The sequence below is a fragment of the Bacillus sp. FSL K6-3458 genome (assembly GCF_038005045.1).
GTDB classification, from domain to species: domain Bacteria; phylum Bacillota; class Bacilli; order Bacillales; family Bacillaceae; genus Bacillus; species Bacillus altitudinis.
Genome location: NZ_JBBOSI010000001.1, coordinates 1,382,028 through 1,439,698 on the forward strand (window position 1 = coordinate 1,382,028; position 57,671 = coordinate 1,439,698).

56 protein-coding genes, 1 riboswitch and 2 other annotated features (2 of these 59 cut by a window edge) are annotated in these 57,671 nt (G+C 42.1%); of the genes, 50 read left to right on the top strand and 6 right to left on the bottom strand.

Going from position 1 to position 57,671, the window contains the following annotated elements; genetic code table 11:
- Together pyk and MHH23_RS07225 are read left to right on the top strand one after the other, a co-directional pair.
- Window positions 1-625 carry the final stretch of a pyruvate kinase gene (pyk, locus tag MHH23_RS07220; RefSeq protein ID WP_024718661.1) on the top strand. It extends 1,136 nt beyond the left edge of the window, so the window shows 625 of its 1,761 coding nt (coding positions 1,137-1,761); its start codon lies beyond the left edge, outside the window; the stop codon is at window positions 623-625.
- Window positions 626-724: 99 nt separating this feature from the next.
- Entirely contained in the window at window positions 725-1,114 is a 390-nt protein-coding gene (locus tag MHH23_RS07225; RefSeq protein ID WP_007501703.1) for an FxsA family protein, read from the top strand.
- Window positions 1,115-1,138: 24 nt separating this feature from the next.
- On the opposite strand, the gene ytvI is transcribed toward MHH23_RS07225, so the two are convergent.
- Complete coding sequence (gene ytvI / locus MHH23_RS07230; RefSeq protein WP_340959163.1) at window positions 1,139-2,257, bottom strand: sporulation integral membrane protein YtvI; 1,119 nt, start codon at window positions 2,255-2,257, stop codon at window positions 1,139-1,141.
- A gap of 100 nt (window positions 2,258-2,357) precedes the next feature.
- Here ytvI and MHH23_RS07235 point away from each other — a divergent pair, with 100 nt between their 5' ends.
- The 20 genes from MHH23_RS07235 (at window position 2,358) to MHH23_RS07330 (ending at window position 24,821) form a co-directional block, all read left to right on the top strand.
- Window positions 2,358-2,822, top strand: coding sequence for a DUF441 domain-containing protein (locus MHH23_RS07235; protein ID WP_007501699.1), 465 nt, complete (start codon window positions 2,358-2,360; stop codon window positions 2,820-2,822).
- Window positions 2,823-3,197: 375 nt separating this feature from the next.
- Window positions 3,198-4,316 (top strand): citrate synthase, encoded by a 1,119-nt coding sequence (citZ, locus tag MHH23_RS07240; protein WP_008346063.1) that lies wholly within the window; start codon window positions 3,198-3,200, stop codon window positions 4,314-4,316.
- 146 nt (window positions 4,317-4,462) lie between these two features.
- The gene (icd, locus tag MHH23_RS07245; RefSeq protein WP_024424789.1) at window positions 4,463-5,734 is read left to right on the top strand and encodes an NADP-dependent isocitrate dehydrogenase; all 1,272 of its coding nucleotides are present in this window, start codon (window positions 4,463-4,465) and stop codon (window positions 5,732-5,734) included.
- 34 nt (window positions 5,735-5,768) lie between these two features.
- Window positions 5,769-6,707, top strand: coding sequence for a malate dehydrogenase (gene mdh / locus MHH23_RS07250; protein ID WP_007501693.1), 939 nt, complete (start codon window positions 5,769-5,771; stop codon window positions 6,705-6,707).
- Window positions 6,708-6,894: 187 nt separating this feature from the next.
- Window positions 6,895-7,623: a response regulator transcription factor gene (locus tag MHH23_RS07255; protein ID WP_340959164.1), complete on the top strand. Its 729-nt coding sequence runs from the start codon at window positions 6,895-6,897 to the stop codon at window positions 7,621-7,623.
- Window positions 7,616-9,358 (top strand): two-component system histidine kinase PnpS, encoded by a 1,743-nt coding sequence (gene pnpS / locus MHH23_RS07260; protein ID WP_017358268.1) that lies wholly within the window; start codon window positions 7,616-7,618, stop codon window positions 9,356-9,358. Before MHH23_RS07255 ends, pnpS begins: the two co-directional genes overlap by 8 nt.
- A 254-nt stretch (window positions 9,359-9,612) precedes the next feature.
- Complete coding sequence (gene polA, locus MHH23_RS07265; RefSeq protein ID WP_072367445.1) at window positions 9,613-12,252, top strand: DNA polymerase I; 2,640 nt, start codon at window positions 9,613-9,615, stop codon at window positions 12,250-12,252.
- A 25-nt stretch (window positions 12,253-12,277) separates the two neighbouring features.
- Window positions 12,278-13,111 (top strand): DNA-formamidopyrimidine glycosylase, encoded by an 834-nt coding sequence (mutM, locus tag MHH23_RS07270; RefSeq protein ID WP_007501686.1) that lies wholly within the window; start codon window positions 12,278-12,280, stop codon window positions 13,109-13,111.
- A 174-nt stretch (window positions 13,112-13,285) separates the two neighbouring features.
- Complete coding sequence (ytaF, locus tag MHH23_RS07275; protein ID WP_007501684.1) at window positions 13,286-13,918, top strand: sporulation membrane protein YtaF; 633 nt, start codon at window positions 13,286-13,288, stop codon at window positions 13,916-13,918.
- 13 nt (window positions 13,919-13,931) lie between these two features.
- Window positions 13,932-14,537 carry a dephospho-CoA kinase gene (gene coaE, locus MHH23_RS07280; RefSeq protein WP_024718656.1) on the top strand — a complete coding sequence of 202 codons (606 nt, stop codon included), beginning with the start codon at window positions 13,932-13,934 and terminating at the stop codon, window positions 14,535-14,537.
- Between the two features lie 172 nt (window positions 14,538-14,709).
- Window positions 14,710-15,732, top strand: coding sequence for a glyceraldehyde-3-phosphate dehydrogenase (locus MHH23_RS07285; protein WP_268430937.1), 1,023 nt, complete (start codon window positions 14,710-14,712; stop codon window positions 15,730-15,732).
- 235 nt (window positions 15,733-15,967) lie between these two features.
- Entirely contained in the window at window positions 15,968-16,348 is a 381-nt protein-coding gene (speD, locus tag MHH23_RS07290) for an adenosylmethionine decarboxylase (RefSeq protein WP_003216492.1), read from the top strand.
- Window positions 16,349-16,533: 185 nt separating this feature from the next.
- Entirely contained in the window at window positions 16,534-16,920 is a 387-nt protein-coding gene (locus MHH23_RS07295) for a cytosolic protein (protein ID WP_096881727.1), read from the top strand.
- Between the two features lie 4 nt (window positions 16,921-16,924).
- Entirely contained in the window at window positions 16,925-17,383 is a 459-nt protein-coding gene (gene nrdR / locus MHH23_RS07300) for a transcriptional regulator NrdR (RefSeq protein ID WP_003216720.1), read from the top strand.
- A 99-nt stretch (window positions 17,384-17,482) separates the two neighbouring features.
- Entirely contained in the window at window positions 17,483-18,904 is a 1,422-nt protein-coding gene (locus MHH23_RS07305) for a replication initiation and membrane attachment family protein (protein ID WP_017367826.1), read from the top strand.
- Between the two features lie 17 nt (window positions 18,905-18,921).
- On the top strand, window positions 18,922-19,851 hold the full coding sequence (gene dnaI, locus MHH23_RS07310; protein WP_008346034.1) for a primosomal protein DnaI: 930 nt from the start codon (window positions 18,922-18,924) through the stop codon (window positions 19,849-19,851).
- Window positions 19,852-19,883: 32 nt separating this feature from the next.
- Window positions 19,884-20,522, top strand: coding sequence for a TVP38/TMEM64 family protein (locus MHH23_RS07315; protein ID WP_007501676.1), 639 nt, complete (start codon window positions 19,884-19,886; stop codon window positions 20,520-20,522).
- Window positions 20,523-20,582: 60 nt separating this feature from the next.
- Window positions 20,583-21,452: a putative sporulation protein YtxC gene (gene ytxC, locus MHH23_RS07320; RefSeq protein ID WP_039168873.1), complete on the top strand. Its 870-nt coding sequence runs from the start codon at window positions 20,583-20,585 to the stop codon at window positions 21,450-21,452.
- 43 nt (window positions 21,453-21,495) lie between these two features.
- Window positions 21,496-21,743, top strand: a binding site (T-box leader).
- Between the two features lie 45 nt (window positions 21,744-21,788).
- Entirely contained in the window at window positions 21,789-23,729 is a 1,941-nt protein-coding gene (gene thrS, locus MHH23_RS07325) for a threonine--tRNA ligase (RefSeq protein ID WP_007501674.1), read from the top strand.
- Window positions 23,730-23,900: 171 nt separating this feature from the next.
- Window positions 23,901-24,821, top strand: a complete 921-nt coding sequence (locus tag MHH23_RS07330) for a methyl-accepting chemotaxis protein (RefSeq protein WP_268430939.1) — start codon at window positions 23,901-23,903, stop codon at window positions 24,819-24,821.
- 55 nt (window positions 24,822-24,876) lie between these two features.
- On the opposite strand, the gene MHH23_RS07335 is transcribed toward MHH23_RS07330, so the two are convergent.
- Complete coding sequence (locus MHH23_RS07335) at window positions 24,877-25,656, bottom strand: HAD family hydrolase (protein ID WP_024718651.1); 780 nt, start codon at window positions 25,654-25,656, stop codon at window positions 24,877-24,879.
- 177 nt (window positions 25,657-25,833) lie between these two features.
- Between MHH23_RS07335 and MHH23_RS07340 the strand changes: the two genes are divergently transcribed.
- The 4 genes from MHH23_RS07340 (at window position 25,834) to lrgB (ending at window position 29,616) form a co-directional block, all read left to right on the top strand.
- Window positions 25,834-27,591, top strand: a complete 1,758-nt coding sequence (locus MHH23_RS07340) for a sensor histidine kinase (protein WP_268430970.1) — start codon at window positions 25,834-25,836, stop codon at window positions 27,589-27,591.
- A complete protein-coding gene (locus MHH23_RS07345) occupies window positions 27,588-28,325 on the top strand; it encodes a LytR/AlgR family response regulator transcription factor (RefSeq protein WP_041506746.1) in 738 nt (245 codons plus the stop codon). The genes MHH23_RS07340 and MHH23_RS07345 overlap by 4 nt, the downstream gene beginning before the upstream one ends.
- 137 nt (window positions 28,326-28,462) lie before the next feature.
- Complete coding sequence (gene lrgA / locus MHH23_RS07350; protein ID WP_035391171.1) at window positions 28,463-28,906, top strand: antiholin-like murein hydrolase modulator LrgA; 444 nt, start codon at window positions 28,463-28,465, stop codon at window positions 28,904-28,906.
- A 14-nt stretch (window positions 28,907-28,920) separates the two neighbouring features.
- Entirely contained in the window at window positions 28,921-29,616 is a 696-nt protein-coding gene (gene lrgB / locus MHH23_RS07355; protein ID WP_172793272.1) for an antiholin-like protein LrgB, read from the top strand.
- On the opposite strand, the gene MHH23_RS07360 is transcribed toward lrgB, so the two are convergent.
- Window positions 29,613-29,786 carry a hypothetical protein gene (locus MHH23_RS07360; RefSeq protein WP_268430943.1) on the bottom strand — a complete coding sequence of 58 codons (174 nt, stop codon included), beginning with the start codon at window positions 29,784-29,786 and terminating at the stop codon, window positions 29,613-29,615. The two genes, lrgB and MHH23_RS07360, sit on opposite strands and share 4 nt — an antisense overlap.
- Window positions 29,745-29,876, top strand: a sequence feature (ribosomal protein L20 leader region). Its footprint overlaps the gene before it by 42 nt.
- 71 nt (window positions 29,877-29,947) lie before the next feature.
- Here MHH23_RS07360 and infC point away from each other — a divergent pair.
- From infC to MHH23_RS07380, 4 genes are all read left to right on the top strand, one after another.
- Window positions 29,948-30,463, top strand: coding sequence for a translation initiation factor IF-3 (infC, locus tag MHH23_RS07365; protein WP_024718649.1), 516 nt, complete (start codon window positions 29,948-29,950; stop codon window positions 30,461-30,463).
- Window positions 30,464-30,488: 25 nt separating this feature from the next.
- Window positions 30,489-30,689, top strand: coding sequence for a 50S ribosomal protein L35 (gene rpmI / locus MHH23_RS07370; protein ID WP_003216324.1), 201 nt, complete (start codon window positions 30,489-30,491; stop codon window positions 30,687-30,689).
- Window positions 30,690-30,720: 31 nt separating this feature from the next.
- Complete coding sequence (rplT, locus tag MHH23_RS07375; RefSeq protein ID WP_007501659.1) at window positions 30,721-31,080, top strand: 50S ribosomal protein L20; 360 nt, start codon at window positions 30,721-30,723, stop codon at window positions 31,078-31,080.
- A gap of 63 nt (window positions 31,081-31,143) precedes the next feature.
- Window positions 31,144-31,410, top strand: coding sequence for a DUF1294 domain-containing protein (locus MHH23_RS07380; protein WP_008346019.1), 267 nt, complete (start codon window positions 31,144-31,146; stop codon window positions 31,408-31,410).
- Between the two features lie 17 nt (window positions 31,411-31,427).
- Here the strand turns inward: MHH23_RS07380 and MHH23_RS07385 are convergent, their stop codons facing one another.
- Complete coding sequence (locus tag MHH23_RS07385) at window positions 31,428-31,832, bottom strand: sigma-w pathway protein ysdB (protein ID WP_168948482.1); 405 nt, start codon at window positions 31,830-31,832, stop codon at window positions 31,428-31,430.
- A gap of 179 nt (window positions 31,833-32,011) precedes the next feature.
- Between MHH23_RS07385 and MHH23_RS07390 the strand changes: the two genes are divergently transcribed.
- Both MHH23_RS07390 and cstA read left to right on the top strand, forming a co-directional pair.
- On the top strand, window positions 32,012-33,100 hold the full coding sequence (locus tag MHH23_RS07390) for a M42 family metallopeptidase (RefSeq protein ID WP_017358255.1): 1,089 nt from the start codon (window positions 32,012-32,014) through the stop codon (window positions 33,098-33,100).
- A 350-nt stretch (window positions 33,101-33,450) separates the two neighbouring features.
- A complete protein-coding gene (gene cstA / locus MHH23_RS07395; RefSeq protein WP_340959181.1) occupies window positions 33,451-35,247 on the top strand; it encodes a carbon starvation protein CstA in 1,797 nt (598 codons plus the stop codon).
- A gap of 45 nt (window positions 35,248-35,292) precedes the next feature.
- Here cstA and sspI read toward each other — a convergent pair whose 3' ends face one another.
- Window positions 35,293-35,514, bottom strand: a complete 222-nt coding sequence (sspI, locus tag MHH23_RS07400) for a small acid-soluble spore protein SspI (RefSeq protein ID WP_008346010.1) — start codon at window positions 35,512-35,514, stop codon at window positions 35,293-35,295.
- Between the two features lie 113 nt (window positions 35,515-35,627).
- Between sspI and MHH23_RS07405 the strand changes: the two genes are divergently transcribed.
- The 3 genes from MHH23_RS07405 to pheT all read left to right on the top strand — a co-directional run bounded on the left by MHH23_RS07405 (window position 35,628) and on the right by pheT (window position 40,212).
- Entirely contained in the window at window positions 35,628-36,371 is a 744-nt protein-coding gene (locus MHH23_RS07405) for a TrmH family RNA methyltransferase (protein WP_144667210.1), read from the top strand.
- Between the two features lie 376 nt (window positions 36,372-36,747).
- Complete coding sequence (pheS, locus tag MHH23_RS07410) at window positions 36,748-37,782, top strand: phenylalanine--tRNA ligase subunit alpha (protein WP_008346004.1); 1,035 nt, start codon at window positions 36,748-36,750, stop codon at window positions 37,780-37,782.
- A gap of 15 nt (window positions 37,783-37,797) precedes the next feature.
- A complete protein-coding gene (pheT, locus tag MHH23_RS07415) occupies window positions 37,798-40,212 on the top strand; it encodes a phenylalanine--tRNA ligase subunit beta (RefSeq protein WP_024718642.1) in 2,415 nt (804 codons plus the stop codon).
- A 41-nt stretch (window positions 40,213-40,253) separates the two neighbouring features.
- Here pheT and rnhC read toward each other — a convergent pair whose 3' ends face one another.
- Window positions 40,254-41,177, bottom strand: coding sequence for a ribonuclease HIII (gene rnhC / locus MHH23_RS07420; RefSeq protein ID WP_024718641.1), 924 nt, complete (start codon window positions 41,175-41,177; stop codon window positions 40,254-40,256).
- Between the two features lie 134 nt (window positions 41,178-41,311).
- Here rnhC and zapA point away from each other — a divergent pair, with 134 nt between their 5' ends.
- From zapA to MHH23_RS07495, 15 genes are all read left to right on the top strand, one after another.
- Window positions 41,312-41,569 (top strand): cell division protein ZapA, encoded by a 258-nt coding sequence (gene zapA / locus MHH23_RS07425; RefSeq protein ID WP_008345998.1) that lies wholly within the window; start codon window positions 41,312-41,314, stop codon window positions 41,567-41,569.
- Window positions 41,570-41,576: 7 nt separating this feature from the next.
- Window positions 41,577-42,110, top strand: coding sequence for a CvpA family protein (locus MHH23_RS07430; protein WP_008345997.1), 534 nt, complete (start codon window positions 41,577-41,579; stop codon window positions 42,108-42,110).
- Window positions 42,111-42,224: 114 nt separating this feature from the next.
- A complete protein-coding gene (polX, locus tag MHH23_RS07435; RefSeq protein ID WP_178930442.1) occupies window positions 42,225-43,937 on the top strand; it encodes a DNA polymerase/3'-5' exonuclease PolX in 1,713 nt (570 codons plus the stop codon).
- Window positions 43,938-43,958: 21 nt separating this feature from the next.
- Entirely contained in the window at window positions 43,959-46,316 is a 2,358-nt protein-coding gene (locus tag MHH23_RS07440; protein WP_340960130.1) for an endonuclease MutS2, read from the top strand.
- Between the two features lie 14 nt (window positions 46,317-46,330).
- Window positions 46,331-46,735 carry a DUF350 domain-containing protein gene (locus MHH23_RS07445; protein ID WP_007501637.1) on the top strand — a complete coding sequence of 135 codons (405 nt, stop codon included), beginning with the start codon at window positions 46,331-46,333 and terminating at the stop codon, window positions 46,733-46,735.
- 162 nt (window positions 46,736-46,897) lie between these two features.
- Window positions 46,898-47,353, top strand: a complete 456-nt coding sequence (locus MHH23_RS07450) for an Imm63 family immunity protein (RefSeq protein WP_073413717.1) — start codon at window positions 46,898-46,900, stop codon at window positions 47,351-47,353.
- 100 nt (window positions 47,354-47,453) lie between these two features.
- Window positions 47,454-49,163: an AMP-binding protein gene (locus MHH23_RS07455; RefSeq protein ID WP_144610573.1), complete on the top strand. Its 1,710-nt coding sequence runs from the start codon at window positions 47,454-47,456 to the stop codon at window positions 49,161-49,163.
- A 174-nt stretch (window positions 49,164-49,337) separates the two neighbouring features.
- Complete coding sequence (locus tag MHH23_RS07460) at window positions 49,338-49,922, top strand: TetR/AcrR family transcriptional regulator (RefSeq protein WP_017358246.1); 585 nt, start codon at window positions 49,338-49,340, stop codon at window positions 49,920-49,922.
- Window positions 49,923-49,947: 25 nt separating this feature from the next.
- Window positions 49,948-50,727 carry an enoyl-CoA hydratase gene (locus tag MHH23_RS07465; RefSeq protein ID WP_039964089.1) on the top strand — a complete coding sequence of 260 codons (780 nt, stop codon included), beginning with the start codon at window positions 49,948-49,950 and terminating at the stop codon, window positions 50,725-50,727.
- Between the two features lie 31 nt (window positions 50,728-50,758).
- Window positions 50,759-51,532 carry an electron transfer flavoprotein subunit beta/FixA family protein gene (locus MHH23_RS07470; RefSeq protein ID WP_025207753.1) on the top strand — a complete coding sequence of 258 codons (774 nt, stop codon included), beginning with the start codon at window positions 50,759-50,761 and terminating at the stop codon, window positions 51,530-51,532.
- Between the two features lie 44 nt (window positions 51,533-51,576).
- On the top strand, window positions 51,577-52,554 hold the full coding sequence (locus MHH23_RS07475) for an electron transfer flavoprotein subunit alpha/FixB family protein (RefSeq protein WP_017358243.1): 978 nt from the start codon (window positions 51,577-51,579) through the stop codon (window positions 52,552-52,554).
- Between the two features lie 75 nt (window positions 52,555-52,629).
- A complete protein-coding gene (locus MHH23_RS07480; protein ID WP_256688569.1) occupies window positions 52,630-54,108 on the top strand; it encodes an alpha-N-arabinofuranosidase in 1,479 nt (492 codons plus the stop codon).
- Window positions 54,109-54,354: 246 nt separating this feature from the next.
- Complete coding sequence (trxA, locus tag MHH23_RS07485; RefSeq protein WP_007501629.1) at window positions 54,355-54,669, top strand: thioredoxin; 315 nt, start codon at window positions 54,355-54,357, stop codon at window positions 54,667-54,669.
- A gap of 139 nt (window positions 54,670-54,808) precedes the next feature.
- A complete protein-coding gene (uvrC, locus tag MHH23_RS07490; protein WP_024718633.1) occupies window positions 54,809-56,581 on the top strand; it encodes an excinuclease ABC subunit UvrC in 1,773 nt (590 codons plus the stop codon).
- Window positions 56,582-56,642: 61 nt separating this feature from the next.
- Window positions 56,643-56,820, top strand: a riboswitch (Lysine riboswitch).
- Window positions 56,821-56,951: 131 nt separating this feature from the next.
- On the top strand, window positions 56,952-57,671 hold the 5' portion of the coding sequence (locus MHH23_RS07495) for an aspartate kinase (RefSeq protein ID WP_035701939.1). Its footprint extends 516 nt past the window's final position; 720 of the gene's 1,236 nt are visible here — the first part of the coding sequence; the start codon lies at window positions 56,952-56,954; the stop codon falls past the right edge of the window.

The following is a 57,671-nucleotide window of genomic DNA, read 5'->3' on the forward strand; positions in this document are numbered from 1 at the left end:
TACTGAGAGTGGTCATACAGCAAGAATGATTTCAAAATATAGACCTAAAGCACCAATCGTTGCAGTCACAGCAAACGAATCAGTAGCAAGAAAGCTATCTCTCGTATTCGGTGTATTTGCGAAGAGTGGATCAAATACGTCATCTACTGATGAAATGCTAGAGAATGCAGTAGAAAAATCTATTGAATCTGGCTATGTAAGACATGGCGACTTGATCGTCATTACAGCTGGTGTGCCGGTTGGAGAAGCTGGTACAACGAACTTAATGAAAGTGTATGTTGTCGGTGACATTATTGCGAAGGGTCAAGGAATTGGCCGCAAATCTGCATTTGGACCGGTTGTTATTGCACAAAGCGGAAAAGAAGCAGAGGAAAAAATGTACGATGGTGCGATTCTTGTCGCAAACTGCACAGATCGTGACATGATGGGTGCTTTAGAAAAAGCGTCTGCCCTTATCACGGAAGAAGGCGGTTTAACAAGCCATGCAGCAGTTGTTGGGCTTAGCCTTGGCATTCCAGTGATTGTTGGCCTCGACAGTGCCACAACACTTCTAAAAGAAGGCGAAGAGATTACAGTAGATCCAGCACGCGGAGCGATCTACAAAGGCCGTGCAAGCGTCCTTTAAATCACACACGAGGGGAGTTATCTGACTCCTCTCTTTTTTTATGTTACACTAAAAAAAGTAAACAGCTTTCGATGAAAGAGACCCCATGAGGTGATATGGTTGAAAAAATATTTTCTACTATTATTGATTCTGTTCCCGGCAGTGGAAATTAGTTTATTTTTAATCTCAAGTAACATCATTGGTATTTTACCAACGATGCTAGTCATTGTGCTAACAAGCGCATTAGGTGCTTACTTTGCAAGGAAACAAGGAATAGAAGCATTTCAGAAAGTGCAGCGAGATTTACAGTATGGCAAAATGCCAGGGGCCACCATTGTCGATGGCTTCTGCATTCTGATCGGTGGTTTGCTGCTGCTCATACCTGGATTCCTTTCTGATCTGATTGGGGCTGTGCTGCTCATTCCCATGACAAGAAAACGGATCAAACCGCTCTTTGAGCGCTGGCTTAGAAATATGTCCAATCGCAAACGCTATACGATTATACGCTAAAGAGACCTTCGCATCAGGTCTCTTTTACTTTTGCGCACCATACCGAATGTACTGATAAAGGTCTCTGAAAACCCCTGCATTACGAAACGCCTGCCAAACGACAAGAGAAGCGGGACCGAGTGCAAGTCCAAGAAAACCAAAGCATTTTAACCCGACAAACAATGCCACAAGTGTTGCTAAAGGATTAAGACCGATTGATTTACTTAAGACTTTTGGCTCTGATACTTGTCTTTGAATGAGCACCACAATATACAAAATGCCCAGTCCAATGGCGAGTGAAAGATTTCCTGTCATGGCGGAGTAAATGATCCATGGAAGAAAAACCGTGCCACTCCCGATGTAAGGAAGTAAATCAACTAGACCAATACATAGAGCGATCACAATCGCATGCTCGACCTTTAAGATGAAAAGTCCAATCAGCACGATCCCAATGGTCATGGCAACAAGGAGAAGCTGGGCTTTCATAAAGCCAGAAATGGCTTTTTTGATTTCAGATAAAATGGCACGTGTATGAAGCATCCATTTGGCGGGAAAGATACGAGAACCATATTTTTTTAACGTAAACCAATCTTTTGTGATAAAAAAAGTCGCTAGTGCGGAAAATAAAAGCGTCGCTGCTGCATCAGGCAAAAGACCTAAAAAAGCTGGAATGAATTCAAGAGTTTTTGAAAGGAAAGTCCCGATTTTTGCCGCTGCTTCGTCACCAAGTGCTTGGATTTGTCCTAAAATCGATTCCTTTTGACCTGCTTGAAGTGTATTAAATTGAGCAGTCAAATCATGATATAAAGGCAAAATCTGATCTGTGAAAAAACGTTCCACGATCCCAATCAGTTGATCAAGATGACCTGGCAGGACCTTTGCTAAATAAGCACTTCCTGAAATGATTTCCGCCACTAAAAGTGTCATGAATCCAGCTGCTGCCACTAAAAAGAGTAATAACACAATGATGACAACAAAACCTCTTGGCATCCCGGTCATGTTTTCAATTTTGCATACGGCTGGATGAATCAAACACGACACGGCAAATGCAATCCAAAATGGATATAAAAACGGAAAAGACTGATATAAAAAAACAACCGCACAAACGGCGATGCTGAAAATCATCAAACTTCGCAAAAAAATGCCCACATAAGTGTGATTCACACAATCCCCTCCAAAAAACAAGCATGTCCGATACTTCATTTTATTCAAAAAGATTAGTAATATGAAAAGGTCGCAATAAAAAGAAAGAAAGGAGCGGCGTATGTTTACTCAAGCAAATTTGTTTTTGGTTCTTTTACTCGTTATTGCACTTATTGCAAAAAACAATTCGTTAATTTTAGCGGTCTCTGTGCTGATTGCCATTAAGCTGATTGGCCTGGATCAAAAAATATTCCCGGTTCTGCAATCAAAAGGTATCAATTGGGGTGTGACGGTCATCACGATCGCTGTGCTTGTACCGATCGCAACAGGGGACATTGGATTTAAACAACTTGGAGAAGCGATGAAATCTTCCTATGCTTGGATAGCTCTTGGAGCGGGTATATTAGTAGCATTAATTGCAAAAAACGGCATTGTGCTACTCGAAAACGATCCGCATATCACAGCAGCACTTGTATTCGGTACGATTTTGGCAGTCAGCTTATTCAAAGGTGTGGCTGTTGGCCCGCTGATTGGTGCTGGAATTGCCTATTTAGCGATGCAAGCAGTGAAATTTTTCAGCGGTTAAAAAGAGAGTGGTTCATGCCACTTTCTTTTGATTTTTTTTCTGGCGTGAGCTTTTGCAAAAAAACATAATTAAATATATTAAAAGAAGCAAAATCCCTTTATTCCATGCCCGAACCGGAAGGCTGGAAAAAAAAATATCAAAAAAAATTATAGTTAAACATTTAACAAATGTCTGATTATTGTTTATAATGGGAATAGGCTTAATTTTGAACTCATTGATCAAACACGAGATATGAGGCTAAAAGCGCTCTAACCGTATAGGTAAATGTAAGCATTTTCTTTTCTAAACCTGCCAGCCTATTTTGGTTGGATAGCGCTTTCAAAAAGCGAGAATTTTGCAACGAAGGGGAATCTTTTTAAAAAGGGGAGATTGAACATGACAGCAACAAGAGGTCTTGAAGGTATCGTGGCAACAACTTCATCCGTAAGCTCAATTATTGATGATACTCTTACTTATGTAGGGTACAATATCGATGATTTAACTGAAAAAGCGACTTTCGAAGAAATTGTCTACCTGTTATGGCACTTAAAGCTGCCGAATGAGCAGGAGCTAAGCGAGTTAAAGCAGCAGCTCAATGAAAATGCTCATATTCCGCAAGAGATCATTGAGCACTTTAAATCTTATTCGCTGGATGGGGTTCATCCAATGTCTGCGATTCGTACAGCGGTATCCTTATTAGGTTTACTTGATGACGAATCAGAGATTATGGACAAAGAAGCGAATTACAGAAAAGCTATTCGCTTACAAGCGAAAATTTCTGGACTTGTCGCTGCATTCTCACGTATTCGAAAGGGACTTGAGCCTGTACAGCCAAAAGAAGAATACAGCTATGCTGCAAACTTCTTATATATGCTAAACGGCGAAGAGCCTTCACCAGTAGAAATTGAAGCGATTGATAAAGCGCTCATTCTACATGCGGATCACGAATTAAACGCATCGACATTTACAGCACGCGTATGTGTTGCTACACTATCAGATATCTACTCTGGTGTAACAGCGGCTATCGGCGCATTGAAAGGACCACTTCATGGCGGCGCGAATGAAGGCGTAATGAAGATGCTCTCAGAAATTGGCGAAGTTGAAAACGTAGATTCCTATATTCATGGTAAGCTAGAGAAGAAAGAGAAAATTATGGGCTTTGGCCACCGCGTTTACCGCCAAGGTGACCCGCGTGCAAAACATTTAAAAGAAATGAGCCAGCGCTTAACAAATCTCACAGGCGAGCCAAAATGGTATGAAATGTCTGTACGCGCAGAGGAAATCGTGACATCAGAGAAAAATCTTCCACCAAATGTTGATTTTTATTCTGCTTCTGTCTATCACAGTCTTGGGATTGATCATGACTTGTTTACACCAATTTTCGTGATCAGCCGATTCTCTGGATGGATTGCTCACATTTTAGAGCAATATGACAACAACCGTCTGATCCGTCCAAGAGCTGACTATATTGGACCTGATCTTCAAACGTTTGTTCCGATCAGTGAAAGAGACTAATGTTTATAGAATAGCGGAGGCTGATCCATCTAAACCAATCAGCCTCCATATCAACAAAAAACGAATCACGTGAAAAACTTCTTGGCTTGCAGACATCAAGCTTGGAAGTTTCAAATATTCACTACATAACCTGGGAGGTAATATCATTGTCACAAGGCGAAAAAATTACAGTTACTGGCGGCGTATTGAATGTACCAAATAATCCAATTATCCCGTTTATCGAAGGGGACGGAATCGGCCCTGACATTTGGAAAGCAGCATCAAGAGTTCTTGAAGCAGCTGTAGAAAAAGCATATAAAGGTGAAAAGCAAATCACTTGGAAAGAAGTATATGCAGGTGAAAAAGCTTACAATAAAACTGGCGAGTGGCTTCCAGAGCAAACACTTGAAGACATTCGTGAATATTTAATCGCGATCAAAGGACCACTGACAACACCAATTGGCGGAGGAATCCGTTCATTGAACGTGGCACTAAGACAAGAGCTTGATTTATTCACATGCTTACGTCCAGTTCGCTGGTTCAAAGGTGTACCATCTCCTGTGAAACGTCCAGAAGACACAGACATGGTCATCTTCCGTGAAAACACTGAAGATATCTATGCAGGAATCGAGTATGCAAAAGGATCAGACGAAGTGAAGAAGTTAATCGACTTCTTGAAAAACGAATTAGGTGTGAATAAAATCCGTTTCCCAGAAACATCAGGTATCGGAATCAAACCAGTTTCTGAAGAAGGAACATCTCGTCTTGTCAGAGCAGCGATCCAATATGCGATTGACCAAGGCCGTAAATCTGTGACACTTGTTCACAAAGGAAACATCATGAAATTTACAGAAGGAGCCTTCAAAAACTGGGGCTACGAAGTGGCTGAAAAAGAGTTTGGCGACAAAGTCTTTACATGGGCACAATATGATCGTATTGTAGAACAAGATGGAAAAGATGCGGCAAACAAAGCGCAAAGTGAAGCAGAAGCTGCTGGCAAAATCATTGTCAAAGACAGCATTGCAGATATTTTCCTTCAACAAATTTTAACTCGTCCAGCTGAGTTCGATGTTGTCGCAACAATGAACTTAAACGGAGACTACATCTCTGATGCACTTGCAGCACAAGTTGGTGGAATTGGTATCGCACCTGGTGCAAATATCAACTACGAAACAGGACACGCTATTTTTGAAGCGACTCACGGAACAGCACCGAAATACGCTGGTCTTGATAAAGTGAATCCATCTTCTGTTCTTCTATCAGGCGTGCTTTTACTTGAGCACCTTGGATGGCAAGAAGCTGCTGATCTAGTGATTCAATCTGTTGAAAAAACAATTGCATCTAAAGTCGTCACGTACGATTTTGCTAGATTAATGGACGGTGCAACAGAAGTGAAATGTTCTGAGTTTGCTGACGAGCTCATCAAAAACTTGTCTTGATTCTTAAACTTTAAAGTTAAAGGGGAAAAAGGAAATGGCAAACAAGCGTAAAAAAGTATCTGTCATCGGAGCAGGCTTTACTGGAGCAACTACAGCATTTCTAACAGCTCAAAAAGAATTAGCGGATGTCGTATTAGTGGATATCCCTCAGCTTGAGAACCCGACAAAAGGGAAAGCACTTGACATGCTGGAAGCAAGCCCTGTTCAAGGCTTCGATGCGAATATTACAGGAACTTCTAACTACGAAGATACAGCCGGTTCTGATGTCGTGGTCATTACGGCAGGAATTGCAAGAAAGCCGGGAATGAGCCGTGACGACCTCGTGTCAACAAATGAAAAAATCATGCGCAGTGTGACACGTGAAATCGTTAAATATTCTCCAGAAGCGATCATTGTTGTGTTAACAAACCCTGTTGATGCAATGACATATGCAGTTTATAAAGAATCAGGATTACCAAAAGAAAAAGTCATCGGACAATCAGGAATTCTTGATACAGCACGTTTCCGTACGTTCGTTGCTCAAGAATTAAACCTATCTGTGAAAGATGTGACGGGCTTTGTTCTTGGCGGACATGGGGACGACATGGTTCCTCTTGTACGTTACTCTTACGCAGGCGGTATCCCGCTGGAAACATTAATTCCTAAAGAGCGAATTGATGCAATTGTTGAAAGAACAAGAAAAGGTGGCGGTGAAATCGTCAACCTATTAGGTAACGGTAGTGCGTATTATGCACCTGCTGCTTCACTCGTTGAAATGGTTGAGGCGATCTTAAAAGATCAACGCCGCGTCATGCCGACGATTGCATACCTTGAAGGTGAATATGGCTACGAAGGCATTTACCTTGGAGTTCCAACAATCGTAGGTGGAAACGGCCTTGAGCAGATCATCGAGCTTGAGCTGACAGAAGAAGAAAGAAGTCAGCTTGACCGTTCTGTTGAATCTGTAAAGAACGTCATGAAAGTATTGTCTTAATATGAATAAAAAAGAAGGCTTCTCGTATGAGGAGTCTTCTTTTTGTTTACAAAGCCAATCTTGTCGAAATTTTAAATTGTTCTCTTGTTAAGCTTTCGTTAAAATGAAAGAGAAAGCATGACTTCTCGCTTTTCACATAAGATACAAAAAACCGGATGCAGGGGAAATCACTAATTGGAGGCACAACATGAATAAAAAAATATTAGTTGTGGATGATGAAGAATCAATTGTAACACTTCTAAGCTATAACCTTGAAAGGGCGGGCTACGATGTCGTCACAGCAAGAGACGGAGAAGAAGCGCTTGAAAAAGCAGCAAGTGAACAGCCTGATCTGATTGTGCTTGATTTAATGCTTCCGAAAATGGACGGCATTGAAGTGTGCAAACAACTGAGAATTCAAAAAATGATGTTCCCTATTTTAATGCTGACAGCAAAGGACGATGAATTTGATAAGGTGCTCGGTCTTGAACTTGGAGCCGATGATTACATGACAAAACCTTTCAGTCCTAGAGAAGTGGGTGCTCGGGTAAAAGCCATTTTGAGAAGAGCACAGCAATCTCAGCCGGCTCCCGTGCAAGAAGAGAAGGAAGAGACCATTGCAGACCAAATCAAAATTGGAGACCTGCGCATTTTACCTGAACATTACGAAGTCTATTTCCAAGAAGAACGTCTAGAGCTCACGCCAAAGGAATTTGAACTGCTTCTTTATTTGGCTAAGCATAAAGGCCGTGTCCTTACGCGTGATCTATTGTTAAGTGCGGTTTGGAATTATGACTTTGCAGGTGATACTCGTATTGTGGATGTGCATATCAGCCACTTGCGGGACAAAATTGAAAAGAACACGAAAAAACCAACATATATTAAAACCATTCGAGGCTTAGGCTACAAATTGGAGGAGCCAAAGCCAAATGAGTAAAGTGAGAACCCGCCTTTTTTCTGGGCTCATTTTTCTCTTGTTTATTGTGTTTGTTGCGCTTGGTCTTTTCTTGGATCATATGTTTCATATTTTCTATGAAACAAAATTAACCGAACGAATGGAAAAGGAATCGAGTTTTCTCCTTTCTTCTATGAATGTTGAAGATTTGAATGCGGAGCAAAACAAGAAGATTCTCAATCAAGCAAAGCAGCATCTCGATATGAATGCGTCGATTGTGGACGTGAAGGGGAATATCATACATACAACGGGTCAAGCAGAACAAAGGGCTGTCATTTTAAACACACTGAAAAGTGAGCAGCTCCAAACAAAAGGAACGTTCATTGAGGATGAGAAGGATGCGCTGTTTCATTATGCAGTCCCAATGATGAAACAAAACGAACCGGCGGGATATTTATTTCTTCATGCTTCATTCCAGCCTTTGAATGAGATTGATGGTCAGCTCTGGCTTGCATTAGCCTTTTGTCTTGGTTCAGCCATCATTATCATCGTCTTCTTTGGCTATCGCATGTCGATGAAGTATGTAAAGCCGATTGATTATGCCACAAAGGTGGCCAAACAGCTTGAACGAGGGAACTATGATACAAATAACTATGAAGAGCTGATCATTGAAACAAGTGAACTCAATACATCAATGAAGCGTCTGGCAGAAAGTCTTCAAGACATGACAAGCGCTGGCGAAATGCAGCGAGATCGTCTGCAAACAGTCATTGAAAACATTGGAGCGGGGATTATTTTGATTGATAAAATGGGCTATATCCACTTAGTCAATCGAACATTCCGCAAGCAATTCAAAGTGCAAAAACATATTTATATGCACAAGCTGTATCATGAAGCCTTTACCCATGAAGAGATTATTGAGTTAATAGACGAAATTTTCATGACAGAAACCAAGGTCCGAAAGTTTTTACGTCTCGCTGTTGACATCGAGCGCCGTTATTTCCAAGTCGATGGTGTCCCGATCTTAAGTACAGACGATGAATGGAAAGGGATTGTTCTTGTCTTTCATGATGTGACAGAAACAAAGCAGCTAGAACAGATGCGAAAAGACTTTGTCGCTAACGTGTCACATGAATTAAAGACACCGATCACGTCAATTAAAGGCTTTTCTGAAACACTTCTGGATGGTGCCATTGACGATAAAGAAGCGCTGACACAATTTTTGTCCATCATCCTAAAAGAGAGTATTCGTTTAGAAACGCTCATCCAAGACTTACTTGATCTCTCGAAAATTGAACAGCAGCATTTTAAGCTGAATATTCAAGAAGCCAATGCGACAGAAATCATTCAAGAGATTGAAGTACTGCTAAAACAAAAGGCTGCTGAAAAAGGCATTGACCTACAAGTGCGTGTCCCGAAAGAGCCGGTCTATGTCATGGCAGATCCGCTGAGATTAAAACAAATTTTCCTCAACCTGATCAATAATGCCCTCACCTATACACCAGAGGGAGGAAGTGTTACGATCACAGCAAGACAGAGGAAAGACAGCTATGAATTTGATGTAGCAGATACAGGGATCGGTATGAAAAAGAGTGAGATTCCAAGAATATTCGAGAGGTTTTATCGAATTGATAAAGATAGAAGTAGAAACTCAGGCGGTACAGGACTTGGTCTTGCCATTGTCAAACACCTTGTCGAAGCACATGAAGGAACGATTTCTGTTCATAGCAAACAAGGCAAAGGGACGACGTTTACCGTGAGTTTAAAGTCAAAATAGAGAAGAATGGAAAGTGGCGTTAAAATTTACATGATCTTTACAATGAATTCATGTTTTGTTAATCAATCATTGGTAGGATGAATAGGAACCCCTTCATCCAAGGAGCCAATTTTGGAAGGACGAAAACACTTGTTGTTTTCGTCCATTTTTTATGCAGGCTTGTCTATTTTCTTTTCAAAATAAACTTTGATAAAATGAACATACAATGTGCGAAAGAGCCGGCTGAGCCGGCTCAGTCGATGGAGGATTAAAAGATGACAGATCAAAAGAAATTAGTACTTGTGGATGGAAACAGTCTCGCTTATCGAGCCTTTTTTGCTTTGCCGCTATTATCCAATGATAAAGGCGTACATACAAATGCCATTTATGGCTTTGCGATGATCTTAATGAAGATGCTGGAAGACGAGAAGCCGACTCATATGCTCGTAGCATTTGATGCGGGTAAAACCACCTTCCGTCACGAGACCTTTAAGGAATATAAAGGCGGAAGACAAAAAACTCCGCCAGAACTATCAGAACAAATGCCGTTCATCCGTGAGCTATTAGATGCTTATCAAGTGAAAAGGTACGAGCTTCCGCAATACGAGGCGGATGACATTATCGGCACACTGGCTGTAGAGGCAGAAAAGGACGGCTTTGAGGTCAAAATCTTCTCAGGAGATAAAGACTTAACGCAGCTTTCAACAGATCATACAACAGTAGCCATTACGAAAAAAGGCATCACAGAAGTAGAATATTACACACCGGCCCATATTGAAGAGAAATACGGCCTCAGACCAGATCAAATCATCGACATGAAAGGGCTGATGGGAGACTCATCAGACAATATCCCTGGCGTGCCTGGTGTCGGTGAAAAAACAGCGATCAAATTACTAAAGCAGTTTGAAAGCCTTGAAAATCTGCTTGATCATATTGACGAAGTCAGCGGGAAAAAGCTAAAAGAAAAGCTTGAAGAATATAAAGAACAAGCGGTGATGAGTAAAAAGCTGGCGACGATTCTCGTAGAAGCACCAATAGATGTGTCAAGCAAAGAGCTCGCCTATGAAGGTCCTCACATGGAGCAGGTCATCTCTCTTTATAAAGAACTGGGCTTTCAAACGCTGCTAGAGCGTTTAGGAGAAGCGCCAGAATCAGATGAACCAGTAGAAATAGACGAACTAGACGTGAAGAAAATGACAGATGTCACGGAGGACATGCTGACAGATCACGCTGCACTTGTGGTAGAACAGCTAGGAGACAATTATCACGAAGCCGATTTGATAGGGTTTGCGATCCATAATGAGAACGGTGCATTTTTTATGACAAAAGAAGATGCTCTGCAATCTGAAGCGTTTAAACAATGGGTACAGGATGAAACGAAGAAGAAATGGGTCTTTGATTCCAAAAGAGCGGTTGTTGCCCTTAGATGGCATGATGTTGATCTAAAAGGTGTCGATAACGACGTCCTGCTCGCTTCCTATGTGGTCAATCCGCAGAAATCCTATGAGGACGTTGCAAGTGTGGCGAAGGAATATGGCCTGAACATAGCCCTTTCCGATGAAAAAGTTTACGGAAAAGGAGCGAAACAGGCGATTCCACCTGAAGAAGAGCTAAAAGACCATCTTGGAAGAAAAGCAGCAGCGATCTCTGCGCTGCATGATTTGACCCTTGAAGCGTTAGAAAAAAATGATCAGCATGAGCTGTATGAAGATTTAGAGTTGCCACTTGCCCTCATCTTAGGTGAAATGGAATCTCTTGGGGTAAAAGTGGATGTTGAACGTCTGCAGAAAATGGGTGAAGAACTCACGAAGAAGCTGAAGGAATATGAAGAAACCATTCATCGGTTAGCAGGAGAAACATTTAACATCAATTCACCGAAGCAACTTGGTGTGATTTTATTTGAAAAATTAGGACTACCGGTTATCAAAAAGACCAAAACAGGCTACTCTACGTCTGCGGATGTCCTTGAAAAGCTTGAAGACAAGCACGAAATTATTCGGTCCATTCTGCATTACCGTCAAATAGGAAAGCTGCAATCCACTTATGTGGAAGGCTTAATGAAAGTGACGCGCAAAGATACGCATAAAGTGCACACAAGATTTAATCAGGCACTTACACAAACAGGAAGACTAAGCTCAACAGACCCAAACCTTCAAAACATCCCGATTCGTTTAGAAGAAGGCCGAAAAATTCGTCAAGCGTTCGTTCCGTCAAAAGAAGGCTGGCTCATGTTTGCAGCTGACTATTCTCAAATTGAGCTGCGTGTCCTTGCGCACATTTCTCAAGATGAGAACTTGATTGAAGCCTTTACGCAAGATATGGATATTCACACGAAGACTGCCATGGATGTGTTCCATGTCTCAGAAGAAGAAGTGACTTCCTCTATGAGAAGACAGGCCAAAGCTGTCAACTTCGGAATCGTATATGGAATTAGTGATTATGGACTGTCTCAAAACCTTGGGATTACAAGAAAAGAAGCAGCGGCCTTCATTGAACGTTATTTAACAAGCTTTAAAGGCGTGAAAACCTATATGGAGGACATCGTGCAGGAAGCAAAACAAAAAGGATATGTGACCACGCTTCTTAAACGCAGACGATATATCCCAGATATCACAAGCCGTAATTTTAATGTGAAAAGCTTTGCGGAAAGAACGGCAATGAACACACCGATCCAAGGCAGTGCCGCCGATATCATCAAAAAAGCGATGATTGATATGGCACGAAAGTTAAAAGAAGAGAATCTGCAGGCAAATCTGTTATTGCAAGTGCACGATGAACTGATCTTTGAAGCGCCAAAAGAAGAAATCGCCATATTAGAAAAAATCGTCCCTGAAGTCATGGAAAGCGCACTTCAGCTCGATGTGCCGCTAAAAGTCGATTTCGCTTCAGGCCCATCTTGGTACGACGCAAAATAAAGAGAGAGAAAAAGGAGCGAGGAGCATGCCGGAATTACCAGAGGTTGAGACCGTCCGGCGCACTCTTCAACGGTTAGTCAAAGGAAAAACGATTGAAACGGTCGATATCAAATGGCCAAATATCATCAAACGTCCTGGGGAACCGGAAGAGTTCGCTAGAAGGATGGTAGGAGAAACCATTCAAACCATTGAAAGAAGAGGGAAGTTTCTACTCTTTCATTTAGACCACTATGTGATGGTCTCCCATTTAAGAATGGAAGGGAAATACCGTGTACATGAAACTGGTGAGCCTTATGATAAACATGTACACGTCGTCTTTACGTTCACAGACGGTACCGAACTTCGGTACCATGATGTCCGTAAATTTGGGACGATGCATCTATTTCAGCCAGGCGAAGAAGAAAAAGAACTTCCGCTATCACAGCTGGGGTATGAACCTTTTTCAGATTCATTTACACCAGACTATTTATGGGAGCAATTAAAGAAAACCTCCCGCGTAGTCAAAACGGCTTTACTTGATCAAAAAATCGTGGTTGGCCTCGGTAATATTTATGTAGATGAAGTGCTGTTTAAATCAGGTATTCATCCAGAAACAAAAGCGAATCAGCTAAGTCTTGCATCTTGCAAGGTGCTCCACAAACATATTATTGACACGCTTCAAGTGGCTGTTGATGCAGGAGGCAGCACCATTCGCTCCTACATCAATTCACAAGGTGATATTGGGACTTTTCAATTACAGCTTCTTGTATATGACCGGCGGGGAGAACCTTGCCAGACGTGCGGCAGTATCATAGAGAAAACAGTGGTGGGAGGGCGCGGCACTCATTTTTGTGTGACCTGCCAAAAACGCCCTTCATAAAGGTAAGCCGTCAGCATGCTTCCTTTTTGCCATGCATACGATAAAAAACATTCTTTTTTCAGCAAGGTGTAGACTGACACACAGCCCACCTGCTCTTCATATAGTGAAGAAGAGTCTAAGGACGCCTAGAGACTCTTGATCATCGTTGCATGAACAGAAAGGAAGAGTACAGGTATGATTTCGTTTTCGCTTCTGTTTTTAGCTATTGCCGTCAGCATTGACAGCTTTTCTGTAGGTTTTACGTATGGTCTTCGCAAGATGAGGATTCCATTTAAAGCCATCGTTATTATTGCTTGCTGTTCAGGAATTGTGTTGCTCATTTCCATGCTGATTGGCAGCCTGCTCACGACATTCCTCCCTGTCTCAGTGACAGATAAACTGGGTGGAGGCATTTTAATTGCCATCGGACTTTGGGTTCTGTATCAATTTTATAAACCAGCGAAAGAGCGTGATTTGCTCCTTCATGAAAAAACACTTCTCAATGTAGAAGTGCAGTCTCTTGGGCTTGTCATTCATATTTTGCGAAAGCCTACAAGTGCAGATATTGACCGCTCTGGCACCATTAATGGAATGGAAGCGGTGCTTCTTGGAATTGCTTTATCCATCGATGCATTTGGTGCAGGAATCGGTGCAGCGATTCTTGGTTTTTCTCCAATTGTCATGAGCATCACGGTCGCTGTGATGAGTTCTCTTTTTGTATGCATCGGACTGCGTGCGGGTCATTATTTGGCCAATTGGCGCTGGATCGATAAACTCGCATGCTTACCAGGGCTGTTGCTCATTTTAATTGGGGTGTGGAAGCTGTAAAGGAGGAAACGAATTGACGCTCGTCATTGGATTAACAGGCGGGATTGCTAGCGGAAAAAGCACAGTCTCGCAGATGATAAAAGAGAAAGGCATTCGGGTGGTGGATGCTGATATCATTGCAAAAGAAGCGGTTTCTAAAGGATCGGCTGCCCTTCATCAAATCGTTCAAACTTTTGGTGAAGAGGTTCTTCTGCCAAATGGTGAACTGAACCGGCAGCAGCTTGGAGCGATCATTTTTTCTGATGAAGAGAAAAGAAAAAAGCTCAATGCCATCGTTCATCCTGAAGTCAGAAAGGAAATGCTCGAGCAGCGTGATGAAGGGGTGAGCAACAATGAAACATTTGTTGTGCTTGATATCCCGCTCCTATTCGAGAGCAAGCTGGAAGGTCTAGTCGACCGCATCATCGTTGTGTACACGACGCCTGAATTGCAGCTGTCGCGGCTCATGAATCGAAACGACCTGAGCGAGGAAGAAGCACTGAATCGCATTCACTCCCAGCAGCCTCTTGAGGAAAAATGCCAAAAAGCAGACCGCGTGATAGAAAACACAAAAGATCTTGCTTTTATTAGAAAGCAATTAGAGAACATATTAAACGAATGGGAACATACAGATAAGTAAGAGTACATACAGTACTCTTCTTTTTTTATGCTTTTTTCGTCAATTTCATTGCAAAGAACAGCCCTTTTTTGAAAATATATGTTTATATACTGGCAATTACATTCTAATGTGATATACTAATTTCATAAATAAATTTATTGAGTATAACACATAATAGAGGAGTGACCTGTTCATGAAGGTAAAAGCAGCGATCAATGGGTTTGGCAGAATTGGACGCATGGTCTTCAGAAAAGCAATGCTTGATGATCAAATTCAAATTGTAGCGGTGAACGCAAGCTATCCTGCCGAAACGCTAGCACATTTAATTAAATATGACACAAATCATGGACGTTACGAATGCGATGTGACAGCAGAAGATGACGCGTTGATTGTCAATGGCAAAAGAGTGCATTTGCTCAATAATAGAGACCCAAAGCAGCTTCCATGGGGAGAGCTTGGGATTGATATCGTGATCGAAGCAACAGGGAAATTTAATTCAAAAGATCAAGCGATGGGCCATATAGATGCCGGAGCGAAAAAGGTCGTACTTACAGCTCCAGGTAAAAATGAAGACGTTACAATTGTAATGGGTGTCAATGAGGATGATCTTGATCCTGAAAAGCACGTCGTTATTTCAAACGCATCTTGTACAACAAACTGCTTAGCACCAGTTGTCAAGCTGTTAGATGATGAATTTGGCATCGACAACGGCTTAATGACAACGGTTCATGCTTATACAAATGATCAAAAAAATATCGACAACCCCCACAAGGATTTGCGCCGGGCAAGAGCATGTGCCCAGTCCATCATTCCAACGACGACGGGTGCCGCTAAAGCGCTTTCTTTAGTGCTGCCGCACATGAAAGGGAAATTACATGGACTTGCACTTCGAGTGCCAGTTTCTAATGTATCGATGGTTGATCTTGTGGTCGACTTGAAAAAAGATGTCACAGCAGAAGAGGTCAATGCTGCCTTTGCAACGGCTTCAAAAACATCTCTTGCTGGCATATTAGACTACACAGATGAACCACTTGTCTCCACAGACTTTAACACAAACCCTTATTCTGCTGTCGTTGATGGACTTACAACGATGGTGATGGAAGGCAGAAAAGTAAAAGTTCTTGCATGGTATGACAATGAATGGGGATATTCTTGCAGAGTGGTTGATCTTGTAAAGTTTGTTGGTTCCCAGATGAAAGAGCTTTCAGCTGTTTGAAATGAAGAAGACTGAACGTCCCTTTTCAAGAAATGAGAGAAAATCCCACTAAAAACACAGCTTGCAAAATGGGTCTAAACAAAGTATACTATTTTTCGTGAACTTCTTGTTCGCAGACTCATTCGGGTATACTTAAAGGGTTAGGACCTCTTTGGACTAACTTTCCCCCGTGGTATATGTCCGGTCCGGCTGCTTAGAACTTCACTCTTTCATTCTTGTTTAAGGGGGGTCCATGATGGAAACAATCGGACGTCACGTTATCTCCGAGTTATGGGGATGCGACTGTGATAAACTGAACGACATGGATTTTATTGAAAAAACGTTTGTAAATGCAGCTTTGAAATCAGGAGCTGAAGTAAGAGAGGTTGCTTTTCACAAATTTGCACCTCAAGGAGTAAGTGGAGTTGTCATTATTTCTGAATCTCATCTGACAATTCACAGCTTTCCTGAACATGGTTATGCGAGCATAGATGTTTATACTTGCGGCGATCTAGATCCGAATATTGCAGCAGATCATATCGGAGATGAACTAGGTGCTGAAACAAGAGAAAACATCGAAATTCCTCGAGGCATGGGACCTGTACAAGTGAAACAGGCGCAAGCCAAAGCACTGTAAACATAAAAAAGATTGCAATGGGAGCTGGCCAAAAGCATTAAATGCCTTTGTGTTATGCTCCTTTTTATATTTGTTCCATACACGGGCATCCAGCATGATCCAACCTGTCTATACTTTTGTTCTAGGAAAACAAAGGTTTTTTTTATAAAATAAAGAAGAGGGTTTATGACAAAGGGGATACGTGTATGACTTTAGGACAAAAGCTCAAACGATTCATTTCAAATCATACAGAAACATCTGACCATCATCCAGTGTCAGAGCTGAAAAGCCATTACTACAAATCGACACAAACTCAAGTTTTCCAAGCGGTAGAAGCCGTTCTTTTAAGAAACGATTCCTATCAAGTGACATCTGTTTCAGCAGAACGAGGTGAAATCAGCGCAAACATACGAACGCCGAAAAAAGCTTTTCTCGTGGCGACTGTCATTTCAATTCGTCCTTTTGAAACAGCTGTCGATTTTAATGTGACAACAGAAACAGCACTGCCAACAGACTTTGGCTACAGTCAAAAGGCTGTTTTGTCCCTTTATAAAGAACTAGACAAACAACTTCCAAGAAGAGATCGGAGCTGATGAAATGAAATGTCCCACATGTCAGCACCTTGGCACAAGGGTGCTTGATTCAAGACCAGTAGATGAAGGGAAGTCCATCCGTCGGAGAAGAGAGTGTGAAAGCTGTCAATATCGCTTTACGACGTTTGAAAAATTAGAAGAATTGCCATTGATTGTGGTGAAAAAAGAAGGAATTCGAGAAGAATTCAGCCGGGAAAAGATGCTGAGAGGCCTCATTAAAGCGTGTGAAAAGCGTCCTGTCGCTTTAAAACAGCTCGAGGATGTCTGCTTTAACATCGAGAAGGAATTGCGTAACCAAGGCATGTCAGAGGTGAAAAGCGAGCTTGTAGGGGAAATGGTGATGGACGAGCTGGCGAAAATTGATGAAGTGTCTTACGTCAGGTTTGCCTCGGTTTACCGTCAATTTAAAGATATCAATGTATTTATTGATGAATTAAAAGATTTATTAAAGAAAGAACGCTAAAAAAGAGCTGAAGATTCTTCATGCTCTTTTTCCTGCGTAAAGCGTAAAACGCGAAAAGAGTGTACAATGAAGACAACCGTATTAAGGGAGGATCAGCATATGACAGAGCATTGGAAGGAAGTGCTAGCCGTCGATCCGTATGTCGTCAAAAGCGCTTCATTGCTCGGTGACATCGATAGACAGCTTATTACTCTTTTATATCAGCCGCTTATTGGCATGTCCGCTTTCAGTTTATACATGACGCTGTGGGGAGAGCTGGAACAAAATCGAATGTGGGGGAAACCCGCACCTCACCGTCAGCTGATGGTGATGCTGCAAACGAATTTAAATGATATTTTTGAGGAGCGCTTAAAGCTTGAAGCGATCGGATTACTCCGCACATATGAACAGGAAACGGAAGAAGGCAGACTGTTTACATATGAGCTCGTGCCGCCGCTGAGACCGGATGAATTTTTCCAAGACGGTATGCTGAATGTCCTTTTGTATCATCGGGTAGAGAAAGCAAAATATATGCAGCTTCGTGATTATTTTTCTTATCCAGGAGTTCCTGCTGATGCAAAGAACATCTCCCGATCGTTTGAAGAAGTGTTTCACGTCTTGCAGCCAGGAGAGCGCAAGATGACAGAGGAAATCAATCAGGCGTCATCGCTTGACGAGGGCTACGAATATGTGACAGTTGGCTCAAGTCAGCCTGCACCGCTTTCAGATGAATCTTTTGATTTTGATCTCCTGTTAGCAGGCATGTCGGATATGATGATTCCGAGAAAGGCTTTGACAAAGCAAGTGAAAGAGACAATTAAGAAGTTAGCGGTCGTCTATGGCATCACCCCGCTGCAAATGCAAAATATTGTCGCAGGTGCCTGTGGTTCAGATCAGATGATATCAACTGAGGATCTGCGAAAAGCAGCGAGAGACTGGTATCAAATTGAATACAGAGGCGAACAGCCGAAGCTGATTGATCAAAAACAGCCAAGACATTTACGTCACAATGTCACGCAGAATTCAGGTGCAGATGCGCCTGATGCGAAATTGATTGAAAAGCTTGATCATATTTCGCCTAGAGAGCTTCTAAAAGATATGGCAGATGGCATTGAGCCGACGTATGCAGACTTAAGAATTGTTGAAGATATTATGCTTGAGCAGCAGCTAGAGCCTGGGGTCATGAATGTCCTGATCTACTATACACTGCTAAAAACCGATATGAAACTGTCCAAAACATATATGCAGAAAATCGCCGCCCACTGGGTGCGAAAGAAAATCAAAACAGTGGCAGCTGCTATGAAAATTGCCAAAGAAGAGAATAGGCAAATGACAGAATGGGCGCAGCAAAAAAATAAGCGTCAATCATATGGATCAGGAAAAGTGATCCGCGAGGAGAAACTGCCTGACTGGATGAAGGAAGCTGAAACGAAAGAACAGCCAAAGGAACAGACAGATAACTTGTCTACAGAGGACCTCGAACGAGAAAAAGAAAAATTGTTAGATCAGTTTAATAATATGAAAAAGTACAATGCACATTAATGTGAGGTGAGATGGAGATGAAACCGATCGGTCGTTCATTTGATCAGCTAAAAGGGCGGGTAGATTTTCGCGTGAGATACAATCAGATTAAAGAAAGTGTCCTAGCTGATGAAGATGTAAAAGCTTTTTTAAAGGAGCATCAAGAGGACATCCAAGAAGACATGATCAATCGCAGCTTGAACAGGCTCTTTGAATATGTACAACAATCAAAGGGTTGTTCTTACTGCTTAGAGGAAGAGAATGTAAATGTCATTTTAGACGGGTATCACCCGAAGCTTGTGATCAAAGGTCAGAGCATTGATATTGAATATTCCCCTTGTCCTGTCAAACTGCGGCTTGATAGACAGAAAAAACAGCAAGAACTCATGAAAAGCATGTACATTCCGCAGAATGTTCTTCAAGCGACGTTTGCTGATTTAAATGTGGTTGGAAGACAAGAAGTCATTCAAAAAGTAGGTCAATTCTTGCAAAGTTATGATGAAACAGGTAAGGGAAAAGGCCTCTATTTACATGGAAAGTTTGGGGTCGGAAAAACATTTATTCTGGCAGCAATTGCGCAGCAGTTAGCGGTAAAAGAGTATCCATCTCTCCTTGTATACGTGCCTGAATTTGTGAGAGAGTTAAAAAATTCGTTAGCCGATCATACACTCGAAGAGAAGCTGAATATGGTCAAATCAACACCAATTTTAATGCTTGATGATATTGGAGCAGAGTCGATGACAAGCTGGGTACGAGATGAACTTTTAGGAACAATCTTGCAATACCGCATGGCAGAGCAGCTGCCGACTTTTTTCTCTTCTAATTTCTCACCGAATGAGTTAAAACATCACTTTACGTACTCGCAGCGCGGGGAAAAAGAAGAGGTGAAGGCAGCTCGATTAATGGAACGTATTCTCTACCTAGCTGAACCAGTTCTGCTTGAAGGGGAAAATCGCCGTCATTTATAAAAAGATAGGTCACGTGAAGGGGAGCGGATGAAATGAATAAAAGAAAATGGCTGCTTTTCCTCGTGATTGGCGTTCTAGCTGCTGTGCTATGGTGGCTCAACAAACAGCATCTTCAACTGTCGCCGAAAGATGTGAAGAATTGGATTCTTCAATTTGGGATGCTAGCTCCCTTTGTCTTTCTTTTCTTATCACTTTTTCGTCCATTTGTGCTTGTCCCTCTCACCGTCTTTTCGCTAGCAGCAGGTTTGGCATTCGGCAGTGTCCTTGGGACCATTTATGCCTTAGCTGGTGCGACAGCAGGTGCAACAGGATCTTTCCTGCTTGCCTCAACCTTCCGTTCAAACAAGCAGGAAACCGAATCAAGCAATCGGAAGCTAAAAGCGGTGACGTCCCGTATTCAAGAGCATGGATTTCTTTATATCCTCTTATTACGCATTGCGCCCATTCACTTTGATTTTGTCAGTTATGCCGCAGCAGCTTCACGTGCGAATTATCGTGCATTTGCGGCAGCGACTTTTTTAGGATTAATACCTGGTACTGTGGCGTTAAATGTCCTTGGATCAAGCTTTGTAAGCGGAAATTATGCCGCCTTAGCGATTGTTTGTTTGATTTATTTGATCTTTATCTCAGTGCCACTGATTTTAAAAAGAAAGATGCCTGATTTATTTTAGGCGTCTATTTTTTATGTTCCCCCCATATATATGTAACAGATGTCGTTAGGGGGGACAAACATGCTTGAAATAATCTTTGAAGATGAATATGATACCGCCGCTTTTTTACATCTTGCTGAACACTTGGACAGTCGGCATCACATTTCGATTCAACAAGGGAAAGACCGGCTTCTCATAGAAGCGAAAAAATCAGGAGAAGCCATAGAGCACATTGTGCGGACATTGCTGATTCACTTTTTTTTGGAATGCAAAGAAAATGAACGCATGCGCAGCATCCTTGAAAACACATACTTATTTAAAGATCCAGAAGAGCAGCACCAAATTCTTTCAATCGCCCATAGCATCATGAAAGGGGATCTAGATGATATTCCTGGAATTCATCAAGACCCACCGAGGGAGGATCTGTTAAAAAAAGAGCTTGAGACGATTTCTTTACAGAAAGGTGTTTTTTCCATTGGTTCATTTATGACATTTAGGCTCTCAGCGTATGACAGAAGGCTGAAGAACTATGTTGAAGTATCCATCGAAGAATATAAAATGGAACAAGAATATCAAAACTTTATTCAATCCCTTCGAGACTATGTGATGTCAAGAGAACCTAAGCTTGAAAAAGTACATGTTGTGCATCAGGACCGCCTGATGATTTGGGAATTTCGGTACGCTTCTGAGCGTGATCAAAAACAATACATAGACAGACAGTTTGTAAGAGAGCATCCAATGTATATTGATTCGCAGTTGATTGCACCGCTTGTATCCATTGCGCCACAAAAGATTGACCTATTTACAGATGATACAGGTCACTCGATGGTGCAAACCATTCAAAATATTTTTCAAGAAAGAGTTGAGGTATTCCCTTCTCATTCGTTTCAGGAACAGCATGTTCAATTTGTTCCTAGTCATTTGGAAAAGAAAAGTGAAAAGCTTTCTTGATTTTCACGAAAAAACGTTTTATAATACGGTGTAACTTCATACAGAGACCGTATTGATAAGGACATGAACAAATGAACACCCGCTTAAAGAGAGGGAAGCCGCGGCTGAAAGCTTCCTAGCAGAGGACCATTTGCTTTACCACCTTTGAACATCAGCTGTGAACTGTTTAGTAATAGCTGACGGGAATTCCCGTTATTGAACCACAAGCCGTATTTGCTTTTGACAAAGCAAGCTGCAAATACGGGAAAAAGGGTGGAACCACGATTCCGTTTATTCAACCTCGTCCCTTTCCAGGGGGCGGGGTTTTTATATTGCCAAAAAAAGGAGTGACTAGAGATGTCAGAACAAATTCAACTTACATTTCCAGATGGAGCAGTCAAGGAGTTTGATAAAACAGCTACAACAGAAGACATCGCGGCATCAATTAGCCCAGGCCTAAAGAAAAAAGCGCTTGCCGGTAAATTGAACGGCAAAGAAATAGATCTGCGTACGCCGCTGTTAGAAAGTGGAACAATCGAGATCATCACAGATAAGAGTGAAGAAGCGCTCGATATTATGCGACACAGCACAGCGCATTTGCTTGCACAGGCAATCAAACGCATTTATGGAAAAGAGCATCACGTCCAGTTTGGCGTAGGCCCTGTCATCGAAAATGGCTTTTACTATGATGTCGATATCGATGTAGCGATTACACCTGAAGATTTACCAAAGATTGAAAAAGAAATGAAAAAAATCATTAACAGCAATTTGCCGATTGAGCGCATTGAAGTTTCTAGAGAAGAAGCGAAAGCACGCTTTGAAGCAATTGGCGATGAATTGAAGCTAGAGCTGTTAGAAGCAATCCCAGAAGGCGAAGCCGTCACAATTTATGAGCAAGGTGAATTCTTCGATCTATGTCGCGGTATTCACTTGCCGTCTACAGGGAAAATCAAAGAATTCAAGCTGTTAAGCCTTGCAGGTGCTTACTGGAGAGGCGACAGTAACAACCAAATGCTTCAGCGTATTTACGGAACAGCTTTCTTCAGCAAAGAAGAATTAAACGAGCATTTACGTCTGCTTGAAGAAGCAAAAGAGCGTGATCACCGTAAACTAGGCAAAGAATTGAAACTGTTTGCGAACTCTCAAAAGGTGGGCCAAGGTCTTCCGCTCTGGCTGCCAAAAGGGGCAACAATTCGCCGCGTCATTGAGCGTTATATTGTTGATAAAGAAGTACGCCTTGGTTATGAGCATGTGTATACACCCGTTCTTGCGAGTGTAGAATTGTATAAAACATCAGGCCACTGGGCGCATTATCAAGAAGACATGTTCCCGGTGATGGAAATGGACAATGAAGATCTTGTTCTCCGTCCAATGAACTGTCCGCACCATATGATGATTTACAAAAACGAGCCGCACAGCTATCGCGAATTGCCAATTCGGATTGCAGAGCTTGGTACAATGCACCGTTATGAAATGTCAGGTGCTTTATCCGGCCTTCAACGTGTTCGCGGGATGACATTAAACGATGCCCATATCTTTGTTCGTCCAGATCAAATCAAAGACGAATTCATTCGTACAGTTCGCCTAATTGAAGAAGTGTATCAAGACTTTGGCTTGAATGACTACACATTCCGCTTATCTTACCGTGATCCAGAAGATACTGAGAAGTATTTTGACGATGATGCAATGTGGAATAAAGCACAGTCTATGCTGAAAGATGCAATGGACGAGCTTGGACATGACTACTATGAAGCAGAAGGCGAAGCGGCATTTTATGGTCCGAAGCTTGACGTCCAAGTAAAGACAGCTCTTGGAAAAGAAGAGACTTTGTCTACTGTACAGCTAGACTTCTTACTTCCAGAGCGTTTCGATCTCACATATATCGGAGAAGATGGAAAACACCATCGTCCAGTTGTCATTCATAGAGGAGTTGTGTCCACAATGGAACGCTTCGTTGCCTTCTTAATTGAAGAATACAAAGGAGCTCTTCCAACATGGCTGGCACCTGTACAATTCCAAGTCATCCCGGTTTCACCATCTGTCCATCTAGATTACGCGAAAAAAGTGCAAGAACGTTTGCAGCTTGAAGGACTGCGTGTAGAACTAGACAGTCGTGATGAAAAAATAGGATACAAAATTAGAGAAGCGCAAATGCAAAAGATCCCGTACATGCTAGTTGTCGGTGATCAAGAAGCAGAAAATGGCGCGGTCAATGTAAGAAAATATGGGGAACAAGATTCAGAAACAATGGACCTCGAAGCTTTTGTGAAACATGCAGTCGCAGAAGCAAAAAAATAATGAAGGCGAACGAAACAGTCAGTGATCTCATCTATTGAGGTTGCTGGCTTTTTTCTTATGGAAAAAAATTCTCCACTAGTGATCCATTTGCGCAAATGATACGTTTAGATAGTACGAAAGTATGGGTAAGTATGTACTATTAGAGAGAGGCAAATTGGGGGAATGAAAGCAATGATTCAAACAACAAATACTGTATCAACACAAGTATTGGAGCAATCAGCTGTGCTTCGTGCGCTAGAGCACTCACTGGCGATGATTGAATTTGATGTCACAGGTAAGGTCCTATGGGTCAATGATATTTTTGCAAAAGCCATGAAATATTCAAAGGAAGAAATGATTGGTTTAAAGCATAGACAGTTTTGTCCTCCGCATATTGCAGAAGACGCAAGTTATCAAATGTTTTGGAAGCGTTTGAAGAATGGTCAAGTGTTTCAGGAAAAGGTGCAGAGGATCACGAAGTACGGTGACACCTTATGGCTTGAAGCGACGTATACGCCAGTGCTCGATGAAGAGGGGAATGTAGTGGCTGTCGTGAAAGTGGCAACAGATATTACAGAGAGAGAAAACACAATGAAGCAGGTAGTAGAAGACCTAAAGGATATGTCTGCAAAATTAATGGAGCGAGCGGAAATCGGCATCCAGCATAGTCAAAGTGTAAATGCTTCTTTTGAACATATCGCGAATGAAACGGATCAAAACATGAGTTTGCTAGAAGGGTTAACAGAGCAGGTGGAGTCGATCAGCTCAATTGCTACAACGATTAACAGTATCGCTTCCCAAACGCAGCTGCTCGCATTGAACGCGGCCATAGAAGCTGCGCATGCGGGTTCCTATGGAAATGGCTTTAGTGTCGTCGCAGCAGAAATCCGTAAGCTTGCGACAGATTCAAAGGAAGCGATCGTAAAGGTGGATCGTTATGTGAAGGCGATCCATTTAGAAGTTGAAAAGGTCAGCAACGGAACAAGCCGTGCAAAGACAAGCGTGTTTACAAACCGGGATCTTGTCAAGCAAGCAAGCGAAGAATTCATGAATGTAGGAGAAGCAGCACGCGGCTTAGATCGTCAAGCACAAAGTTTAGCAGCAATTGTATAGCCGAAAACGAAAAAACACCCAATCTCGATCAGGAGAAGGGTGTTTTTCCTATGGTTTATTTTAAAATATCAAACAATTCGTGTAAGTCTTTAATTTCATAATCTGGTGTCACATCTGTTTCATTTTTCTTGCCATGACGATTGATCCAAACGGTTTGGATGCCAGCGCGAGAAGCGCCGAGAATATCTGTTTTTGGATTATCTCCTACCATGATGACATCATCTTTTGTGAGATTTAACAGCTGAAGGCAGTGCTCAAAGATGCCAGGATCAGGCTTTCCTTTTCCATAATCTCCTGAAATCACAATTTCATTAAAGTAAGGGGCAAGTTCCGGAACACCTGCAAGTTTTTCTTTTTGCAGACTAGGATCTCCATTTGTTAAAAGGAGTAATTCATAGGTGCCCTTCAGGCGCTCTAAAACAGGATACGTTTCTTCATAGACATACGGGCGTTTTCTGCGCTCTGCTGCAAAGAAATCTGCTAAGTATTGACCAAATGCTTCATCGTCAATTCCTGCCTCTTTTAAGCCGTTCGTCCATGCGTTTTTGCGATACTCTGGTGCAAGGGCGTTCAGCTTTTGAAAGCCTTCGCTAATCGGCTCACTAAAATTAGACCACAGTCCTTCAAAAGGATTAATGCCAATCATAACAGTATAATCATATGTTTCATAAGAAGAGTACAGCTTTCTTGCTTCTTCACGCACAATCTGTTCAAACGATTCTGGATCAAGTCCATATTTCTTTTCCGCTTCCCTGCATGTTTCCTGAAAAGTGGTATGAATGCTTTTTTCATCCCAAAGCAAAGTATCATCTAAATCGAAAAATACGGCTTTCATGATCTTCTCCCTTGTTATGTATGTAGTTACCCTCAATTGCATGTGACAGGCTCATGTTCATTTTACAATAGAAGGAGAGGGCAATAAAGAAAAGATTTGAGAGATTTTTGTGCATTGACCGTGCATGATAGAATAGATAGACAGTAGATATCACATACATCAATTGAGGTGACCGGTTTGCTTCATTTAATTATTATGATGATTGAGCGTGTAGGAATCATCGTTATTTTGGGATTTGTGCTTGCCCATGTCAAGGGCTTTCGCAATCTCTTACTACATAATCAAGGGTTTCGAAAAAAGGCAATCCTTGTCTTTATTTTTGCTTCTTTTAGTATCATCAGCAATTACACTGGAATTGAAATCCAGCAGCAGATTGTGATGAACCACGAATTTTCATATCACTTAGGCTCATCAAGTTCTATCGCCAATACGAGAATTATGGGGATCGAAATGGGCGGCTTAATAGGGGGGCCGTTTGTAGGGATTGGTGCTGGGCTTTTAGCTGGCATTCATCGCTATTCACTAGGAGGGAGCACCGCGCTTAGCTGTGCAATTTCTTCCATTTTAGCCGGTGTGATTGCAGGCTATGTCGGCAGGCGATTTAAGCGGAAGAATCGAATGGTCACACCGCGACAAGCAGCGATTTTTGGTGTAGCGATGGAATCTTTACAAATGGTCATTATCCTTCTGTTTGCGAAGCCATTTGCTGATGCTTGGGGCCTTGTGAGTATTATTGCGCTGCCGATGATCTTTGTGAATGGAATCGGGAGTTTTATCTTTTTATCTATTTTACAGTCAATAATTCGTCAGGAAGAGCAGGCGAAAGCGATGCAGACGCATCGAGTATTTTCTATCGCAGATCAAACACTTCCTTATTTCCGGCAAGGGCTAAACGAACAATCATGTAAAAGTGTGGCAGAAATCATTCATCGTTTAACAGAAACAGATGCTGTCTCCTTAACAGATACAGAAAAGATTTTAGCGCATGTCGGTGATGGAACAGATCATCATATTCCATCGAAAAGCCTGATTACAGGACTGTCTAAGCAAGTGTTGATAAGTGGGAAGATTATGAAGGCGCACTCAAAAGATGAAATCAATTGTTCAGTCGCCCACTGCCCGCTTGAAGCAGCCATAGTGCTTCCACTCACGTCTAATGGTCAAACAATTGGAACATTAAAAATGTATTTCAATTCTCCAGTCGGATTAAGCAGAGTAGAAGAAGAGCTTGCAGAAGGTTTGGCGATGCTCTTTTCCACACAGCTTGAGCTTGGGGAGGCTGAGACCCAAAGCCGTCTGCTGAAAGATGCAGAGATCAAGGCGCTTCAGGCCCAGGTGAATCCGCACTTTTTATTTAACGCCATTAACACCATCTCCGTTTTGTGTAGAACGAATGTAGAGATGGCAAGGAAGTTGCTACTACAGCTGAGTATTTATTTTCGATCGAATTTACAAGGTGCTCGCCAGCTGCTTATTCCAATGCATAAAGAAATTCAGCATGTGGAGGCTTATTTATCACTGGAGCAAGCGAGATTCCCAAATAAATATCTAGTGACCTTTCAAATTGAAAAAGAGCTGGAACAGGTCATGATCCCTCCCTTTGTGCTTCAAGTGCTTGTTGAAAATGCAGTGAGACATGCTTTTCCTAAACATCAAACAAATTGTGAAGTCATCGTATCCGCTTTGATAAAAGATGGGCATGTCTATATGAAAGTCACAGATAATGGCCAGGGGATTGAAGACGACAAGATGGCTCAATTATTAAAATCGCCAGTTGAATCAAAAGAAGGAACAGGTACAGCACTTTATAATTTAGACCAGCGGCTAAGAGGAATTTTTGGCCAGCCAGCTGCTTTATCCATTCATAGCGGCAATGGCACTGACATCTCATTTCGCATTCCAATGGATTATGTAAAAAAGGATGATTCTCGTTGATAAAGGTATTGATTGTAGATGATGAAGTTTTAGCAAGAGACGAATTAAAATATTTGTTACAAAGAACAAAAGAGAATGTTCAAATGGAGGAAGCGGAAAATATAGAATCTGCTTTTGACCGGATGGTCGATCATAAGCCCGATTTGCTCTTTTTAGATATCGATTTATCAGGTGAGAATGGATTTGATATTGCCAAAAGACTCAACCGAATGTCTGATCCGCCGGCGATTGTATTTGCTACAGCATTTGATCAATATGCGCTGAAGGCGTTTGAGGTGAGTGCACTAGATTACTTAACAAAGCCTTTTGATGAAGAGCGGCTGTTGCAAACGATGCAAAAGTTTAAGAAGTGGAAAGCTATTGAGACGCAGGAGCCGTCTCTTTCAGAAGACAAATTTTCTCACAACCAAAAATTAGCGATCTCTGTCGATGAGTCTATTGTGATCTTGCAGGTTGACGAGATTATGTATATAGGGCTTAGTGAAGGAAAAAAGGTTGTGAAAACAAGAGATCAAATGTATGAGGTGACAGAACCGCTTGTGGTCATTGAAAAGAAATTACCTGAGGCTTATTTTATGAGAGTTCACCGAAGCTATATCGTCAACACGTCTCATATGAAAGAAGTGCAGCCTTGGTTTAATTCAACGTATAATCTTCATATGATAGACGGGTCTATCGTCCCTGTCAGCCGAACATATGCGAAAGAACTAAAGAAGTCGCTCCTATTAGAATAGGGCGGCTTTTTTCATTTGCATTTCAATCCTCATTTTTTGCATTTCAGTCAGGATATTAGGTGAGTTTTATTGTAAACGCTTCATTTGTTTGTTTCATGCCATATACTGAGGGCAGTCGAAGAAAGAGGTGAAAGGGCATGAGTGCCACAAAAGTATATGGATTTCTATCTCAAGCATTTATCTTTGCAACGGTAATGTTCGTTTCTAATCTCATTTCAATGTATTTACCGATTCCGATGCCAGCATCTGTTATTGGTTTGGTTCTTTTATTTATTTTATTAACAACAAAGATTGTGAAACTAGAGCAAGTAGAGCAATTAGGTAGCTCATTGACAGGTCTTATTAGTTTTCTATTTGTTCCTTCTGGTATCTCGGTCATTCAATCATTAGGTGTCATGCAAGAAGTAGGGGTACAGGTAGTGGGTGTGATTATCATTGCAACCATTATGTTACTTGCCGCCACTGGGCTGTTCTCTCAGCTTCTGATGCAGTTATCAGAAAGACCACAGCAGCGACAAAAGACAAAGGAGAGCAAATCCACTCCTTCTCATTCAAATAAACCAGCTTCAACTACGCATTAAAGGAGAGGTGTAAGATGGGTACAAGTACTATGAGTCCTTATTTTGGCATTGTCGTCTCATTAGTGGCCTTTGGGATTGGCACATTTTTATTTAAAAAGTCTAAAGGTTTCTTCTTATTCACCCCGCTATTTGTTGCCATGGTGTTAGGCATTTTGTTTTTGAAAATTGGCGGTTTTTCCTATGCAGATTATAATGAAGGCGGTAAGATTATCAAGTTTTTCTTAGAGCCTGCGACCATCGCGTTTGCGATTCCTCTTTATAAACAGCGAGCACTGCTGAAGAAATACTGGTGGCAAATTCTATCCGCTATTTTTGTCGGCTCACTTTGTTCTATTACGATTGTTTATATAGTAGCAAAAGGGATTCATCTTGATGCTGCTGTTATGAAAAGCATGCTCCCACAAGCAGCGACGACAGCGATTGCTTTGCCAATTGCAAAAGATATTGGCGGAATTGCAGATATTACAGCCTTTGCAGTCATTTTTAATGCTGTGATTGTCTATGCGCTAGGTGCCTTCTTCTTAAAACTGTTTCGGATTAAAAACCCAGTGGCCAAAGGCCTTGCACTTGGTACTTCTGGACATGCGCTTGGCGTTTCTGTTGGGATTGAGATGGGGGAAGTGGAAGCGGCAATGGCGAGTATCGCTGTGGTGGTAGTAGGGGTTGTCACCGTAATTGTCATCCCAATCTTCTTGCAATTGATTCTTTAATCGCAGCATTGTTTGAAAAAGGCTTGCTCAAATCGTTTCGTCATGCTAAAATGAAAAAGTTGTTTCAAGAGTTCGGTTACTTGACGGACAAATGAAAATTGTGTAGAATAGTTAACGAATTGAATAGATATCACAAGCAGAAGCACCCGCTTCTCACCTGATTGACACATGTTTGTAGTTGACAGGTTGACCGTACATTTATTTTTTCATGCAAATGTTCGCAGTGTGGGTGTTTTATATGCCCACACTTTTTGTTTGCCTGTAAAACATACAACGAAATGGTCAAAATGAATTGTGAACTCAATTCAAAATCTCATGGAGGTGGCTCACTATTAGCAAAGATCAATTAGTTAATGAAGGTATTCGTGCGCGTGAAGTTCGTTTGATCGGACAAAATGGCGATCAGCTGGGGATTAAAACCCGCCAGGAAGCTCTGGAAATTGCTACGAAAGCCAATCTTGACCTTGTGTTAGTTGCTGCAAATGCAAAACCACCTGTTTGCCGAATCATGGACTACGGTAAGTTCCGATTCGAACAACAGAAGAAGGAAAAAGAGGCACGTAAGAATCAAAAAATCATTAGCTTAAAAGAAGTTCGGTTGAGCCCGACAATCGATGAACATGATTTTAACACGAAGCTCCGTAATGCAATCAAATTCCTTGAAAAGGGAGATAAAGTGAAAGCTTCTATCCGCTTTAAAGGCCGTGCGATTACGCATAAAGAAATCGGACAGCGCGTGTTAGACCGTTTCTCTGAAGCTTGCGCTGAAGTAGCAACAGTAGAAACAAAACCTAAGATGGACGGACGCAGCATGTTCCTCATGCTTGCACCAAAAGTCGAAAAGTAAAAGTAACAGAGGGAGGAAACATCCAATGCCAAAAATGAAAACTCACCGCGGATCTGCTAAACGTTTCAAAAAAACAGGTTCTGGTAAACTTAAACGTTCTCATGCGTACACAAGTCACTTGTTCGCTAACAAATCTACAAAGCAAAAACGTAAATTGCGTAAGAGCGCAATCGTAAGTGCTGGAGATTTCAAACGTATCAAACAACAACTTGCAAACATCAAGTAATCTGGAATAGGAAACATAGGAGGGAATTACAATGCCAAGAGTAAAAGGCGGAACTGTGTCGCGTCAGCGTCGTAAAAAGGTTCTTAAATTAGCAAAAGGTTATTTCGGTTCAAAACATAGATTATATAAAGTAGCAAACCAACAGGTGATGAAATCTGGAAACTACGCTTTCCGTGACCGTCGTCAGAAAAAACGTGACTTCCGTAAACTATGGATCACTCGTATCAATGCTGCAGCTCGTATGAACGGTCTTTCTTACAGCCGTTTAATGCATGGCTTAAAGCTTTCTGGTATCGAAGTAAACCGCAAAATGCTTGCTGATCTTGCTGTGAATGACCTAAACGCATTCAACCAGCTTGCTGATGCTGCAAAAGCACAACTAGACAAGTAAGTCATATAAAAGATCATTCCGCCAAGGAGTGATCTTTTTTTCTCATCATGTGAGGTGAAATCAATGAATATCGCTCTGATCGTGCTGCTCATCTTGGTCAATGTCTATGGGTTTTGTCTCATGGGAGAGGATAAACGCCGGGCGAAAGCACACAAATGGAGAATATCAGAAGCGCACTTATGGAGTGCTGCAGTACTTTTTGGTGCTGCTGGGTCATTTCTTGGCATGCAGTATTTCCGTCATAAAACAAAGCATCCTGCCTTTCAAATGGGTATGCCTGCTTTAATTGTTGTCCAATTGGTGATATTGGTCTATCTCAATCTCATCTGAAAAGGGAGCAGACGCCGTTAAGTCGGCGTGTCTGCTCCCTTTTTCTGTTTGATTTTTTTGATGGGCTGATCCCAATCAATTTTTGTTTGAGGATACCGTTCAATGATGTTTTCCTCAAGTTTTTCAAAGTCTTCTAATGTGAATTCACTTAGCTTCTCAGGTGACTCCGTCCAAACGTAAATGGAGTGGACAAACAGAGGATGATCCTTAGAAGGAACATGCTTCTCCCCTTCAAACAAGACACCTTTATAGACGAAATTAAAATTTTTACGGGCATTTTGCTGTTCGTCCATAAAATAAAAGCCTTCTTTTAATTGTGCTTGTTTCAGCTTTCTTCTCGGGTTTGAGAAGAATTTTACCGCCATGTAGAATATATAGACAAGCAATGCAACAAGAGCAAGTCTAATGAGGATGACAAACATGACAGGATGCACCTCCAATACCGTTATCTGATGTACTACGAATGAGAAAGACAAAAGGTTTCAACTTTTTTTAAAAAAATATTTCGATTAACGAAAAAATATTCATAAAAAGATCGTATTGAACGAAAGAGGTTTTGTATAATAAGAATGCACCATGAAGAAAAAGGAGGATACACAGAATGACAAAACTAGATCAAACATTAACTATGCTGAAAGACCTAACGGATGCAAAAGGGATTCCAGGAAATGAACGTGATGTAAAAAAAGTCATGCAGTCATACATAGAAACATATGCGGATGAAGTCTCTACAGACCGCCTTGGCAGCTTAATTGCTAAGAAGGAAGGAAATGCCAATGGGCCTAAAGTGATGCTTGCTGGTCACTTAGATGAAGTAGGATTCATGGTGACAAAAATCGATGACAAAGGCTATATTCGTTTTCAAACGGTCGGTGGCTGGTGGTCACAAGTTATGTTGGCGCAGCGTGTCACCATTGTGACGAAAAAAGGAGACATTACAGGTGTGATTGGTTCTAAACCGCCACATGTCTTATCACCAGAAGCACGAAAGAAATCAATCGAAATCACAGATATGTTCATTGATATTGGGGCTTCGAGCAAAGAACAGGCAATGGAATGGGGCGTCCTCCCTGGAGATCAAATCGTACCTTACTTTGAGTTTACGGTAATGAATGACGAAAAAATGCTTCTTGCAAAAGCCTGGGACAACCGTATCGGCTGTGCAGTAGCGATTGATGTCATGAAGAATTTAAAGGATACTCAGCATGAAAATATTGCATACAGTGTAGCAACTGTCCAAGAGGAAGTTGGCTTGCGAGGAGCTAAAACAGCTGCAGCTACCATCCAGCCTGATATTGGATTTGCTATTGATGTTGGAGTAGCAGGTGATACACCAGGTATTACTGAAAAAGAAGCAACAAGCAAACTTGGCAAAGGACCAACGATTGTTGTATTCGACGCTTCCATGGTTTCTCATAAAGGGCTTCGCGATTTTGTTGTCCAAACTGCAGATGAATTAAACATTCCTTATCAATATGATTCCATGCCAGGTGGAGGAACAGATGCTGGAGGTATTCACTTAACAGGTCATGGCGTTCCATCACTATCCATCGGGATTCCAAGCAGATATATTCATACCCATGCAGCCATGATTCATCGAGATGATTATGAAAATGCGGTGAAGCTTTTAACAGAAGTCATCAAAAGACTTGATCAAAAAACGGTCGAACAAATTACGTACGGTTCTTAATGATGAAACCTTTCCTCAGTATGGGGAAAGGTTTTTTAATTGCGTTGAATTTCCCAGGAAATGAACTTTGGAATGTAAGTTGTGTCAAAAGAACTGTTTTCAGTAAATGAAGTGATATTTTTCTAGTGAGGAAGGCACATGTGATCCATCTTGTATTTATGTAAGATGAAATCAATAAAAAAGGACAGAGCCAATTGAGGCTCTGTCAAAAGAGAGTTTATGGAAGTAGGTGAAGCTTATTTTAGATTAAATCAATTATTCCTATTTGTCAACTCGGTTTTAAAAGAAAGAAAAATCAATCAATTTATGTTATATTTGTAACAAATTGTTTATACAAAGGGGATGGTTAAATGAATGCGGTTTCAATTGTGATAGGATCGATGTGTATTTTAGCGATTGCCTATCGCCTCTATGGCACGTTTATGATGGTAAAGGTACTAAAGGTCACAGATGATCATCCTACACCGGCTCATGCACTCGAGGATGGGAAAGATTATGTGCCAACAAACAAATGGGTCACATTTGGGCATCACTTTGCTGCAATTGCCGCTGCTGGTCCATTAGTTGGTCCGATTTTAGCCGCACAATTTGGGTATTTACCTGGTCTCCTTTGGCTCTTAATTGGAGCGGTGATTGGCGGAGCTGTTCATGATCTTGTGGTCTTGTTTGCTTCGATGCGAAAAAAGGGGAAATCACTATCCGAGGTAGCGAAAGAGGAGCTTGGTCCTGTTGCAGGATTTTGCACAGGGCTCGCCATGTTATTTATTATTACAATTACAATGGCAGGACTGTCCATGGTTGTGCTTCATGCTTTAGAACGAAATCCTTGGGGAACCTTTGCAGTTGGTATTACCATTCCAATAGCGATGGGAGTCGGCCTTTATTATAAAAAGACAGGCAATTTAAAGCTGGCGACATCTGCGGGATTCATATTACTGATGTTGGGGGTATTCCTTGGACCGAATATTCAAGGAACAGCACTTGGAGATTTGTTAACACTTGATACAAAAACGCTTGCTCTTGCCCTGCCAATCTATGCGTTCTTTGCTGCGGCCCTGCCGGTTTGGTTGCTTTTGGCACCAAGAGACTATTTAAGCAGTTTTATGAAAATTGGTGTTTTCATCGCGCTGATTGCGGGAATCTTTGTGGTTAATCCAACCATCCAATTTCCGGCGTTTACGGAGTTTGTAAATGGAGGAGGGCCTGTCTTAGCTGGACCTGTATGGCCTTTTATTTCGATTACCATTGCTTGTGGTGCGATTTCTGGTTTTCATGCATTTGTTGGCTCTGGCACAACGCCAAAAATGCTAGATCGTTGGAGTGATATGAAGCCGGTGGCGTTTGGCGCGATGCTCGTAGAATGTTTAGTGGGAATCATGGCGTTAATTGCCGCTACTGCGCTTCATCCGGGAGATTATTTTGCAATTAATAGTACACCTGAAGTGTTCCGTACGCTTGGTATGAGTGTCGAGAATCTTCCTCAACTAAGCAAAGAAATCGGTCTTGACTTAGAAGGAAGAACAGGTGGAGCTGTTACATTAGCTGTAGGGATGGCGTACATCTTTACGGGTATTCCGTTCTTTAGTCATTTGGCCTCTTATTTCTTCCAATTCGTGATTATGTTTGAAGCCGTCTTTATTTTAACGGCGATTGACGCAGGAACCCGTGTCGCGCGATATTTGATCCAAGACTTCTTTGGAGAAGCATATAAACCGCTGAAACGAAATGACTGGGTACCAGGGTCAGTCTTTGCAAGTGCACTTGCTTGTTTTATGTGGGGATACTTGCTTTACTCTGGAGACATTGGATCCATTTGGGCACTCTTTGGCGTGTCAAACCAATTAATGGCCTCGGTCGGATTAATCATTGGGGCGACGGTTGTATTAAAAATTGCGGATAAAAGACGGTATATGTTGACTTGTTTAATTCCACTTGCTTACTTATATGTGACGGTGAATTATGCGGGTTATTGGATGGTTGCGAATGTCTATCTCAATCCTGAAGCATCTGGCTACAGTGTACTGAATGCCGTGCTTTCGATGATTATGCTGATTTTAGGTTTTGTCATTATCGTGTTCGCTATTAAAAAATGGATCGAGATTTGGCGCGATCCAGCTCTTCGAATGGAGACGCCAATCATTGGCTAAATAAACAAAGCCGGCTTGCTCATAGATAAGCAAACCGGCTTCTTGTTATTGCTGATGCTCAGGCTTTAAGCCCTGCTCTAATGTTTCAAGAATTTCATTTTTTTCATCTTCTGATGCCTCTTGCCATAACACCTCAAATAAAACGCCAAGCCCTGGCAGCATTTTTTCCTCGCCACTTTGAATCGCATCTAAAATCGTATGCTCAAGCTGCTCTTGATTATGGCCAGTGATGTTTTGAATCACTGCGCCTCTTAAATTAAAATCCATTGCCCACACTCCTTTTTTGATGGTGATAGTCCTATTCTGTCTCAAAGACAGGTTTATTATGTAGTGTGCTTGAGATATAATAAATTCATGATATTTAAAGGAGTTAAAGTCGCTTGAAATATATAGAATCAGCTAAAAACGCACACATTAAACAATGGAAAAAGCTCCATACAAAAAAAGAACGAACGAAAACAGGGCTATTCCTTGTTGAAGGAAAACACTTAGTAGAAGAAGCATTAAAAAGCGGGGTTGTGAAAGAGTTAATGGTCGCAACGCCTGATATGCTCCCTGCTGACATCGAGCCTGACATTGAGTTGTATGAATTAAGTGAAGAGGCTTTTACTGCGATGACGGAAACGGAAACACCTCAGCAAATCGCAGCGGTTTGTACAATTCCTGTATTTGAGGAGAAAAAATATGAACGAATGCTTCTGTTAGATGCAGTGCAGGATCCGGGGAATTTAGGTACACTTATTCGGACAGCAGATGCAGCGGGTCTTGATGCTGTGGTCCTAGGGGATGGAACCGTTGATGCGTTTAACGGAAAAACGCTCCGTTCAGCACAAGGGTCTCATTTTCACCTGCCTATCTTAAAACAAACGCTACAACAGACAATTCCAGCATTAAAGGCGCAAGGCATATCTGTATATGGCAGTGCGTTGAAAGATGCGAAAGAGTATAGACACATAGCATCAGAAGGTCCATTTGCGTTAATTGTGGGCAACGAGGGAGCAGGTATTGATCCAGAGATTCTTCAAATGACAGATCAAAATTTATATGTTCCGATGTACGGACAAGCGGAATCATTAAATGTGGCAGTTGCAGCAGCGGTTCTTGTCTATCATTTGCGCGGATAGTGTTGCAACACGTCCTATTTTTCACTATAATGAAACTAATATTTTAAAAACCATGATAGAGGAAGATTGTTTCACGGAGCGTCCTAATAGGGAGAATGCATCGTAGACTGAAAGTGCATTTAAGGAATGCTGAAACAGGAATTCACCTCTGGAGTTGTCACCGGGACCGCAGGTTTTGCGTAAAGGTGGACCGGATTCGTTTGATTCCGTTATGTCAATGAAGCTTATTCGCACATATATTTGTGCTTAACAAGGGTGGTACCGCGACCACAACTCGTCCCTTCTTTTTTGGAGGGGCGGGTTTTTTTATTGTCTTCAAACAATCAAACACCCGTTTATTCAGACGGTTTTGTATATTAAAAGGAGGATAACACTCATGCAAGAAACGTTAAAACAGCTTGAAACAGAAGCGATAGCGAAGGTAGAAGCAGCCAGCTCGCTCAAAGAAGTCAATGATATTCGTGTTCAATATTTAGGGAAAAAAGGTCCGATTACAGAAGTGCTGCGCGGAATGGGCAAGCTTTCCGCTGAAGAAAGACCAAAAATGGGCGCACTTGCAAATGAAGTGAGAGAGCAGATTGCTGGTGCCATTGCTGAAAAAAATGAGCAGCTAGAAGCAGAAGAAGTGAAAAAGAAACTGGCTTCTCAAACCATTGATGTCACATTACCAGCAAGTCCGATCAAAATCGGGGCAAGACATCCATTAACGATTGTCGTAGAAGATATTGAAGATTTATTTATCGGCATGGGCTATACCGTTGAAGAGGGCCCAGAGGTAGAAACAGATTACTATAACTTTGAAGCGCTCAATCTTCCAAAAGAACATCCGGCACGTGATATGCAGGACAGCTTCTATATTACTGAAGACACACTCATGAGAACGCAAACATCACCCGTTCAAGCACGTACACTTGAGAAATATAAAGGCCAAGGCCCTGTGAAAATCATCTGCCCTGGTAAGGTATATAGACGTGACAGCGATGATGCCACTCACTCCCATCAATTCATGCAAATTGAAGGACTTGTGGTCGATCACAATATTAGCATGAGTGACCTCAAAGGAACGCTTGAGACAGTCGCAAGAAAAATGTTTGGTGAAGATCGTGAAATTAGACTGCGCCCAAGCTTTTTCCCATTCACAGAACCTTCCGTTGAAGTTGATGTGTCATGCTTTAAATGCGGCGGGAAAGGCTGTTCTGTATGTAAAGGAACAGGCTGGATTGAAATTTTAGGTGCAGGAATGGTTCACCCGAATGTATTGAAAATGAGCGGATTTGATCCAGATACTTACCAAGGCTTTGCTTTTGGAATGGGTGTTGAACGTATTGCCATGCTGAAATACGGCATAGATGACATTCGTCATTTCTACACAAATGATATTAGATTCACGAAGCAATTTAAGCAGGACTAAGAGGAGGAAATCAACATGTTTGTTTCATATAAATGGTTAGAGGACTATGTCGATTTAGAAGGCATTCAGCCGGATGAATTAGCAGAGAAAATCACAAGAAGCGGAATTGAAGTGGAAGCCGTTGAGTATAAAGGCAAAGGCATCAAAGGTGTTGTCGTTGGACACGTCATTGAACGTGAACAGCATCCGAATGCGGATAAATTAAACAAATGTCTTGTTGATATCGGCGAAGACGCACCGGTGCAAATTATATGCGGGGCTCCAAATGTGGATAAAGGACAGCATGTGGCTGTCGCAACGGTTGGTGCAGTCCTTCCTGGAAACTTTAAAATTAAAAAAGCAAAACTGCGCGGTGAAGAGTCTCATGGCATGATTTGTTCTCTGCAAGAATTAGGCGTAGAGAGCAAGCTCGTACCAAAAGAATATGCAGAAGGTATCTTTGTTTTCCCGAATGACGTGAAACCAGGAGATGATGCCCTTCAAGCGCTTCAATTAGATGATGCGGTACTTGAACTTGGCTTAACACCAAACCGTGCCGATGCCCTTAATATGCTAGGAGTGGCTTATGAGGTTGCCGCCATTTTAGGGAGAGACATCAAGCTTCCTGATACAGCGCATGACACTTCTTCTGAAAAAGCAGCAGACTATATTTCTGTTAAAATTGAGGATCAAGAAGCGAATCCACTTTATGCAGCGAAGATCATTAAAAATGTAAAGATTGGACCAGCACCGCTTTGGATGCAAACAAGATTGATGAATGCAGGTATCCGTCCAATTAACAACGTCGTGGATATTACGAATTTTGTCTTACTTGAATACGGTCAACCTCTACATGCCTTTGATTATGACCGGTTTGGTTCAAAGCAGGTGGTCGTACGTAGAGCGGCTGAAAATGAAATGATTCAAACTCTGGATGAACAAGAACGTACATTGTCTTCGAAGCATCTTGTCATTACAAATGGCACAAAAGCGCATGCTGTTGCAGGCGTCATGGGCGGTTTTGAATCAGAGGTGCGTGATGAGACGACAACGATTCTTTTAGAAGCGGCATATTTCAACGGTCAAACCGTCCGTCAAGCATCTAGAGACTTAGGGCTTCGCAGTGAATCAAGCACACGATTTGAAAAAGGGCTCGATCCGCAGCGGACGAAATCAGCAGCCGAAAGAGCAGCGCAATTGATCAGCACCTATGCAGGCGGTGAAGTGCTAAGCGGTACAGTTGAGGAAAACCACCTTGAAACAAGTATGAATGTCATCCACGTATCAACTGAGCGTGTGAACAAGGTGCTTGGCATGAGCATTTCAAAAGAAGATATGATTCAGATTTTCAACAAACTAGGCTTTACTGTGGGCGAATCAAATGATGTGCTTGTCGTAACGGTTCCTTCCCGCAGAATGGATATTACGATTGAAGAGGACCTCATTGAAGAAGTCGCGAGATTATACGGATACGACAATATTCCATCTACACTGCCTGCGACAGCTGGTACCGTTGGCGGTCTCACGCCATACCAAGTGAAGCGCAGAAAGGTGAGACGTTTCTTAGAGGGCGCAGGGCTTTCTCAAGCGATTACGTATTCATTAACGAATCAGCATAAGTCCACAGCCTTTGCTTTAAATTCAGCTTATCAAACAAGACTTTCCCTGCCAATGAGTGAGGAACGCAGTGTGCTGAGACAAAGCCTTCTGCCAAACTTACTTGATTCTGTCGCATATAACTTAGCAAGACAAGCTGATTCTTTTGCCTTTTACGAAACAGGTTCTGTTTTCTTAGCGGAAACGGAAGGTGCAAAACCAGTAGAGAAAGAGCATGTGGCAGGTGCTCTGACAGGTCTTTGGCATAAAAATCTTTGGCAGGGCGAGAAAAAAGCTGTCGATTTTTATGTAGCGAAGGGTATTGCAGAAGGGCTGTTTGAAAAGCTTGGTGTATCAGAAGAGATCACGTATGTTCAAGCAGAGCGTGAGGGCCTTCACCCAGGACGTACAGCCGATGTTCATTTAAATGGAAAAGTGATTGGCTTTGTAGCTGCACTTCATCCAGTAGTGGAAAAGGAATTAGATTTAAAAGAAACGTATGTATTTGAATTTGATTTAACAGATGTGATGACGTCTGAAACAGAGGATATGAAATATACGGCTATTCCGAGATTCCCAGCAGTGACAAGAGACATCGCACTTGTCGTCGATCAGCATATTTCAAGCGGACAGCTGGAGCAAGTCATTTATGAAGCTGGCGGCCAATTGCTCACAGACCTTTCCGTCTTTGATGTGTATGAGGGTGAGCATATGGAAGAAGGCAAGAAATCTGTTGCATTCTCTCTGCAATATTTAAACCCAGAACAAACGTTGACCGAGGAAGAAGTCACGGCTGTTCATACAAACGTATTGAAAGCATTAGAAGATACGTATCAAGCCGTCTTGCGCGGATAATAAAAAGAGCTATCGCTTTATGGGCGATAGCTCTTTTTTGATTATAACCATTTTTTCGCTTTTTGGGTGTTGGCAAAATGAAGTTTTGTAAATTGGCGTAAAGCCTCTTCGCCGTGCTGTTTCATCAGCTTTGCTGCCGCTTTGTCAACATGCGGACCGGCCCCTTTTGGAATGTCAAAGCCCGCTGCTTTTGATAATTTATCCATTTCAATTAAAAAAGCATACCTTGCAATAATAGAAGCTGCAGCAACCGATAAGTGGATGCCTTCTGCTTTCGTACTAAAATATGTACGCTCCCGAATGATCTTTTTCCCAGCAAGGTGCCTGAAATAAATGCCTGGTTCGGCAAATTGGTCGATGAGAATGGCTTCTGGTTTCTTGCCATCCAGTTTTTCTAGCACGGAGGTGATGACTTGGTTATGAAGCAGTGCCTTCATTTTCCCTTGGCTCATGCCCTTTTCCTGCATCGCATTGTATTTTTCATTCCGAAGCACGAGAAGGCTGAACGGGATGGTTTTGATCAAGTCTTTGGCAATGTTGATAATCTGCGGATCTTTTAGTCCTTTTGAGTCTTTCACCCCGAGCTCTTTCATGAGAGCAAGCTGACTGGAATCAACATAAGCCGCACAGACCGTAATGGGTCCAAAATAATCGCCAGTACCGACCTCATCTGAGCCAATAACCGACATGGAAGCAATGCCGGGTGGTGGGCTGTACTGTGTGATGGATGGCGTTTTTTTGCTTTTTGTTTCAGCTGTTTGTAAATGGTTGAACTGACTCGCTTCAGCTTCTGCCTTTTGTCCTTGGAACAGTACTTTTCCAGATTTGTAGGCTGTAATCGTACAGCCGGGAACCTTTGCTTGAAATAGAGCGCCTGGCGGCAAAGTGTCAGTTAAATGCTGAGCGTACACGCTCTTCATTTTTTTCATGTCTTCTGATGTTGCTTTTAAGACGGATTGGGGCACAGTGGATAACTCCTTTTTACCTTGATATCATTGATTTCTAAAGTGTACCATAACAGGGAAGGGCTCGTCTTTCCATTCAATGTCTAAACATGTTATGATAGAGACTAGGATTCTCGTGGAATGGAGGAGAAACGTTGTCTGACGGCGGTAAAACGAAAACAACAGTTGAGATTTACGGACAGTCCTATACGATCATCGGCCAAGAAACGAAGATGCATATGCGACATGTTGCTTCAATTGTTGATGATAAAATGAGAGAAATCAATGAAAAAAATCCATACCTTGATATAAACAAATTAGCTGTACTGACAGCAGTCAATGTCGTCCACGACTACTTGAAATTAAAAGAGCAATACGAAAAACTAGAGCTTCATCTAAAAGAAAAGGAATGAAATTACCGTGATCGATATCATCATTTTGTTTTTGCTTCTTATGGGAACGCTTGTCGGTCTAAAACGCGGGTTTATTCTTCAATTTATTAAATTGATTAGCTTTGTTGTTTCTATTTTAGTGGCTTCTATGTTTTATCAGTCACTTGCACCACAGCTTACGTGGATTCCAGCACCTAATTTTAGCGGCGGTCAAGCGCAGCTCGCTTTCTTTAGTGGGAATCTAGAAACAGCTTATTATAATACCATTGCGTTTATCATTCTGTTTATCTTGACCAAAATCCTGCTCGCTATCATCGGCGGATTGCTCACAACCATTGCAAGTATCCCTGTGATTAAACAGGTCAACAAACTGCTTGGCGCTGTTTTAGGATTTCTTGAAACCTATCTATTTGTGTTTATTCTATTGTTTGTGGCTGCATTACTTCCAGTCGATGCGCTTCAAACCATGATGAGCAAATCAATGTTAGCAGATGTGATCGTAAATAGCACCCCTTACCTGTCCGGTCTTGTCAAAGACCTCTGGTCGACGTATGGAGTTTAAGAACTTCTCCTTTCTTGGAGAAGTTTTTTCTCATTCCATGACAGAAAGTTGTAGGATGAAGGGAAAGTTTGTATATTTATATAGGAAGATGCCAAAGTGGCTGGAGGATGAGAGATGAATAAAAAAGATATTATCAAACTTCTTGAAACAATTGCAGTCTATATGGAGCTAAAAGGAGATAATCCTTTTAAAATTTCTGCCTTTCGTAAAGCAGCTGCGGCACTGGAACAAGATGACCGCAGTCTTTCTCAAATAGATGACCTATTAGCATTACCCGGCATTGGAAAAGGAACCTTTGCTGTGATCACAGAGTATATCGAAAAAGGACAGTCTGAAACACTCGAACAATTAAAAAAAGAAGTGCCTGAAGGACTTGTCCCGCTCTTAAAATTGCAAGGACTCGGCGGGAAGAAGATTGCTAAGCTCTACCAAGAGCTTGGTGTTCACGATGCACAGTCTTTAAAAGAAGCATGTGAAGCGGAAAAAGTACAAACGCTTGCTGGGTTTGGCAAAAAAACAGAAGAAAAGATTCTTGCCGCTCTTGAGGAGGCGGGAAAGCAGCCAGAACGACTGCCAATTGGTTTTGCATTAGATGTGGCAGAACGAATTGATCATGCGCTGGAACAGATGGAGGGAATCATCCGTTTTTCAAGAGCGGGCAGTTTAAGACGTGCGCGTGAAACGGTCAAAGATTTAGATTACATCATTGCGACTGATAATCCTGAACAAGTGAGAGAACAACTTGTTGCTCTTGATGATGTCAAAGATGTCATTGCGAGCGGTGATACGAAGGTATCGGTCATGCTTGCACTTGATTTTGAAATCAGTGTAGATTTCCGGCTTGTGACAACAGACCAATTTGCCACAACGCTGCACCATTTCACTGGCTCAAAAGATCATAACATTCGTATGCGACAGCTTGCGAAGGAGCGCGGTGAGCGTATTAGTGAATATGGGGTTGAAACGATCGAAACTGGGGATGTGAAAACATTTGAAGACGAAAGCGCTTTTTATGCACATTTCCAACTTCCGCTCATTCCGCCAGAAATTCGTGAAACCGGAGCAGAGATTGATTCGTATAAAGAAAGTATGCAATTTGTAGACCGAAAAGATATCAAAGGCGACCTTCATATGCACTCGACATGGAGTGATGGCGCTTTTTCTATTCGCGAAATGGCAGAGGCATGTATCGCAAAAGGCTATGAATACATGGCGATCACAGACCACTCACAATATTTAAAAGTAGCAAACGGTTTAACAAAAGAACGTTTGCGTTTGCAAGCAAAAGAAATTGACAAGCTGAATCAAGAATTCGAGCATTTTCACATTTTCAAAGGGGTCGAAATGGATATTCTGCCGGATGGATCGTTAGATTATGATGATGATTTTCTAGCAGACATGGATTTTGTCATTGCGTCTATTCATTCTAGCTTCTCTCAGCCGGAGGAAGTCATTATGGAGCGCCTAGAAAATGCCTTGAATAATCAGCATGTGGATTTAATTGCCCATCCAACTGGCCGTTTGATCGGTAGACGAGACGGCTATGCCTTAAATATTGATCAGCTCATAGAGCTTGCGAAAAAAACGGGCACTGCACTGGAACTCAACAGCAACCCGTCAAGACTTGATTTAAAAACAGAGCATTTAATGAAAGCAAACGAAGCGGGTGTGAACATCATGATCAATACAGATGCACACAACATCGCCATGCTCGATCATATGGACGTCGGTGTCACAGCTGCAAGAAAAGGATGGACACCAAAAGCAAATGTCGTGAATACATTTTCACTCAATGAGATGAAAAAGTTTTTAACGCGTGACAGGTAGTCGTTAGGAGGCTGGACCATGCTGCAACAAAAAGTGTTAGCATCATTAGAATTTCATAAAGTAAAAGAAAAAGTCATGTCCTATACTGCTTCGACTTTAGGAAAAGAAAAAGCGCAGGACTTAATACCACTCACAGATATCGAGAGCATTCAGCATCTGCTAGAAGAGGTAGCAGAAGCGCAAGATGTGATTCGTTTAAAAGGATCTGCGCCGTTTGGCGGGTTAACGGATATTAGACAAGGAGTCAAACGAGCAGAAATAGGCAGTATATTAAGCCCTTCTGAGCTGATGGAAATTGCGGCGCTGTTATATACCACAAAAAACATGAAGCACTTTCTCGCCTCTATGTATGAGGACGGAGTAGAGATACCTCGTCTTCATACATATGCAGAATCGCTGATTTTACTGCCAGACGTGAGAAAAGAAATCGAAAGCTGTATTGGTGATAATGGAGAAGTGCTTGATCACGCAACGCCAGCCCTCCGCACCATACGAACGCAGTTACGATCACTAGAATCAAAAGTGCGAGATAAATTAGAATCAATGATTCGTTCACAATCTGCCTCGAAAATGCTGTCAGACACCATTGTGACCATTCGTAATGATCGGTTTGTCATTCCCGTAAAACAAGAGTACCGCTCGAATTATGGAGGGATTGTTCACGATCAATCTTCTTCAGGCGCAACTCTTTTTATTGAGCCGCAGGTGGTCGTAGATTTAAATAACACCTTGCAGCAAACTCGTCTAAAAGAAAAGCAAGAGATTGAAAAGATTTTGCAAATGCTGACAGCGAGTGTGTCAGAGCACATTGATGAATTGCTTCATAATGTGAATGAACTTCAGACATTAGATTTTATTTTCGCCAAAGCCAAATATGCAAAAGCAGAAAAAGCCACAAAACCTACTGTGAATAACCAAGGGGAGATTTATTTAAAACGGGCAAGACATCCCCTATTGCCCCGAGATCAGGTTGTGGCAAATGATATTGAGCTGGGCAAAGATTTTTCTACGATCGTCATCACGGGTCCAAATACAGGCGGTAAGACCGTCACTTTAAAAACACTCGGACTTCTTACGCTGATGACGCAGGCAGGTCTTCATATTCCAGTCGAAGAAGGATCAGAAGTGGCTGTATTCGATCAAGTCTTTGCTGATATTGGAGACGAGCAGTCTATTGAACAGAGCTTGAGTACATTCTCATCTCATATGGTCAATATTGTGGATATCTTAAAGCATTTGACGTCTAATTCACTCGTGTTATTTGATGAATTAGGTGCGGGGACAGATCCTGCTGAAGGTGCAGCACTTGCGATGAGCATCTTAGATGAAGTTCATCAAACAAATGCGCGCGTCATCGCAACGACTCACTATCCTGAGCTGAAGGCATACGGGTATAACCGAGAAGGCGTCACAAATGCGAGTGTAGAGTTTGATATTGAAACCTTATCCCCTACATATCGCTTGCTCATCGGGGTGCCGGGACGAAGTAATGCATTTGAAATTTCCAAGCGTCTAGGGTTGCCTCATCATTTAATTGATCGTGCAAAAGCAGATATGCATGCAGAACATAATGAAGTCGATCAGATGATTGCTTCATTAGAAGACAGCAAAAAACAAGCAGAAGAAGAACTGCATGAGACGGAATTCTATAGAAAAGAAGCAGAGAAGCTCCATAAAGAATTGCAAAAACAAATCCTTGAATGGAGTGAACAAAAGGACAAACTGCTGGAAGAAGCCGAACAAAAAGCGGCAGAAAAAATTGAACAAGCAACAAAAGAAGCAGAAGAGATTATTCAAGAGCTTCGGTCCATTAAAAGTGAGCATCGTTCGTTCAAAGAACATGAACTCATTGATGCGAGAAAGCGTCTTGAAGAAGCTGTCCCTGAGTTTGACCGTAAGAAAAAACCAGAGCCGGTGAAAAAAGCAGCAAGACAGCTAAAGCCAGGCGATGAAGTCAAAGTGCTGACGTTTGGCCAAAAAGGAACGCTCATCGAACAAACGGGTAACAAAGAATGGAGTGTCCAAATGGGCATTCTAAAAATGAAAGTAAAAGAAAAAGATATGGAATTTATCAAATCAGCACCGGAATTTAAGCAAGAGAAAGCCATCACGGCGGTCAAAGGAAAAGACTATCATGTATCACTTGAGCTTGATTTAAGAGGAGAGCGTTATGAGAATGCCTTAAGCAGAGTCGAGAAATACTTAGATGATGCCGTCTTAGCTGGCTATCCGCGTGTGTCGATCATTCACGGTAAAGGCACTGGCGCCTTGAGAAAAGGGGTCCAGGAATTATTAAAACAGCACCGTAGTGTAAAAAATGCTCGTTTTGGAGAACAAGGCGAGGGAGGATCAGGCGTCACCATCGTCGAATTAAAGTAAAAAGGAGAAAACGCATGAAAGCCTTTTGGGAAAATGAACTTGTGGAAATTGCCGCCTATTACAGCGTGGCCGTCCTATGTCTTGTCTTATTTCTTACCATATTTGAACTCGTGACCTCCTATAAAAACTGGGAAGAGATTCAGCGGGGGAACTTAGCTGTTGCTATGGCAACCGGCGGGAAGATTTTTGGGATTGCCAATGTCTTTCAGCATTCCATCGCCCAGCACAACTCGCTTCTTCAAATGGTCGGATGGGGCGTATACGGCTTTGTGATGCTGCTCGTCAGCTATTTCATTTTTGAATTTTTAACACCACGATTTAAAGTAGACAAAGAGATTGAGAATGATAATAGAGCGGTCGGGTTTATTTCACTCATTATTTCTGTTGGGCTGTCTTATGTAGTAGCAGCCGGCATTTAAGGAGACGACATGGAAAAACTAGCCAAAGTATTAATTGTAGTTGCCTGCACTTTTGCGGTTATTGGTGCCGTTTACATGTTCCTGTAAAATGAAGAATACATTCTAGAAAGCTGTCAGGGAAAACCTTGACAGCTTTTCACTCATCAAAGGCGGCGAATCAGAATGAATCAAATCTTGCAAAAAGACGAACTCATAAAGCGCATTGACAGTTGTCTCAAAAAGACATCTCTTCCCCAAGACATATATGAACCGTATATTGCACGTCCTTTTCAAACGACTGGTTTTTTTGATGATTTGAGCCCCTATATTGAAATTGATCCAGCCGGCTATATTCTTATTCAATATGAACGAGGGATTAAAGTGCTTCATAAAAGAACAAAAGAGGCGGATGAAGTCGTTTATTGGATTTTAGAAGACACCATCTTTCTAACTGTGCATCTAGACATGATGAGACAATATCAAGTGGACAACATCCAAACACATTTACCTAATGACCCTAGTATCCATAAACAGATTGTGGAGAGAGTCCATGAGTCATTTCGTGAGATCGGTGGATTATACGAAAAGTGGCATCATGAAGGGAAAAGAGCCTCTATAGAAACACCGGCGAAAAAATGAAGATGTGTCATGGAACGAGCTCGATTTGAAAAAAGCAAACAGCCATAAGGAAAAGTTTGCTATAATAAAATAGTACGAAAGTTCAGGAAGGAGGGTTTTTATGCAGTCAGATAAACGTTGGCTTCTGCATTACCCGAATCAAATTCCCCACGAACTCACCATCCCAAATGAAACGTTGCAATCTTACTTATTCAGCTCCGCAGAGGCAGCACCTGAGCATACAGCCATTCATTTTTTAGGAAAAAACATCACCTACCAGCAGTTACAAGAAGATGCACTGAAATTAGCCAGTCACTTGATTGACATCGGTGTCAAAAAAGGCGACAGAGTAGCGATTATGCTGCCAAACTGCCCGCAATCGGTGATTTCTTATTATGCGGTTTTAATAGCAGGCGGCATTGTCGTTCAAACCAATCCGCTTTATACGGAGAAAGAACTGGAATATCAAATGGAGGACAGCGGCTCTAAGGTGCTGATCACTCTCGATCTACTGTATCCAAAGGCCTATAAAATGAAAGCGCTGACAAGTATGGAACATTTGATCATCACAAAATTACAAGATTACTTGCCATTTCCGAAAAACATATTGTTTCCGATTGTCCAGCGAAGGAAAAACAACATGGTCATCCAAGTGGAGAAGAGTGAGACCATTCATCATTTCTCACAGATCATGAAAGAATCGTCAGGAGAACGGATTCCGCAAATATCCTTTCAACCGAAAGAGGATGTCGCAGTTTTGCAATATACAGGCGGAACGACCGGTTTACCAAAAGGAGTCATGCTCACACACGAAAATATAGTAGCCAATACAGAAATGTGTACATCCTGGATGTATAAAACGAACCGTGGAAAAGAGCGGATTCTTGGGATCATTCCGTTCTTTCATGTATACGGCATGACGACCGTGCTAAACCTTGCAGTCAAAGAAGGTCATCAAATGATTCTTCTTCCGCGTTTTGATGCAGCGGATGCCTTGAAGACCATTGAAAAACAGAAACCGACGCTGTTCCCAGGAGCGCCAACGATGTATATTGCCCTGCTTCATCATCCGAATATTGAAAAGTATGACCTATCATCCATCACCGCATGCTTAAGCGGATCGGCTGCTCTTCCTGTTGAAGTCAAACAGAGTTTTGAAAAACTAACAGGAGGAAGGCTGGTGGAGGGGTATGGACTTTCAGAAACTTCTCCTGTCACTCATGCCAATTTCTTATGGGGAGCGAACAAAATAGGAAGTATCGGGTGCCCTTGGCCGAATACAGATGCCGGTATTTATTGTGAAGAAACGGGTGGACTCAAAGCGCCATATGAGCACGGAGAGATTATCGTCAAAGGTCCTCAAATCATGAAAGGATACTGGAATCAGCCGGAGGAGACTGCGGCAGTGTTAAGAGACGGCTGGTTTTTCACAGGAGATATTGGGTATATGGATGAGGATGGTTTTTTCTATATCGTAGACCGGAAAAAGGATGTCATCATCGCGAGCGGCTATAATATTTACCCAAGAGAGGTTGAAGAAGCCCTTTATGAGCATGAGCTTGTACAAGAAGTGGTTGTGGCGGGTATTCCAGATCCGTATAGAGGGGAAACAGTAAAAGCCTTTGTTGTCCCGAAAAAGGATGCCTATGTAACAGAGGATGAACTGGATCGTTTTGTTAGAACAAGAATTGCCTCATTTAAAGTGCCGCGTGTCTACGAATTTAAGGAATCACTGCCTAAAACGGCTGTAGGGAAAATCTTGCGCAGAGTGTTAATTGAAGAAGAAAAAAGAAAGCAATCATCTTCAACAGAAGAACCAGTCGATCAATGAGAGAATGAACCAGCATCATCCGGTCAAGCGGCCGGATGATTTGAATTGTACGTGTCTGCTCTGGTATGCTAAAGGTTGAAAAGAAAGAAGAACATCACTTGACAAATCACTCGTTTCTTTTTAACATAAAGTTATGAATGAATGCTCATTCAATTTAGAAAGGGACGAAGCACATTGAAGCAGAAAAGACCGAAGTACATGCAAATTATTGATGCAGCCGTTGTGGTGATTGCAGAGAACGGCTACCATCAATCACAAGTTTCAAAAATTGCCAAACAAGCAGGGGTAGCAGACGGAACCATTTATCTCTATTTCAAAAACAAAGAGGACATTTTGATCTCGTTGTTCAAAGAAAAAATGGGACAATTCATCGAACGGATGGAAACAGATATTCAAAAGAAACCGTCTGCCAAAGAAAAGCTTCTTCTCCTCATTCGAGAACACTTTCGCCTGCTATCGCAAGACCATCATTTGGCCCTAGTGACACAGCTTGAACTCAGGCAGTCAAACCTTGAACTGCGCCAAAAAATCAATGAGGTGCTGAAAGGGTATTTAAATATGCTAGACTCCATTTTAACCGAAGGAAAGAAGACAGGAGAATTTAGACAAAATCTAGATGTCCGCTTAGCGAGACAAATGGTATTTGGGACGATTGACGAAACCGCTACAACATGGGTCATGAATGATCAAAAGTATGACCTGCCTGCACTCGCAGAAAGTGTACATGATCTTCTCTTAAACGGAATACATCAATCTTAAAGACAATTGAAAAAGGATGATTGACATGGAAAAAATACTTAGCTTACACCAAGACGAACAGACAGCACTCATCACGATTCAACACCCACCTGCAAATGCCTTATCCTCTCAGCTTCTCACTGAACTCAACGACATGTTTGATCAGCTTGAACAAAACAGTGAAGTGAGAGCGATTGTCATTCATGGAGAAGGTAGATTTTTCTCAGCAGGTGCTGATATTAAAGAATTTACGACCTTGCAGGAAGAGTCTGATTATGCCAGCCTTGCAGACAGAGGACAGCAAGTGTTTGAACGAATTGAACAATGTCCAAAGCCGGTGATTGCTTCCATTCACGGGGCAGCATTAGGCGGCGGGCTTGAGTTGGCGATGTCGTGTGATATTCGAATCGCAACAAAAGATGCAAAGCTGGGACTGCCGGAATTAAATCTCGGTATTATCCCAGGATTCGGCGGAACGCAGCGCCTGCCTCGCTATGTTGGATCAGCTAAAGCACTTGAAATGATGGGGACAGCTGAGCCGATTACAGGAGAAGAAGCATTTGCCTGCGGACTTGTTTCAAAACTTGCGGAAACAGAAGAAGAAGCGCTGGAATCAGCCAAAACATTGGCTGCGAAATTTGCAGCGAAAAGCCCTAAAACGCTTGAGTATGTGCTTGAGTTATTGAATGCGACAAAAGTGTACTCATATGATGGCGGAATGAAGCTGGAAGCCAAAAAGTTTGCTGAGGTGTTCCAGTCGAATGATGCCAAAGAAGGCATCCAGGCTTTTATCGAAAAGCGCAAACCGAATTTTAAAGGGGAATAAGGGATTAGTACGACACAAGGGGGAGAAATGAATGAATATTTTTGTTTTAATGAAGCGTACGTTTGACACGGAAGAGAAAATCTCTATTCAGTCTGGTGCTATTCAAGAAGATGGGGCAGAGTTCATTATTAATCCTTATGATGAGTACGCAATTGAAGAAGCGATTCAGCTTCGGGATGAGCACGGGGGAGAAGTAACGGTCGTGACAGTTGGCAATGAAGATGCGGAGAAGCAGCTTAGAACAGCACTTGCAATGGGCTGCGATCAAGCCGTTTTATTAAATGTTGAAGATGATTTGGAGGAGTGGGATCAGTTTTCCGCTTCTACGATTCTATATCACTATTTCAAAGATAAAGAAGCTTCCTTAATTTTAGCAGGGAATGTAGCGATTGACGGCGGGTCTGGACAGGTGGCCCCGCGTCTTGCTGAATTACTCGGCTTTCCATATGTCACAACCATTACAAGTATTCAAATCGACGGCGGCACTGCTTCAATTGAGCGAGATGCAGAGGGGGATGTGGAAGTGATTTCTGCCGAGCTCCCGCTAGTGGTCACCGCGCAGCAAGGTCTCAATGAGCCTCGTTATCCATCGTTACCAGGCATCATGAAGGCAAAGAAAAAGCCTTTAGAAGAATTAGAATTAGACGACCTAGATTTAGATGAAGACGATGTGCCATATAAAATCAAAACCATTGAACGTTTTTTACCGGAGAAAAAAGAGGGTGGCAAGGTGCTGAGCGGCGAGCTTCAGGATCAGGTCAAGGAACTGACAGACCTGCTAAGAAATGAAGCAAAAGTCATCTAAACATCCACTTTACGATATCACGAGAACAAGGGGGAGCTTAAAGGATGAGTAAAAAAGTTGTTGTACTTGGAGAAAGTCGTGACGGTAAATTAAGAAATGTGACGTTTGAAGCGATTGCTGCCGCTCACGAGGTGGCTGATGGCGGTGAAGTGATTGGCGTTTTAATAGGGGATCACGTCAAAGACCAAGCGGATGAACTGCTTTATTATGGAGCGGATCATGTGATGATCGTCGAGCACCCGCATCTTTCTTATTATACGTCTGATGGTTTTGCGCAGGCGCTTCAGGCAATATTAGATCAAGTCAATCCTGATGCAGTGCTGTTCGGTCATACATCGATCGGAAAAGACTTGTCACCAAAAATAGCTGCACGCCTGCAAACAGGCTTAATTTCAGATGCAATAGATGTAAGCGTTACCGGTGAACATCTTGTTTTCACTAGACCGATTTATTCAGGAAAAGCTTTTGAAAAAGTCATTTCAACAGATCGTCTGCTTTTGGCTACTATCCGTCCAAACAACGTGGCACCGCTGGAGCGTGATGCGTCACGCAGCGGAGAAGTAACGCCAGTTTCTGTCGATATTCAAAACCTAAGAACGATCGTGAAGGAAGTCATTAAAAAAACATCAGAAGGTGTAGATTTATCTGAAGCGAAGGTCATTGTCGCAGGAGGCAGGGGGGTCAAGAGCAAAGAAGGCTTTGAACCGCTGAAAGAACTTGCCCAAACGCTTGGCGCAGCAGTCGGTGCCTCGCGTGGTGCATGTGACGCTGACTACTGCGATTATGCCCTGCAAATTGGTCAAACCGGTAAAGTGGTCACACCTGACCTTTACATTGCCTGCGGGATTTCAGGAGCTATTCAGCATTTAGCCGGTATGTCCAACAGTAAAGTCATTGTTGCGATCAACAAAGACCCAGAAGCTGAAATCTTCAAAATTGCCGATTACGGAATTGTCGGTGACTTATTCGAAGTCGTTCCGCTTTTAAATGAAGAGTTAAAAAAGATGAATATCCATTCTTAACGCTCATACACTCAGAATGCCTAGGTATTCTGGGTTTTTTTGTATGTCATCACGAAACAAAGGAGCGGTTTACAAATGAATGGGATAGTAAAAATCAATGAAGTCATTGGACGCATTTCTAAACACATCTATGGACACTTTCAAGAGCATTTAGGAAGAGGAATTTATGACGGCATTTGGGTAGGGAAAGACTCATCGATTGACCATATTGAGGGGATTCGTACCGATGTACTAAAGGCACTTCAAGCCTTACATATCCCGGTGCTGAGGTGGCCGGGCGGCTGTTTTGCAGACGAGTATCATTGGGCAAACGGCGTCGGTGATCTGAGTGAACGAAAGCCGATGGTGAATACTCATTGGGGTGGCACCGTTGAATCAAATGCGTTTGGTACACATGAATTTATGAGACTGTGTGAATTACTTGAATGTGAGCCTTATATTTGTGGAAACGTTGGAAGCGGCTCTGTTCAAGAATTAGCAGAATGGATTGAATATATCACATTTCCTAAAGGGACACCTATGTCGGATTGGCGGATTCAAAATGGAAAACAAGAACCGTGGGAGCTGACGTATGTTGGTGTAGGCAATGAAAGCTGGGGATGTGGTGGAAATATGACGCCAGAGTATTATGCAGACTTATATAAACGCTACCAAACGTATGTGAGAGAGTTTGCTGGTCAGCGCATTTACAAAATCGCATGTGGTGCGAATTCAAATGATGTGAATTGGACAAAAGTATTAATGGAGCGTGCAGCGCCATGGATGGATGGGCTCAGTTTGCATTACTATACGGTCCCAGGAACATGGGAGAAGAAAGGGTCAGCGACCGATTTTGATGAGGATGAGTGGTTTACAACGCTGAAAAAGGCGTCTGAAATGGAGCGGCTTGTTGTAGATCACGGAGAGATCATGGATCGTTATGACCCAGACAAGCGAATCGGGATGATTATTGATGAATGGGGGACATGGTATGATCCAGAACCGGGGACAAATCCAGGGTTTTTGTATCAGCAAAACACATTAAGAGATGCTTTAGTCTGTGCCTTGCATTTTCATATTTTTCATCGCCATTGCCAGCGGATTCATATGGCGAATATTGCCCAGACCGTCAATGTGCTGCAAGCGATGGTGTTAACGCAGGACGAAAAGATGCTCCTGACACCTACCTATCACGTATTTCACATGTTTCAAGTGCATCAAGAAGAAGAAGCGCTTGAAGTAGAATTGAATGTCCCTTCATATGAACGCCGGGGTGAAAAAATCCCTCAAGTCAGTGTGTCAGCCTCGCGGTCATCTGACAAGATGCATATTAGTTTATGTCATGTGAATCCCCATGAAAAAGCAGACGTATCTCTTGCGATAGAGGGAATCGATGCAAAAACGAAGGTCACTGGCCGTGTGCTGACTGCTGATCGGATGAATGCGCACAACACGTTTGATGATCCTCATTCCGTTCAGCCTGCGGACTTTCGGCAATTTGCTGTTAAGCACGGCGAGCTGACTATTGATCTGCCGCCTATGTCGGTTGTAATGTTGACCGTTGATCTGGCTTGATCGCATATTTCAATGTTTGATGAGAAGAATGTTGGGGCATCATACATTGTAAATGAAGCGGAAAGGGAGTTATGTCATATGCTTAGAACCATTCTGATGATCATCGGTGCGATTGTTGTTATTGGTGCGATCATACGGTTTGTTTTTTAATTCATTTCATAAAAAATGATTCGTAAGCATTTCATTCGCAAGTCACATTGGTAGATGCTATACTAAAAAGCATAATTTACATTGGAGGAATGAATAATGGCAATCGTAAAAGCTACTGACGCAACATTTTCACAAGAAACTGCAGAAGGTGTTGTTCTTGCAGACTTTTGGGCACCTTGGTGCGGACCTTGTAAAATGATTGCTCCAGTTCTTGAAGAACTTGATCAAGAAATGGGCGATAAAATGAAAATTGTAAAAATTGATGTGGATGATAACCAAGAAACTGCTGGTAAATACGGCGTTATGAGTATCCCAACACTTCTTGTTTTAAAAGACGGTGAAGTCGTCGAAACGTCTGTTGGTTTCAAACCAAAAGAAGCACTAGCTGAGCTTGTAAACAAACATCTATAAACCGATCTATGCCCGCGTGGCATGATCTCAAAAGCGGTTCTCGTATAGTCGAGAGCCGCTTTTCTTTCATCGTGGTATAAAACAAATGTTCGTGATACACTAGAAGGAGTGAAAGTGGAAAACAAGGACGGATGAAAATATGAACAAATTGATCAAAGAAAAGCTGTCAGTCTTACCTGATCAACCAGGCTGTTACTTAATGAAAGATAGACAAAATACGATCATTTATGTGGGAAAGGCAAAGGTATTAAAAAATAGGGTCCGCTCTTATTTTACAGGATCTCATGATGCCAAAACGCAGCGGCTTGTCAGTGAAATCGAAGACTTTGAATACATTGTCACCTCTTCAAATATTGAGGCACTTATTTTAGAGCTGAATTTAATCAAAAAATATGACCCGAAATACAATGTCATGCTCAAGGATGACAAAACGTACCCTTTTATTAAAATTACGAATGAACGTCATCCTAAGCTGATTGTCACCCGCAATGTGAAAAAGGATAAAGGGAAATACTTCGGTCCATATCCGAACGTACAAGCAGCAAGAGAAACGAAAAAGCTGCTCGACCGTTTATATCCACTTAGAAAATGTGCGACACTCCCTGACCGAGTCTGCCTTTATTATCATCTTGGGCAATGTCTTGCTCCGTGTGTGTATGACATTTCTGAAGAAACGAATAAGCAGCTCGTCGATGAAATCACAAGATTTCTAAACGGAGGACATCAGCAAATCAAGAAAGAATTAACAGAGAAGATGCAGGAAGCGGCCGAACAATTAGAATTTGAGCGGGCAAAAGAACTGAGAGATCAAATCGCTTATATCGACTCAACGATGGAAAAGCAAAAGATGACGATGAGTGACTTATCTGATCGCGATGTGTTTGCCTATGCTTATGATAAGGGCTGGATGTGTGTCCAAGTCTTCTTCATCAGACAGGGGAAATTAATCGAACGTGATGTCAGCCTATTTCCGATGTATCAAGACCCTGAGGAAGAATTTCTCACGTTTATGGGGCAGTTTTATGAAAAGAACAACCATTTTCTGCCGAAAGAAATTTTGGTGCCGGACAGCGTTGATCAAGAGTTGATTGAGCAATTGCTTGAAACGAATGTTCATCAGCCGAAAAAAGGAAAGAAAAAGGATTTGCTTTTACTTGCCCACCAAAACGCCAAAATTGCTCTCAAAGAAAAGTTCTCGCTTATAGAGCGTGATGAAGAACGGACAATTGGTGCAGTGGAGCAGCTTGGCGATGCACTCAATATTTATATGCCATACCGGATTGAGGCGTTTGATAACTCCAATATCCAAGGAGCAGACCCCGTATCAGCTATGGTTGTCTTCCAAGACGGGAAGCCGTATAAAAAAGAGTACCGAAAATACAAAATTAAAACCGTTGAGGGGCCCGATGATTATGCTTCCATGCGTGAAGTCATTAGAAGGCGGTATACCCGGGTGTTAAAGGATGAACTGCCGCTTCCTGACTTGATTTTAATCGACGGAGGAAAAGGACAGATCAACGCAGCCATAGATGTGCTCGAAAATGAATTAAATCTGTCTGTTCCTGTGGCAGGTCTAGTGAAAGATGAAAAACACAGGACATCGAATCTTATGATGGGTGATACGCTTGAAATTGTTGCGCTCGAACGGAATAGTCAGGCCTTTTATTTATTGCAGCGTATTCAAGATGAAGTGCACCGATTTGCGATTAGTTTTCACCGGCAGCTGCGGGGGAAGAATGCATTCCAGTCTATTCTAGACGATGTCCCAGGTATCGGGGAAAAGCGCAAAAAGCAGTTGCTGAAACATTTTGGCTCTGTGAAAAAGATGAAAGAAGCCTCTATCCAGGATTTTCAGGACGCTGGTATTCCGAAACAAACGGCTGAACTTTTAATGGAGGCATTAAAAAAATAGATTGTACTTTTTCCAAAAGTCTGTTAAGATGTGACTAATTTAATAAATGAACGTGTTGTTTGTTGAAGATAGAGGTGCGAACTTCAAGAGTAAGCCTTCAGAGATCGATGGGATCTAGGAAGAGGGCTGAAAGGGGAGCGTCGCCGAAGTGAATAAAATCCACTCATTTTATTCGCTGGCTGTACATTGAAGAAATGTAGGGCTGTCAAGAATTGATTTCTTGGAGGGCTATCTCATTGTTTGCATCGTTTGATGATGGTTTTAAAGCAATGGGAGATTTGTTCTCTCATTGCTTTTTTATTTGCAGTGAACAGAGCAGTCTCCGCAGCCTCTTCTCTCACACGTGATCTTTTGAAAAAGGGTGGTAGACATGGGACTAATTGTACAAAAATTTGGTGGAACATCTGTTGGATCGACAGAAAAAATTCGCAACGTCGCAGAGAGAGTCATCGCTGAACGCGAGGCAGGAAATGATGTGGTCGTGGTTGTGTCTGCGATGGGCAAATCAACGGATGTTCTAGTAGACCTAGCGAAAGAACTCACAGATGATCCAAGCAAAAGAGAAATGGATATGCTACTGACAACTGGTGAGCAGGTGACCATTTCATTATTAGCAATGGCACTCCAAGCAAAAGGTTATGATGCCATTTCCTTTACAGGCTGGCAAGCTGGGGTGAAAACAGAGAAGGTGCACGGAAATGCAAGAATCGTGGACATCGATGAAGCAAGAATCAAAGAAGAACTGAGTGCGGGAAAAGTCGTCGTTGTAGCAGGTTTCCAAGGAATTGCGGATGATCTACATATTACAACACTTGGGCGTGGTGGATCAGATACGACAGCAGTGGCACTAGCTGCGGCACTCAAAGCGGACAAATGTGATATTTATACGGACGTACCAGGTGTGTTTACAACAGATCCTCGTTATGTACCGTCTGCGCGAAAACTTGCAGGAATTTCATACGATGAAATGCTTGAGTTAGCCAATTTAGGAGCAGGTGTGTTGCATCCGAGAGCGGTCGAATTTGCGAAAAATTATCAAATCCCACTAGAAGTCCGTTCTAGTATTGAAAATGAATCGGGTACGTTAATT

What these genes read in the sequence shown, in the direction of transcription:
- speD (WP_003216492.1), top strand. Translation starts at nt 15,968, where the DNA reads ATGGAAACAATCGGACGTCACGTTATCTCCGAGTTATGGGGATGCGAC.
- MHH23_RS07385 (WP_168948482.1), bottom strand. Translation starts at nt 31,832, where the DNA reads ATGTTTGTCATCCTCATTAGACTTGCTCTTGTTGCATTGCTTGTCTAT.
- lrgB (WP_172793272.1), top strand. Translation starts at nt 28,921, where the DNA reads ATGGGTACAAGTACTATGAGTCCTTATTTTGGCATTGTCGTCTCATTA.
- MHH23_RS07465 (WP_039964089.1), top strand. Translation starts at nt 49,948, where the DNA reads ATGGAAAAAATACTTAGCTTACACCAAGACGAACAGACAGCACTCATC.
- MHH23_RS07380 (WP_008346019.1), top strand. Translation starts at nt 31,144, where the DNA reads ATGAATATCGCTCTGATCGTGCTGCTCATCTTGGTCAATGTCTATGGG.
- MHH23_RS07335 (WP_024718651.1), bottom strand. Translation starts at nt 25,656, where the DNA reads ATGAAAGCCGTATTTTTCGATTTAGATGATACTTTGCTTTGGGATGAA.
- mdh (WP_007501693.1), top strand. Translation starts at nt 5,769, where the DNA reads ATGGCAAACAAGCGTAAAAAAGTATCTGTCATCGGAGCAGGCTTTACT.
- MHH23_RS07285 (WP_268430937.1), top strand. Translation starts at nt 14,710, where the DNA reads ATGAAGGTAAAAGCAGCGATCAATGGGTTTGGCAGAATTGGACGCATG.
- MHH23_RS07450 (WP_073413717.1), top strand. Translation starts at nt 46,898, where the DNA reads ATGAATCAAATCTTGCAAAAAGACGAACTCATAAAGCGCATTGACAGT.
- nrdR (WP_003216720.1), top strand. Translation starts at nt 16,925, where the DNA reads ATGAAATGTCCCACATGTCAGCACCTTGGCACAAGGGTGCTTGATTCA.
- rplT (WP_007501659.1), top strand. Translation starts at nt 30,721, where the DNA reads ATGCCAAGAGTAAAAGGCGGAACTGTGTCGCGTCAGCGTCGTAAAAAG.
- MHH23_RS07470 (WP_025207753.1), top strand. Translation starts at nt 50,759, where the DNA reads ATGAATATTTTTGTTTTAATGAAGCGTACGTTTGACACGGAAGAGAAA.
- ytaF (WP_007501684.1), top strand. Translation starts at nt 13,286, where the DNA reads ATGATTTCGTTTTCGCTTCTGTTTTTAGCTATTGCCGTCAGCATTGAC.
- MHH23_RS07455 (WP_144610573.1), top strand. Translation starts at nt 47,454, where the DNA reads ATGCAGTCAGATAAACGTTGGCTTCTGCATTACCCGAATCAAATTCCC.
- MHH23_RS07330 (WP_268430939.1), top strand. Translation starts at nt 23,901, where the DNA reads ATGATTCAAACAACAAATACTGTATCAACACAAGTATTGGAGCAATCA.
- sspI (WP_008346010.1), bottom strand. Translation starts at nt 35,514, where the DNA reads ATGGATTTTAATTTAAGAGGCGCAGTGATTCAAAACATCACTGGCCAT.
- MHH23_RS07235 (WP_007501699.1), top strand. Translation starts at nt 2,358, where the DNA reads ATGTTTACTCAAGCAAATTTGTTTTTGGTTCTTTTACTCGTTATTGCA.
- polX (WP_178930442.1), top strand. Translation starts at nt 42,225, where the DNA reads ATGAATAAAAAAGATATTATCAAACTTCTTGAAACAATTGCAGTCTAT.
- MHH23_RS07480 (WP_256688569.1), top strand. Translation starts at nt 52,630, where the DNA reads ATGAATGGGATAGTAAAAATCAATGAAGTCATTGGACGCATTTCTAAA.
- cstA (WP_340959181.1), top strand. Translation starts at nt 33,451, where the DNA reads ATGAATGCGGTTTCAATTGTGATAGGATCGATGTGTATTTTAGCGATT.
- lrgA (WP_035391171.1), top strand. Translation starts at nt 28,463, where the DNA reads ATGAGTGCCACAAAAGTATATGGATTTCTATCTCAAGCATTTATCTTT.
- trxA (WP_007501629.1), top strand. Translation starts at nt 54,355, where the DNA reads ATGGCAATCGTAAAAGCTACTGACGCAACATTTTCACAAGAAACTGCA.
- pheS (WP_008346004.1), top strand. Translation starts at nt 36,748, where the DNA reads ATGCAAGAAACGTTAAAACAGCTTGAAACAGAAGCGATAGCGAAGGTA.
- polA (WP_072367445.1), top strand. Translation starts at nt 9,613, where the DNA reads ATGACAGATCAAAAGAAATTAGTACTTGTGGATGGAAACAGTCTCGCT.
- dnaI (WP_008346034.1), top strand. Translation starts at nt 18,922, where the DNA reads ATGAAACCGATCGGTCGTTCATTTGATCAGCTAAAAGGGCGGGTAGAT.
- MHH23_RS07475 (WP_017358243.1), top strand. Translation starts at nt 51,577, where the DNA reads ATGAGTAAAAAAGTTGTTGTACTTGGAGAAAGTCGTGACGGTAAATTA.
- MHH23_RS07390 (WP_017358255.1), top strand. Translation starts at nt 32,012, where the DNA reads ATGACAAAACTAGATCAAACATTAACTATGCTGAAAGACCTAACGGAT.
- MHH23_RS07360 (WP_268430943.1), bottom strand. Translation starts at nt 29,786, where the DNA reads ATGTGTCAATCAGGTGAGAAGCGGGTGCTTCTGCTTGTGATATCTATT.
- mutM (WP_007501686.1), top strand. Translation starts at nt 12,278, where the DNA reads ATGCCGGAATTACCAGAGGTTGAGACCGTCCGGCGCACTCTTCAACGG.
- uvrC (WP_024718633.1), top strand. Translation starts at nt 54,809, where the DNA reads ATGAACAAATTGATCAAAGAAAAGCTGTCAGTCTTACCTGATCAACCA.
- MHH23_RS07445 (WP_007501637.1), top strand. Translation starts at nt 46,331, where the DNA reads ATGAAAGCCTTTTGGGAAAATGAACTTGTGGAAATTGCCGCCTATTAC.
- pnpS (WP_017358268.1), top strand. Translation starts at nt 7,616, where the DNA reads ATGAGTAAAGTGAGAACCCGCCTTTTTTCTGGGCTCATTTTTCTCTTG.
- rpmI (WP_003216324.1), top strand. Translation starts at nt 30,489, where the DNA reads ATGCCAAAAATGAAAACTCACCGCGGATCTGCTAAACGTTTCAAAAAA.
- MHH23_RS07315 (WP_007501676.1), top strand. Translation starts at nt 19,884, where the DNA reads ATGAATAAAAGAAAATGGCTGCTTTTCCTCGTGATTGGCGTTCTAGCT.
- pheT (WP_024718642.1), top strand. Translation starts at nt 37,798, where the DNA reads ATGTTTGTTTCATATAAATGGTTAGAGGACTATGTCGATTTAGAAGGC.
- ytxC (WP_039168873.1), top strand. Translation starts at nt 20,583, where the DNA reads ATGCTTGAAATAATCTTTGAAGATGAATATGATACCGCCGCTTTTTTA.
- thrS (WP_007501674.1), top strand. Translation starts at nt 21,789, where the DNA reads ATGTCAGAACAAATTCAACTTACATTTCCAGATGGAGCAGTCAAGGAG.
- MHH23_RS07255 (WP_340959164.1), top strand. Translation starts at nt 6,895, where the DNA reads ATGAATAAAAAAATATTAGTTGTGGATGATGAAGAATCAATTGTAACA.
- MHH23_RS07305 (WP_017367826.1), top strand. Translation starts at nt 17,483, where the DNA reads ATGACAGAGCATTGGAAGGAAGTGCTAGCCGTCGATCCGTATGTCGTC.
- citZ (WP_008346063.1), top strand. Translation starts at nt 3,198, where the DNA reads ATGACAGCAACAAGAGGTCTTGAAGGTATCGTGGCAACAACTTCATCC.
- MHH23_RS07295 (WP_096881727.1), top strand. Translation starts at nt 16,534, where the DNA reads ATGACTTTAGGACAAAAGCTCAAACGATTCATTTCAAATCATACAGAA.